This is a genomic window from Photobacterium marinum, assembly GCF_000331515.1.
GTDB classification, from domain to species: domain Bacteria; phylum Pseudomonadota; class Gammaproteobacteria; order Enterobacterales; family Vibrionaceae; genus Photobacterium; species Photobacterium marinum.
Map to the genome: position 1 here is coordinate 173,015 of NZ_AMZO01000016.1, position 57,671 is coordinate 230,685.

Below are 57,671 nucleotides of genomic sequence, written 5' to 3' on the forward strand. Positions count from 1 at the left end.
CTTAAATAGCATTAATAATGAGTACATGAATGCTGGATTCAACACGAAAGTATATTCAGACAAAGAAGTGGCTTATATTCACACATATGATACAACGTTTGTGGTTCCTTATGACTCAAATAAATTAGTACCTTATTGCTCTACACCTGATGGCTATAAATCTATTCAAGAAAATGGCAGTCTTAAGAATTAGAATATTGGTTGCTTCTCCATACTACACGATAATCCTACCATGTATAAAAACAACACAAATGATACCAGGTTTCCATTAGGTGATTTTGTAGAAGTTCACTCGACGTTGCCAGCTATTTTTCCTATCGAGAATCTAACATCAGATTCCAAGTATGATTGGGTTTACCTGCCTAGTTTCACTTTCTTTACTGGTAAGTGGATAAAAAACTTTGAGGGATTCACAGAAGAAACCTTAATCAATGAGTATAATAAAGGGCGTTTCTCACTTAATCCTAATATCAGAATGTTAAGATCTGGTGAAGTTTACTACTTTAATAAAAACGCTGAGAATTAGAACTGCGTGTAAAAATAGCTCTGTTCCATCAGAATTAGTGTCGGTCGTGCTTAAAAGTCACACTCGATAATTTCTTTTACCGGGCGATTTAGAGTGTGACCTACGTGTAACTCGGCCCTTATCTGCTGTAAGGCTTGATGATAAAGAAAAACACCAAGCTGACAACCGCGCCAAGGGTATCGGCAAGCATATCTTGTTGGGCATCCCAGATGTCACCTTGCGAACCAAGGAATTCAATCCCGGCTTCACCGCCTGCAAGAACTGCGTACCACCATTCAATGATTTCATAACCGGCAGCAATCGCCATAATGGCACATAAACCGAACAGAGCAGCAATAAATGGTTTGCAGTGCTCTCTGCGAGTCAGGAATTCTGCAATCGGGTAGGCGTAAAATCCAATAGAAAAATGAGCAAAACGGTCAAAGTGGTTTCGGTCGGAACCAATCAGATCGCTGAACCAGTCAAACGGTACATTGGCAAATGTGTAGTGTGCGCCAATAGTGTGGAGAATGAGCCAGCATGACATAAAGACGTAGGCGCTGTTTGAGAACTGAAAGCGTTTGAAAGTCACAACCAAGGGAATAAAAATTAGAAGAATCGGAATGATTTCTGCCAGCCAGACTTCAGGGAAGCTCGGATTGATGCCAGACCAGATGATGGTTGTTGAGACGAGAGCTGTCAATATGAGCGGGATTTTTATGCTTTGAGCGGGTGTTTGCATCATTTTTCTCTTAACTGCTTGAAAGGAATTGCCGGGTTCTTATACAGCTGTTGAGCTAATCACTATCTTATTCTGTAATAACGGATAATTCATATTTAAAGTAGGTGTTAGCCTTAATAATTGTGATATAATCCGCCGCTAACAATTTTCACCCTAGTGTGAGTTATATCACGTAGGGTAGGACTGTAACATTTTCTCTGCCTGTGTAGCGGGCAATTTATCGGAGCATCGTTTTGCATTTTAAAGATCTTGGATTAGACCAGCGCCTTATTAAGAAACTGAATCACCTGGCGTTCGATAAACCAACTGAAATTCAACAGACTGCTATTCCTGTTGCCATTCTTGGCAAGGATTTGTTGGCCTCGTCGAAGACTGGCTCCGGTAAGACTCTTGCCTTCCTGCTTCCGGCAATGCAGCGTATGTATCGTTGTAAGCCGTTTACTCGCCGTGATCCTCGTGTACTGATTCTGACACCGACTCGTGAGCTGGCTAAGCAGGTGTTTGCTCAGCTGCGCACACTGATTGCGGGTACGCCTTATGATGGCGCACTGGTTGTTGGTGGTGAAAACTTTAATGATCAGGTTAAAGCGTTCCGTAAAGATCCGATGTTTGTAGTAGCAACTCCTGGTCGTCTTGCTGACCACCTAGAACATCGCAGCACACACCTTGATGGTCTTGAAATGCTGATTCTGGATGAAGCTGACCGTATGCTGGATCTGGGCTTTGAAGCACAGCTTCGTCGTATTCACGAAGCAGCAAATCACCGTCGCCGTCAGACACTGATGTTCTCGGCGACACTGGATCACACAGATGTGGCAAGTATTGCTTCAGATATGCTGAATGCGCCGAAGCGTATTTCAATTGGTCATTCAGCTGAGCAGCATACAGATATCACCCAGCGTTTTATGCTGTGTGACCACCTTGATCATAAACAGGCTCTGCTGGATAAGATTCTGGAAACCGAAGACTATGATCAGCTGATCATCTTTACAGCAACGCGTGCGGATACTGAGCGTCTGACTAAAGAGCTGAATGAGCGCAAGCTGAAGGCTGTGGCACTGAGCGGTGATCTGAACCAGACTCAGCGTAACAGCATCATGAGTCAGTTTGAGCGTGACTGTCATAAGATTCTGGTAACAACTGATGTTGCTTCCCGCGGTCTTGATATCAGTAAGGTCTCTCACGTAATCAACTTCGACATGCCAAAACATGCAGAAGAATACGTGCACCGTGTTGGTCGTACTGGTCGTGCCGGTAACAAAGGTGATGCAATTTCATTGGTAGGTCCTAAGGACTGGAAGAGTTTTAAGAATGTTGAAGCTTTCCTGCAGCAGAAGATTACCTTCACAACAATCGAAGGGTTGGAAGGCAAATTCAAGGGCTTAAAACCAGCGCCTAAGAAGAAGTTCCACAAGAAGCCGACTAGCAAGAAACCGACAGCGAAGAAAGCTGTACCATCTGCGAGTAAGCCTAAGAAGAAAATGGATAAGCGCTTTTACGACAATATGGCTGTGGGTGATAACGTATTTATTCCAAAGAAAAAGAAACCGGCCAATCCGACTTCTGAAGACTAATACTGCGCTATACGCTTGGTTTTAAATAGAAATGCCAGTCTGATGACTGGCATTTTTTATGGTTGTTATTAAATGGTTTTAATCATTGCTTTGCTCAAGGTGACGAACCATTTCCTTTATGAAACGTGCCGCCTCTCCGCCGGTACAAGCTCGATGGTCAAAGGTCATAGAAAGAGGAAGCGTCTTGATTGCCACAGCTTGGTTATTACGAAGCACCACTTTTTCCATTACCCGACCGGAGCCGACAATGGCGACTTGTGGTGAGGTGACAACCGGTGTAGCGAAGATCCCAGCGATAGCCCCGAAGTTAGTCAGTGTAATGGTTGCGTGTTGAAGTTGTTCCCTGGCAATTTTTCGGTTGCGGATTTCCGTAGTGGTTTCGTCCAGCCATTTTCTTATCTGGGCACTTGTCTGGCTTTCGGCATTACGTAAAACAGGCACGTACAGGCCATGACGACTATCAACAGCAATGCCGATATTGACGTTACCATGCAGGCAGCGAGTCATAGCTTCGGCATCGAACCATGCGTTGATTGCCGGCTCCTTTTTGCAGGCAGAGACAATGGCCAGGATCAAACGGCTGGTGATATCTTCATTGTCACGCCAGTGTTCAAGTATTGCCTCTTCGGTTATGGTGACTGAAGCCACGTTATGATGGGATTCGGTCATGGAATTAACCATGGTTCGGCGTGCACCTTTGAGTACCTCTGTGCCGGGCCGCTGCTGATCACCGGCTTGGTAGATGTCAGTATCAACAATGATCCCGTCAGGGCCGCTTCCTTCGACCGTTTTAAGATCAACGCCCAGCTTTTGTGCCAGTCGGCGCGCAGAAGGTAGGGCTTTCAGCGAGTCTGATGGCTTGGGGCTTCGGGGTTGTCCAATCCAGAATTCATCAACATTCACTTCCTGAGTTTGCTGTGAAACATTACCGACGACAGTTGCAGCATCCGCTTGCACTTCTGTTGTTACTTGTTGAGCTGATGCCTCTGTTTCATCGATTTCCAGCAGTAGGCTACCAATGCCGATAACATCACCTTCGTTGCCGTAACGCCGGACAATTTTCCCGGCATACGGCGCAGGAACTTCGACGGTTGCTTTGGCGGTTTCAACAGTCAGTACCACCTGATCTACTGTTACGCTGTCACCTACATCAACATGCCATTCAATGATTTCTGACTCAGCTAGCCCTTCACCCAAATCCGGCAGAGAAAATGATTTCATTTCCACCCCTCCATCAGCTCTCTGGCTGCTGCGATGATGTCGTATTCCTGAATCATAAAATAGTCTTCATTGCGGTAATACGGCATTACAGTGTCCATTCCGGTAACTCGCTTGGGTGGTGCTTTCAGCAAGCACATGGCATGTTCTGCGGTACGTGCCAGAATCTCCGCGCCGATACCGCAAGTCTGGCTGGCTTCATGAACAACCAGCAGTCGACCGGTTTTTTCAAGGGAGTGGAAGATGGTCGCCATATCCAGCGGTTTAACTGTAGCCGCATCAATAACTTCAAGCTCAATACCTTGCCTGGAAAGATCGTTTGATGCTTTCAGGCATTCAACGACACAAGCGCCCCAGGTTACCAGTGTGATGTCACGGCCCTTTCGGAGCGTGAAGCAAGTGTCTAATGGTAATGCTTTGCCGTTGTCTTCAACTTCGGATTTAACTGTACGATAGATCCGCTTAGGTTCGAAAAACATGACGGGATCATTACTGCGAATCGCACCAAGTAATAAACCGTAAGCCCGTTGCGGCGATGATGGGATGACGACTTTTAAGCCTGGAATATGAGCGAACAGAGCCTCGACACTTTCTGAATGGTGTTCCGGCGCATGAATCCCGCCACCGAAAGGTGCTCGGAAGACCGCAGGGCAGGAGAGGCGTCCTCTGGTGCGATTACGCATTCGTGCAGCGTGGCAGGCCAAGTGTTCCATTGCGGGGAACACAAATCCCTGGAACTGGAATTCTGCAACAGGTCTCAGCCCCTGGCTTGCCATGCCGACTGTGACACCACCGATCAGCGCTTCGGCTAATGGAGTATCAATAACTCGTTTACATCCATGTTTTTCCTTCAGGCCGACAGTAGCCCTGAATACTCCGCCGTTATCACCGACATCTTCACCGAGAACGATGACACTCGGGTCGTGTGACATTTCATGATGCAATGCGAGGTTTACCGCTTCGACCAGTGTTAATTCAGCCATGATGACCTCCTTCTTTTCGCATTGCTTTATTGATAATGAAGTCACGTTGTCGGCAGAGGTCTGCATCCGGTGTTTCGTAGAGATAGTCGAATGATGATTCTGGCGGTTGTGGAACGAGGGCCTGGTAATTTTCGACGGCTTTTTCAACGCTACCCCGGCAATGGTTTTGCCATTGTTCTTCGTCGGATTCACTCCACCAGCCTTGGTTAAGCAGAAACAGTTTCAGTCGTTTGATCGGTTCAAACTGCCAGGCCTGCTGTAACTCATCTTCACTGCGATAGCGGCTGGCATCATCAGCAGTAGTATGGTCACCAAGACGGTAGCTGACGGCTTCAATTAAAGTTGCACCTTTACCTTTACGCGCCTTGTCCAGGCTTTTGATTACGATGTCGTACATGGCGACAACATCGTTACCATCTACGGTGATACCTTCGATTCCGGCACCCTTGGCTTTGTCTGATAGTCGTTCAGCACCGCACTGAATAGATCGTGGGACTGAGATAGCCCATTGATTGTTGTTAATGATAAATACCAGCGGAATGTTCCAGACTCCGGCACAGTTCACTGATTCCAGGAAATCCCCTTTAGACGTTGCACCGTCTCCGAGGGTGACCAGAGCGGCATGGTGTCCACCTTGAATCTTTAGTGCAGCCGCAACCCCGACAGCGTGGGTACATTGGGTTGAGATCGGGACGCAAAAGGGCAGGTCACGACAATGACTTTCGTTGAAGGCAAAGTCGCTGCCTCGTTCATCTCCCCCCCAGTATTGAAGGTTTTTCTCCATTGGAATTCCGCGGGCCCACATGGCTGGCATGTCCCGGTAATAGGGGATAAACACATCGTCAGGACGAAGTGCTTTACCAATTGCTATGCCAAAAGCTTCGGAACCCACATGAGAGGGATAGGTGCCCAGTTTCCCGGTGCGTTGTAGCGCAACTGCTTTATTATCGTAAATTCGGGTTAGTACCATATCGCGATAGAAATCGGTTAGGGTAGGTTGGTCGGCCCATTCAGGGAGTTGATCGACGGGATTACCGTTATGGTCAATAAATCGATGCATCGGTAAGGCCTGAACATTCATCTCAAGCTCCTTCTGTTGCTGCCTCAAAAGAGGCGGACAGCAAATAAATCGATGGCTATACCGTAAAAAATGACAAAGCACGAAGGGCTTATTAGCGGCATATACCTGTAACCCTCGGTATAACCAGATAATGTTAAGTGTAACTATTTTGTTAAAAGCTGCCTCTGGAAGTGACGGTTTGAACAGTAAAGAAATCGGTACAGACTGAGTCAACGGTTAAAAGTACGTCTTATTATTGAGACTTCGGAGTTACAACGCAGGTCACCAATCGGTTATCGCTCATAATTTGATTACTATTTGTTGCGGGAAAAACTATTGTGGTGAGCTATGAAGTTGTACAGCGGAATCTTTTTTATGTTTTTTGTTTCAGCCTGTACGTCGCAGGAAACGGTAAGCGATGTTGCAAGTCAGAAGCAGACCTTCATTCAAGGTGAGTGCTATGATCGAGCGACTTACTCCCTGAGTGAAACCTTTGATACATTTATCGGTGAAAGACAAAACGAGCTGAAAATACTGCGCCCGGAGCTGACAGCAGAAAACTATGAGCAGCTTGATTATGCGTTAAAGCATTTTTCAACTTACTGGAACCAGCTCCGTAAAGAACGAGATCTGGCGTGTGAGCAACATGCGACTTGTGAGTATATCAGAATTAAAAATCATGACAGGCATGCTTACAATACGAGCTATTGTGACAGCACAGACTTCGAGTACAACGTTAGCCGTGCCAAAATGATTAATTTCTTCAATGATATAGAGCGTCTACAGCTACAAAAAACCGCGCCTTGAGTCTTAATCTCGCCATCTTTCCTCACATCTTATCATTTCAGAATGAATGACCTGAAGTTGACGGTGTAACTCGGGACATCATTCTGATTTCCACTATGAGTAGCCTTGTTAGATTAGTCTGGTTATCTATGCTTTTTTAAAAGATTCTTTGATTAAAATTGTTAGTTTTATTCTTTCTATATCAATCAATTAGCAAAGCTAAGCTCAATGCTGACTTTGAAGCGGTAAGAAAATTGTAACTTTTCAATAGTTTATAAAAAATGCTAAGGTGGTTGTGAACCTTATGTAAATTATCATTTGAATGAAAAGGAGGATTTTATGGCTATCAGCCGTAAAAGCAGTAAGGAGCGTTTGGCGCTGAAATTGTCCCTGGCCGGTACAGTTTTATTAGCCAGCCTGGGTATTGGCTATGGATTATATGTCGGATCCAATGCCATTTTGCTAGACGGCATGTTTTCATTTCTCAGTATGGGGATGACAGGGTTAAGCCTCTATACTGCCTATCTTGTATCTAAACCGGACGATCGTCAGTTCCAGTTTGGCTATGCTCACATTGAACCTTTAATTAATGTTGTCAACGGATTGCTCATTTTGATGACTTGCCTGTTTGCCTTTATCACTGGCGTGAAAGGTATTCTTCATGGCGGACATGAGATTGTCCTTGAGCATGCGCTTATCTATGCGGTTTTATCGACTGTTTGTTGTTTTGCTATCTATTTTACTGAAACCTATATCGCGCGAAGCGAACAGTCTGAATTGGTTAGGGTAGACTCGCAAGAGTGGCTGGTGGACGGCATTTTAAGTGCTGCAATACTTGTCGGCTTTTTGCTGGTAATTTTGCTGGATAAGTTCGGATACTCCCGTTGGAATGCCTATGTTGACCCGATTCTTGTTTCAACGCTTTCAATAGCAGCATCAGTGTTGCCTTTGAAAGTCCTGAAACGAAACTTACGAGAGGTTCTGCTAGTTGCGCCGCAGGATAAAGTTCAGCACCAGGTCGATAGGGTGATAGCAAAGCTTTCCAAACAATATCATTTTGATGATTACACCCATCATTTTGCTAAAACAGGGCGTCAGTATGATCTTGAAATAAATATACTGGTAAAGAATGAAACGTACTGGACAACAGGCCGTCAGGATACGATCCGTGAGCTCATTTGGCAGGAATTGAGCGAAGAGTTGGGAGATACCTGGCTTTCAGTTAGCTTTACTTCTCAAGAACGCTGGCTCTAACAGGACAATGTGTTGTTCTGTAAGACGTTTTTCCTTTATTAGTAAAACTAATATCGAGATAAAAGAATTGTCGGGGAAAATCAAGTGGTGATTTTCCCAGGCTTCAAGCAAAATATACGTGTTACAGAGAAACATGACAGCAAAGGAATGAAGATCAGTAATGCTTAAGGTTGTAAATGAGCTGTAAAGTGTTTTCTTTTTCTTCAGGTGGCTATGGACTGATTTGCTGGTGCTGTATAGAAGCATTGACGTGTTATTAATATTTTTTCTATCACAATTTTATAACCGGTTAGTGCAAAAAAAGCGCAGATAGGCTATCGTGTCTCTTGTCTAAAAATTGCTTCTTTTTAGAGATAATTTTTAGACCATAGGTTAACCCTTATCGCTGACATCGCTCTGATGTGCGTGTCACCCATTTTAGATTTACATTTTTAAGGTTAATTATGGAAACTGTGTTAGTCATTGCCTTTATCATCGGTGCTGCTTATGTCATCTTCAGAGAGAAGAAATGCTGTAAGGGAATAGACTACTCGCGTGACTCATTGTAAAGCGAAGGCGCCGTAAGGCGCTTTTGTTTTATTCGGTGATGTGGATACTGTTTGAATTACTCATTTATCTCTTTTCACGGTCGACCTGCAGACATTCTTTCTACGAAAAGCTTCCAACTTGTTGTATCCACTCTGATTTTCTTTTATTGACGAGTTGAAACTGAAGAGCAGGGTGTTTACCTCTAACAAAGTTGCCTTTTCAGGCTGTTGATTTTTAAAGGTTTTCCTTGCTATTGTAAGTCGACGCAACCAAAGCCGAAGTTTGAACCGACAATGCAGCCAGTTTAAAAAACAGGAGGCATTAGCCTCCTGTTTTTATTTAGTAGATATGATGCCGATTTACATCAAGCATGCTTTTCACGCCATGAGTGGGCCAGTTCACTGATAGATTTATGGCTTTCCTGCCACTTTCTTGTTTTAACCAGATCCCGGTATTCGCCTGTTGGCTTTTTGCAAAGTGTTTCAAGTAACGGAACCTGAGTTTGTGGCAGACCATCCAGGGCCTGGATTGCACCTTCACGGTTGTTGCAGAGTAGTACCATGTCGCAGCCAGCTTGTTGGGCTGCAATGGCTCTTTCGCTATAGCTGCCAAGTACGTCAGCACCCTTCATGTTCAGGTCGTCAGAGAAAACCACGCCTTTGAAGTTCAGCTCATTACGCAATACATCTTTAAGCCAGTAGGATGAACCGCTCGCCGGTTGGTCATCATAGACATCAAAAACAACATGGGCTGGCATCATAGCGTCCAGCAAGTCGCTTTTGATCAGGTTTTTAAATACCGTCATATCATGCTGTTTGATGTTGTCGCGAGAGTCGACAGGTGTTTCAAAGTGTGAGTCTTGGACAACGCCACCGTGGCCCGGGAAGTGTTTACCCGTTGTTGCCATTCCGGCTTGCTTCATGCCCTTGATGAACTGGCTGGCGTATTTAATGATTTGTTGCGGATCATCAGAGAAAGCCCTGTCACCAACGGCTTTACAGTCAAAACCGAGATCAAGGACAGGAGCAAGGCTGAGATCGATATCCATCGCCAGCAGTTCTGCAGCCATCAGCCAGCCACCTTGTTCGGCGAGTTCGAGACCATTTTTATTGTCGGCAAATGCTTTTGCCGGTGGTAACAGGGTAAATTCATCGCGAAAACGTTGAACACGTCCACCTTCCTGATCAACAGAAATCAGAAATGGTCGTCGTGCTGTATCGCGAATGTCTTTGGTTAGTGCTCTTAGTTGTTTGCGGTCATGATAGTTGCGGCTGAACAGGATAATTCCACCCACGGTTGGGTGTTGAATGATTTCTTTTTCTTCAGCATCCAGCTCATAGCCGGATACATCAAGCATTAATGGTCCCATGTTAACTCCGATAAAAGGACATTCTGAAAGCGCGGAGCTGTGATGATCAGATGTAAAAGACAGGCTAACGTTATCATAGTCCAGATAGCAGAGGTAATAATCCTTTTAAAAATGACACCTTGCCTGAGTAGTTAATGTTCGTTTTGATTGTTTATTATAGTAAACACAGAGTTGATTGTTTTTGTTGTTAAATTCATAGTCAATTAGTTATATCAGGCACATATTGTTGAAAAATCCACGATATAAGTGATCATGATCTTATTAATGAAAATATGCTATCACTTATTACATTGTTGGTGTGATCTTGCTCACTATAATGTTGTGCTCACTCAATTAAACTGTTTCCTGATTCATAGTTAATTGAGATTTTCAAATGTCAGTATTGGTCGCCATTGCTATTACAACAGGTATTCTTTCAGGTGTTTGGGGGTGGGTTGCAGTTTCCCTTGGTTTACTTAGCTGGGCTGGTTTCCTTGGTTGTACTACTTATTTTGCTTCCCCTAAAGACGGCATGAAAGGTCTTGGATTGAGTATTGCGACCAATATGAGTGGCGTTTTTTGGGCGATGGTGATTATTCACCTGTCGACCATAGTTGGCATCGAGATTATCGGTTATGTAATTACTGCTATTGTTGCGTTCTTTATGTGCGTTCAGGCCAAGAAAACATGGCTTGAATTCATCCCGGGCACATTCATTGGTTCATGTGCCACTTTCGCGGCATCCGGTGACTGGCAGCTTGTTATACCGTCTCTGATCCTGGGTGCGGTGTTTGGTTACTGCATGAAGGCATCCGGTATCTGGTTGCAGAAGAAATTAGCCCAACCGAAAAACGATTTAACTGTTCCTGAGCTTGATTAATCCCTTCTTTTTTTATTTTCTCTTATCAATTTAGAGGCTGCCGCAAGGCAGCTTTTTTTTGTTCTTTAGAACTTACCAATATTCCTTGCACGGATAAATTGTGTTTGAAGTTCAGGCGGAATTTCTTACGGCCAGGCCTGCTATTAGATTTTCTTCGTGACACTCTTTAAGTAATTTCATACTTAAATTAATACATTTACATTCATTATTCAGCTTGGGTTTTGTTTGAAATATCTTGAAACAATTAACCAGTAAAAATATGCCACTAATTTTATTTGTTCAGCTTTCATTAAAGCCCCGGTGCTAATTTGGCCTCATTACTTATATAACTGAATTGCATGCGTTTATTCCTTGTAAATTGCATCTGCAATTTATTCTTATATTTTACCTATGGTCAGCATAATGAATAAAAAACTTATAATTGCCACTTTAATAAGTACTGGCTTGCTTGTTGGATGCGGCGATAAGTTATCCGGTCCTAAAGCATCGATGAGCCCTTTGGTTGCAGTACAACCTGTAACGGTCATTGACTATCAGCAGGGAAAGAAGTTTGTCGGTAGAACTGAAGCTATCGAAGATGTTGCTATTACTGCTCAGGTCTCCGGCTACCTGAAAGCGCGTTATTTTCAGGAAGGGGAAATTGTCGAAAAGGGACAGCTGTTGTTCCAGATTGAGCCAGCAGCTTATGAAGCAAAAGTTGCCAGTGCAAAGGCTGCGATAGCACAAGCTGAAGCGAGTCTGAAACGGGCAGATTTGGACTGGGAGCGAGGCAAGAATTTGTTGCCTAAGGGCAGTATTAGTCAGTCGGAGTTTGATCGGTTAACTGCAGATAAACTCAATGCCGAAGCTCAGCTTAAAGCGGCAAAAGCGCAGCTTTCAGCAGCGGAAGTTGATTTGTCATATACCCAGATTGTTGCACCGTTTACAGGACGGGTTAGTGACAGCAAAGCCAGTATCGGAGATTTGGTTTCACCGGCTTCAGGGGTACTGACTACTTTGGTTAGTCTTGACCCGATCCAGGCATCTTTCAATATCAGTGAGCGTCAGCGCCTGGATTTAGGGATTGATATGCTGGATGGCAGCGGTGACGGCAAAGGGGATGTTGAAGTCGTTCTAACATTGAATAATGGCGAAGATTATCAGCATCTGGGAAAGGTCGACTATATCGGCAACCGGATTGATTTGACAACAGGCACCATAGCGATGCGGGCGAAGTTCGATAACCCTGAGCAGCGTTTGTTGCCGGGTCAGCATGTGCAGGTATTCCTGCGGGAAAAAGCGCCTGTAAAGAAAAATGTAATACCTCGCAGAGCGGTACAAAGTGACCTTGAGGGCGATTTCGTTATGGTACTGGCAGAGGGTAATGTTGCAGAACGGCACAACGTTAAGCTCGGACCGCAAACAGAGCAGGGGGTTGTTATTAACGATGGCCTGAAGGGGGATGATGTCGTGTTGACGAAAGGTCTTCAGCGCGTTCGTAACGGGATGACCGTTCGACTTGAACAACCAAAAATAGAGGGTTAACGGATGCTGAGTCGATTTTTTATCCAGCGTCCAAAGTTTGCGCTGGTTATCTCTATTATTCTGACACTGGCAGGTGCAATTGCCCTGATGAACCTGCCTGTTGCTGAATACCCTAAAATCAGTCCGCCGTCGGTTAGTGTGACTGCTTATTATTCGGGGGCGAGTGCTGAAGTCGTTGAAGAAGCCATTGCCGACCCGATTGAAGCTTCGGTGAATGGTGTCGAAAACATGATCTACATGTCTTCGAAGAGCGCCAATGACGGTTCATATAACCTGAATGTGACTTTCGATGTCGGCACAGATCCCGATATGGCGCAGGTTAATGTTCAGAACCGGGTGTCGCAGATTGAATCTAAGTTACCTGCTGAAGTTCGGATGGTCGGGGTAACTGTTAAAAAGCGTTCTCCTGATCTGCTGATGGTGCTTAACTTCTACTCTCCTGAAGGTCGTTATGACGATAAATTTCTGATTAATTACATTAACTTAAACGTTAAAGATCAGCTTGCCCGTGTTAAAGGCATCAGTGAGGTTAATGTTATCGGTGGCGGTGAATATGCGATGCGTGTATGGCTGGACCCGGAAAAAATGGCTAACCTCGGCCTGACAACCTCAGATGTTAATGCAGCATTGGCAGAGCAGAATGTTCAGGTCGCAGCCGGCAAAGTTGGCGCGCCGCCGTTTAACAATGTTCAGGAAGTGCAGTTCAACCTTGTGACTAAAGGGCGCCTTGAGTCGGTCAGTGAGTTTGAAAATGTTGTTCTAAGAGCAAATCCTGATGGTTCGGTTGTTTATCTGAAAGATGTTGCTCGTGTAGAGCTCGGTAAGAAGTTCTACGACGGTAATGGATTATTCCGCGGTCAGCCAGCTTCTATCGTGACGCTATCACTCCAGTCAGATGCGAATGCTCTGGAAAGTGGCGAGGTGGTAATGGAGTTACTGGAAAAACTGCAGCCAAATATGCCTGAAGGTATGGCTTATGAAACCAGTTATGACACAACATTATTTGTTTCTGAATCAATTAAAGGTGTGGTCAAGACGCTGATTGAAGCTGTGATTCTGGTTATCGCAGTAACATACCTGTTCCTTGGTAGTATGCGTTCTACGCTGATCCCGGTTGTTGCTATTCCGGTGTCATTGATTGGTACTTTTGCCATTATGTTGGCAACAGGTTTTACCATAAACACAGTAACCTTGTTTGGCCTGATTCTGGCAATCGGTATTGTAGTTGATGATGCCATTCTAGTTATCGAAAACGTTGATACCAATATGAAGCGCGATCCGAGCCTTACACCGCGGAAAGCAACGCTGATTGCGATGAAGGAAGTAACCGGGCCGATCATTACTTCAACATTGGTTCTGTTAGCGGTATTCCTGCCGGTAGCGATGCTACCGGGTATCACAGGTATTATGTACCGTCAGTTTGCATTGACCATCTGTATATCAGTGGTGATATCGTCGATTAACGCGCTGACACTGTCTCCGGCTCTATGTTCGCTGGTTCTGAAGCAAGGCGGGGACAATACTTCACGCTGGTTCCGTACCTTTAATAAAGGGTTGGATAAAGTTACGCTGAAATATGGTGTGATTGCCGGATTCCTGGTTCGTAAAGTGGGTATGCTGGCCAGCTGCTTTGTTGTTGCCGTAATTGCCCTTAGCTTCTTGTCGAAGACGACGTCAACCGCTTTTGTTCCGCAGGAAGATAAAGGTATTTTGCTGGTTAATGTTCAGCTTCCGGATGCTGCTTCATTGTCCCGTACTGAAGAGACAACGGCAAAACTTGAGAAAATCGTTGAGCAGGAGCCTGGTGTTGAAGGCATTACTGTTGCCAATGGTTACGCGTTTCTGACAGGTGCTGCTGCGTCTAATGGTGCTTCAATGTTCATCAAACTGAAAGAGTGGGGTGAGCGAAACAACATGGAAGGAGACCATTCGTCATTTGCGATCACTCAGCGGATAAATGCTCGTGCGGCAGCTCAACTTCCGGAGGCTATCGTCTTTGCAATGGGGCCACCTGCGGTTCCGGGAATGGGGGCTGCATCGGGCTTTGAGTTTGTATTGGAAGATACCTTGGGGCGCAGCCGGACAGATTTGGCAAATGTGATGGGCGAGCTGATTCAGAAAGCCAATGAGCAGCCTGAGATTCAGTATACCTTTAGTACATTTCGTGCCAATGTTCCGCATTACTACGTTGATGTCGACAGGGTGAAAGCCAAACAACTAGGCGTATCTCTGACGGAAGTCTTCCAGACTTTGCAGGGCAACCTGGGTTCAATGTACATCAACGACTTCACTCTGTATGGTAAAAACTTCAGGGTAACGGTGCAGGCTGACAGCGATTATCGCAGCGACCTTGATGCGCTTGAGCGTTTCCATGTGCGCTCAGCCAGTGGTGATATGATTCCGCTGAGTACACTGGCGACGATAGAACAAGTGTTCGAACCGGATGTTGCATGGCGTTACAACATGTACCGTTCGGCAGTAATTCAGGGTAACCCGGCTGATGGTTACTCAAGTGGTGATGCTATCGCCGCGATGGAAAGAGTAGCTGCAGAAGTCTTGCCGCAGGGATATCAGTATGAATGGACAGGTATGGCTTACCAGGAGGTAAAAGCCGGTAATCAGGCAATTTATGCGTTTGCACTGGCTCTGATCTTTATTTACCTGTTCATGGTTGCCCAGTATGAAAGCTGGAGTATTCCGCTGGCGATCATTTTGGTTGTGCCAGTGGCAACATTGGGCTCTTTCCTGGCATTGGCTGCAACAGGAACACCTTTGAACCTGTATGCGCAGATAGGTTTGGTTCTGCTGATTGCACTGGCGGCGAAGAATGCGATTCTGATTGTGGAATTTGCCAAGATTGAGCGGGAAGAGAAAGATCTGGATATTGAACAAGCCTCTGTGCGCGGTGGTAAATTGCGTTTCCGTGCAGTGAATATGACGTCCTGGTCGTTTATTCTGGGTATTACACCCCTGATATTTGCTTCCGGTGCCGGCCATATTAGCCAGAATTCATTGGGGATTTCACTAACAGGGGGGCTGCTTTGTGTGTTACTGGCAGGAACCTTCCTGATTCCTGGCTTCTTTGCTCTGGTTCAGCGTAAACGAGAAAAATTCCACGGTGGCTCGACTAAGTTGGTGGCTCTAGAAGATGAGTAACTCTTGAGTCAGGTAGAAAGAAGAAAAGGGCTCCGAATGGAGCCCTTTTACATTGGTATAGTTTCTTATCTTTAATGCTTTCTGCGGAGCAGGCCGATAAGACTTAGTCCAAGAAGCGCTGAAAGTGGTACTGAGCCGCCTGATGAGCCACCAGTATTAACATGTTCATCTTCTCTGACCAGCTTGAATGGGTCATGCTCGAAATTTGCGGTCGCAATATTATCCAGGGTTAGCCCCGTTTTTCCTTCGATCCAGTTGCGGTAGGAAGCAAGTTCTGTGTAAAGTCCGTTACTTTCATAACCTTCATAGCCTGCATTTTTCTTGGCACAGTTAGGGCCGCTATTGGTTACGCCCATAAGGCGAAGGCCAAAGTCTGAATCGCCAGTTTTATCCGGGTTTTGCCAGATAAGAGGACCACCTGAATCACCGGCACAGGCATCTTTTTTAATGGCAGGGTTGTTTGAATCTGCGCATACAAGGTGAGAGTTTGATGTCACCTTATAACCGGAATTACACTGCGAGATAGGGATCCCGCCTAGTTTAACAACCTGCAGTTCATTCGCGGATTTGTAAGAAGGAGCCATCTTGCCCCAGCCAGAGGCAATAAGGTTTCCTTGCGAATAACCGTTGGCATTCCATGTATTAACAAACTGCGTATTTGCTTGATTTTGTTCTTCAGTGGTTGCAACTTTAATCGGTTTAGCAACGCTCAGTAGCGATTCTGTTATTTTTAGTACGGCAATATCGTAGTCCGCATCACCTGGTTGAAGGTTGTCAGATCCTGATGAGTAATAGTTTTCATGCTGGATTTTACGTTCAATAGTGAACTTATACTGGCTTGGTATATCATCAATTGACTGACCTTGCGGAATATATGAAAGTCCGGCGACAAGAGTGTCTCCTATTGATGCAGAGTCTGTACAGTGTGCAGCTGTTACCGCCCAATGTTCACTGATGATAACAGCGCCACAACCGGAAATGACATTTTTCCCAATTGTTGTTGGAACTGTCAAAATTGCAGCTTGCCAAGGTAGTAAGTTGGAAGCAAGTCCTGCCGCACTTTGTCCGTTCAGAATCTTTGATTGAACTGAAGGTACTTCTTCAGCAATGACATTCGTTGACAAGGTTGCAGCTAAAAAAAGAGCTGAGTAGGGAAGCTTGTTATTCATTAGTGCGGTATTTACTGTACGGTGTATTAATCGGCGAATAATTATAGCGCTTATTAATAAAATGCTCCAATAAATAGGCGAATAATTAGAGTAAAGCCACGCTTTGGATCAATGGCGTGGCTTTTTTGACTAAATATCATGGTTTTTTACTAGAGATGCCATTACTTAGTGATTGTTAAATAGAGAGGTATCGGTGCTAAGTACAATGAATTTCCAGCAGCGGACAAAACAGCTAATTCTGGAAGATGAATTTCGAATGCACTGCTTGCGTGTTGCAAGACAGGCGGGTTTACCTGATTGGTATCTTGGTGCCGGTTTTCTGAGAAATGCCATTTGGGATCATTTGCATCATAAGACAGAGATGACACCACTAAATGATATTGATCTGGTTTATTTTGATAACCGTGATGTTTCCTGTGAGTCTGAACAAAAAATAGAAACCCAATTGAAAGCTCTTTTTCCACAAGCAAACTGGGAAGTTCGCAATCAGGCCCGGATGCATCTGCGTCACGGTCATCAACCGTATCAAAATACCGTTGAAGGTATCAGACAGTGGATTGAAGTGCCGACATGTGTAGGTGTTCGCCTTGAATTTGATAACCAACTGACAATTTGTGCTCCGTTTGGTTTAGAGGAAAACTGGTCACTGAAAATCAAAATCAACCCGGAAAATCAGAGGCCAGCTGTTTATCGTGATCGCATCAAGAATAAAAGTTGGTTGCAGATCTGGCCGAAACTCACGGCGGAATGATCCTGTTACTGTTTTCTATCCGATTACCAATGTGTGCTCACTAAAGTCGCCAGAATAACTCCAGTGAACCGGTTGAATTGGTGGAGTGTTTATCTTCTTTATATTCACGGGTACTGGTAGCAAAACTCAGGCTTACACCCCATTGAGGCTGGTAATACACCCCTCCGAGAACTGCGGTTGCCTGTAGATGTTCTATATTGGTATCCGGAACCTCTTCCGGACGATCCCCCTCTATTGTGATGTCATTGAAGCGGTATCGACCTTCAACACCGGCAAAAAAGAAGTAACCTTTCGGGCTTGCGGATAAAACGCTGATATCGACAAAGCGGCCCGGTGAAAAACCAGAAGTACCAAAATTGCTTTCGAGATTATTTCCCCAGCGAGCGATTGATCCAATAGCGACTTCGCTTTGAAAATTACCTGCGTTAATGCGTCCGACAGCGCTGATATCAGTACCTTCTAAGCCTAAAGGCCCATCTACTTCATTTCTTTTCATCAGCCTGTGGGCCTGATAACCGAGGTTAAAGACGACCTGGTTTTCTATCTGGTAGTCCCATCCTTTGGGCTCATCTGAACCGATAAGGTCATGGATAAACTTCTGTCCCTGTTCAGCAAAAGAGTTTGGGCCGACAACACCAATCATGGCGGTATATTTATCAACAAGTTCCGGTGAGTACTGGTAAATCCCCGATTCAAGGAAAAGCAGGCCGGTGTAAGGCCTTTCGTCTTCAACCGGTTCTGGTTGTTCTATGTCCTCAGGTGTCCACATCTGCTGACCCAAACGTACATTCCACCCCTTAAATGTATTTGAATCTAAAGGAAGAAGTGTTGCGATATCTTTAATAGGTCGGGGAGCGATGACTTCCAGCTTTGTAGTTGAAGATGAGTTGAATTCGAGGAAGATACCATTGGTATAGTTCTGATCAGTTCCAACAATGCCGTCATTGTCGATAGAAAATGAGACACTTCCGGAGTGATATGCCTGAGTCAAAGGTGAAAAAAGAGCTGATAGGGCAGCGATGCCTGCAAAAATGTGCTTCATTTACAGTCCTTTGCAAATACGACAGTATGCCAATCGGTTAATAATACCTAATAGATATTAATCGCGGCCAGTTATAATATTCAAATCAGAGTGCCCTTATCTGCTTATTGTGAAGCAGATATAAAAAGTAAAAGGAATCGATTATGTCGTCAAAGTTACTGTCTTCCCCGTTGGTTTCTGCTCAATGGCTGGCTGATAATATCAATAACCCGGAAGTAGTAGTGTTGGATGCCAGCTGGTTTTTACCGGGGTCTGAACGAGATCCTGTGCAAGAGTGGCATGAAAAGCGTATACCGGGTGCGAGGTTCTTTGATTTTGATAAAAAAATAGCAGCGCCGGATACAGAACTTCCCCATATGCTGCCTTCTGCTGAGTTATTTTCCCGCGAAGTATCAGAGCTTGGGATTAAAGAGCAGGATACGGTTGTGGTGTATGACTCTCAGGGGATGTTTTCGGCACCACGAGTATGGTGGATGTTCAGAACCATGGGGCATCATGACGTGGCGGTACTTGATGGCGGCTTCCCGGCCTGGCAAAAAGCTGGATTAGAACTGGAAACTGGTGCCCCTGAACCCCCCGTAATGACTGAATATAAAGCCTCGTTTTGTCCGAACTGGGTTATTGATGCCGATGAACTGAACGCTCGATTGGGAGATGTTGATACCGTTGTGCTTGATGCACGCTCGGCTGAGCGCTTTTACGGTACAGCACCCGAACCAAGACCAGGAGTGAGAAGTGGTCATATGCCAAACGCAAAAAGTCTGCCGTTCTCTCAATTATTAAGTGAAGGCTATTTTTTGGACACCGAGCAGCTTTCAAAGCGTTTTGATGCCTTATCTGATCCGGAGCAAAATTTGATCTTCAGCTGTGGTTCAGGGGTTACAGCTTGCATTCTTGCACTTGCGGCGGAATTGACAGGTAGAAAAAAACTGACAGTTTATGATGGTTCATGGACTGAATGGGGACGTAAGCATAAGTACCCGGTTGTTTAGGCTAAAATAATGCCAGAAGAATAAAGAAGGCCAGCAATAGCTGGCCTTTAACTTATTGGTAAGTTTTTGCTAGCCGATTTTATTGGACTGCTGATAGGTAACCACGCTGGTGAATAAGATCCTGTCCTTTGGGTGAGATAACAAAGTCGATAAAGGCTTTAGCGTTATCTTCAATTGTCTTCTCTTTATAGAGCATGATGAATGGGCGCGAAATCTTGTACTTACCTGACTCCAGGTTGCTCATGGTTGGCTGAACACCTTCGAAAGACAGAGCCTTAACAGAATCATCAATCGAGCCTAAAGAAATATAGCCAATAGAATGGACATTTCGAGAGACCAGGCTTTTTACTGTACCGTTAGTATTAACGACCAGCACATGCGGGTTGATATCAGAAACAGTTTGCCCCGCGATTTGTTGAGTCAGCCCCATGTAGTCTTCAAAAGAGAAGCGTGAACCTGATGCATTTTCACGGCTAACAACAGCCATTTTCAAATCCGGACCACCGACCTCTTTCCAGTTCGTAATTTCACCGTGATAGATTTTAGAAACCTGTTCTTTGTTCAGGTCAGTGACCGGGTTATTCTTGTTTACCACCAGTGCGATACCATCGTGAGCGATAGTCACTGTAGTGATATCCGGATTGATTTCTGCTGGTTTTAAGTAGCGAGAACTCATGCCAATGTCAGCGGCATTTTTCTTAACGGCCGCGATACCTGCTGATGAGCCGACGCCCTGAACGGCAATAAACGTGTCTTTCTTATTACTCGAAAAGGTTTCTGCCAGTACTTCGACAACATGACTTACTGATGTTGAGCCTGAAACTGTGACTGTTTCTTTCGCTTGTACATTGAATGTAAGGGCAGCAAATAACACACATAAGGTAGTAGCCCTGGCTGACATTTTCTTTCTCCAAATTAACCAGAAGTAAACGGTCAACATCCTATTACGAGAATATGTCAATAATGTGAAAGTGGTTAATTAAACAATACTCAACCAGTTCTTCTGTCAGTATCTTTTTCTTTGTTGGAATACATCTCCTGGTCCGCTTTAGCCAGTATTGAGTCAGGATCACTCAGGTTCCCCGGGTAGTAAGGAGCAAGGCCGATACTGATACCAATGTTGTATTTACCTCTGATTTCTTTGGTTTGTTCATAAAGCATATCGATCCATTTCTGGTTGGATCTTTCCTCGCCCCAGGAGAGAAGTACTACGAATTCATCGCCGCCAATTCTATAGGTGCGGCTGCCGGCTGGTGTGGTTCGTAACAGGGTGGTTGCCATTGCAATCAGAACCTGGTCACCTGATTGATGCCCGAAGTTGTCGTTGACCTGCTTGAAGTTATCAAGATCAATATAAGCCAGCATCCCTTTTTGTTGGTCGATGGCCATATGATCGAAACAACGGAAAAGGGCTCGGCGGTTTTCCAATCCGGTGAGTTCGTCGTGCAGAGCCTGACGGCTGAGTTTTTGTTCTAAATTGCGGGCTTTATCTATTTGTTGGTTCAGGCTTTCAATTAACTGGCGATGTTGGTGAAGTATTTTGATAAAGCAGAAGCAAGTCATGAACACCCCCACATGTATGAAAATGTCTTCGGTGTTATCAAGAAACCAGTGGTTGTGCAGCTCAGGAATATCGTCAAGCAGGTCGGTGATAACGCCAACGCCGTACATCCCTAATGAAAGTAGCAACCATCCGCGCATGCCTGTCCCAAAATCCTCACGAACCAGTTGAATGCTCAGTACTAAAGTCACAATCGAAATGACCGTTTTCAGGTTGTCATTAGCAGGAATGAAACTTAAAAAAAGTACAGCAGTGCAGATAAGTGCGATTCGGCGTGGTGGAAGTTGGGAAATACGATTCATAGACCCTGAAACAGCTAAATAAAGAGGTGGGATTTGTCAGACATAATGGCAAAGATAGTGACGTCAAACAAGGAATTTACCTTGTTCTGCAGCGAAATTGTACTCTGATCTTTATTGAGTGTGGCAATGAATTTCACATGTGGTGATTTTGACTCGATAAATTAACATTTTGTTGATAAAAAACATGATGTCGATACAAAACAACGAGAAAGAAATGAGGGGATTGTAGCCGATTTTGTGATTTGGTAGATAAGCAAGCGTGATAAAGATCAATTTTCCAGAAATTGCTTGAATGACAGGGGAGTTGCGGTTTTTATTGATAATTATTTAATTATTAATAAGTTGGCGCTAAATTATCGGGATTGTACGTGTATTGATAAGCTAAGTTATAAGGCGGCATTTTTGGAATCAAAGTTTCACTTCTGGTTGTGCTATGGGCTCTCTGATATACAAGGGTTGTAACAAATTATTTCAGTTAACATAACTATAACAAGTTGTCATTTGTGTCTATCCTAGAAAAAGACTGGGATTGTTGTACTACATGCATAGGGACATGGCAACAAGAGAGGTCGAAAGTATGCTGACAATGGCAAGACGGACGCAACCGAATAAAGCCTTGGTATCCGAGAGAATACAAAAACTGATCAAGGTTTTATCGAATGGCGTTTACGAAAGAGAAGAAACAATAAAATTGTGCTTGCTTGCAGCTTTAGCCGGTGAAAGTGTTTTTTTGCTAGGCCCGCCGGGTATCGCTAAAAGTTTGATTGCAAAACGCTTGATTCAGGCTTTTGATAACAGCCGTTTTTTTGATTACTTGATGACACGTTTTTCGACACCGGAAGAGGTGTTTGGCCCTTTATCTATTCAAGAATTAAAAGACAACGGTAAATATGTTCGCTTGGTTGATGGTTATCTGCCTACTGCACAGGTCGTTTTCCTTGATGAAATCTGGAAAGCAGGCCCTGCGATTCTGAATACCCTCCTTACGGTTGTAAACGAACGTACGTTTAAAAATGGTCAGGATATTCTCCCTGTTCCGATGCGTTTGTTGATCACTGCTTCAAACGAATTACCGGATGAAGACAGCGGCCTGGAAGCACTTTATGACCGTATGCTGGTTCGGGTGTTCGTTAATCGTATTCAGGAAAAACAGAATTTCAAAGCCATGCTGATGGGTGACGGCCCTTCTGTACAGGAACTTGAGCCGGGGCTTGCGATTACTAATGAAGAATATGAAGAATGGCAAACTCATATTGACGATATTCAGCTGACGGATGATCTGTTTGAGAAAATCTATCAGCTCAAAATGATGATTGAACATCGCGCTGAGGAAGGTGATGGTTTTGCTGCCGCAGACAGTGAACTTTACATTTCGGATCGTCGTTGGAAAAAAGCAGTTCGACTGCTGAAAGCCAGTGCTTTCTATAATGGTCGTGATTCAATCAATCCGTTGGATCTCCTGTTATTGCAAGATTGCCTATGGCACAGCCCGGGATCACGGAATGTAGTTCGTTCTGTTATCCACGAATTTGCAACACAGAAAGCCTTTAATCAGGAAGCAGCGCAAGACAATGCCAATGAAGCCCAAAGGCTGATTGACGATGTTAATGAAGAAGTCGCCAATGAGCTGTGCGTTACTTTTTCTCGCGAAACCAAGATGCGCAAGGAATCTTTTAAGTACGATTTCAGCAAGGCAAGACGCTATAACATCAACCATAATCCACGCATGATCAAACTGGTGATGCTTCAGCAAAACCCTTCTGTTTCAGAGCAGGAAAAAGGTGACAGCCGCTGGGTATATGTCGACGGGGATGACTTCGAGAAGAAGGTCAAAGCCGGTCAGTGTGATATTTATGGTTTCGTGAACAAGAACACTCACTTGTGTCGACTGCATTTTGACGTTGATGCGCAACAGCGGCTTATCATCAAGGATATTGCTAACCGCTCAGTGCTGGTTGGTATCGCTGGTACTTGTGGTATTACAACGGCACAGAATGATAAGTGGCAGGCTGAAGCGAAAAAAGCGGCTGAGAAAATTGGCGATGCAGAGCATAGCCTGAAGCTGTCACGTAGCTCCTTCCATGGTGCACTGCCGCATAATTTTGTTTCTGCTGAACTGCCTGCTGCAATTGAGCAGAGTATCGCAACGGCATCTGACTCTGTTTCTGAATTGAATCTAGAGATTGAGAAAAGTGCTTTTCGTATCTCAAATCTTGCGGAATATTTTTCGTAAGCCGGGGGGAAGAGTATGCCTGCAACAGACACGCTGAACCTGGCAATGATGCTGGCGGAGTCGGGTATTATTGATAATGCGGTGAATGAGCTGATGACGCGTCCTCAGCTCTTGATGGCGGCTGAATCTAACCCAGACATTAAAACGGCGATGAAAAACCAAATCATCAAATGGCGGGGACATATACACAAACGCATGCCAAGCGTGAGTGTAGAAGAGCAGTTCAAGCGCGAAATTGGGCTTTATCAGGAAGCCTGTCAGTGGGAGCCGGAGTACTTCATTGAACAGGTTGATTCTGTTGTTAAACAGCTTGAAGGTCATTCATCGTTTTATTTCAAGGCAAGAAGTCTGCTGGAGCGGGAAAACCAGAAGCATAACCCTATGTTTCAGAGTTATTTCTGTAATCTGTGGTACGAGTATCTGTCTAAGGCCCTGATTGATGCTCAGCAGACCGAGCTGGAACAGCATAAAGAAAAGCTATTGGCTGATCTTTACCAGCGCATCGAAACCATGCAGCACATGCAGGAAGTGACAGAAGCCGGTGACGAGAAAAAAGCCGGGCGGTTATGGGATATGGCAAAAGCCAGGCTGACTAAAACTGATGTCGGTAGCTTAAAAACCATGGCTGCTTTTCTTAAGAAAAACAGTGGACTGCAAGAGATAGCGGAAAAGCTGGGCCGGATGGCAAGCGAAGTTGATGATCCGGACAAAGAACGGGTGCGCTCAGAAGACCTGAAAATGATCGAAGAGCGCAGTGACAATGTCACTGATGACATCGTCGGCGTTCATGAAAGTGATGATCTGTCGAAGTTGTTGCCTAATGAAGCTATGTTTCTTGCTTATCCTGAATTGGAAGTGGTGTTCTACAAGCACCTTGTAGACAAGCGATTGATGAATTACCGGGTTCAGGGCGCACAGCGCAAACTTCGCAGGGTGAAGGCGTATAAGCGACAAACTAAGCAGGTAGAGCAGGATAAAGGCCCGTTTATTGTTTGTATTGATGCCTCCGGTTCAATGAATGGATTCCCGGAGCAGTGTGCTAAAGCGTTGGCTTATGGGCTGATGCAAATCGCATTGGCTGAGGATCGTGACTGCTATGTCATTATGTTCTCGACGCAACAAATCACCTATGAGCTGACTAAACAGGATGGCCTGAGAGAAGTGCTGAACTTCCTTTCTTATTCTTTCCACGGTGGAACAGATTTAGGACCGGTGCTTGATCAGTCGATAGAGCTGATGAGCAACGAGAAATACAAAAACGCTGATTTGATTGTGCTGTCTGACTTTATCGCGCCGTCTCAGCCTGATGAGATGATGAAACGAATTCAAAAGCTGAAACAGCAAAGAAACCGTTTCCATGCAGTGAATTTGTCGAAGTATGGCAATCCGGAGCTGATGACGATTTTTGATCATTGCTGGTCATATCACCCGTCGAAGCTGGGGCGTTTGTTCAAGTGGAAATGAGTTTTAACACTTAACTTTGAGAGCAATACATAGTGGAAAAGCGACCTTTTGGTCGCTTTTTTTATGCCTCGGATTCGTTCATTTTAGCCAGCTCTAAGCGAACTAAGTAGCCGGTTATTTGTTGCGCTGGTCTTATTTTTGAACGTAATTACATACATCTAGCGGATTATTAATAGCTGTAGACTATGCTTATCAGTAGATAACAAATAAGAACAGAGCTTAGTCCATGTTCAGGCTGTGTTTTTCAGTCTAGGAGGAAGTTATATGAAGCTTTTCTCTTTCTGCGCACTGGTATTTTCCTTTTTAATGACAGCATTTACTGTCCGAGCTGATGATGTCTGGATAATTGAAATAAAAGGGGGAATTGGCCCGGCAACCAGTGACTATGTTTCCCGTGAAATTGAGCAGGCCAGAAAAGATCAGGCATCGTTTATCGTGCTTAAAATGGATACTCCCGGCGGCTTGGATACCTCCATGCGTGATATTATTCGCGCCATAACAACCTCTCCACTGCCTGTTGCAACCTGGGTCGGACCTGCCGGCGCTCGAGCTGCCAGTGCAGGCACTTATATTCTGCTAGCTAGCCATATCGCTTCAATGGCTCCCGGAACAAACCTGGGGGCGGCAACACCAGTTTCCCTGACCGGGCCGGGACAGGGAGAACCTGACGAGGGCAGTAACCCTTTTGCTCCGAAGAAAGAGAAAAAAGAACCTAAAGAAGAGGATGCAACCAAAGGCGATGAGTCCGGTGAATCAGCCAAAGATGATGAGCGTATCAGTGCAAAAACGGCTATGCAGAAAAAAGTCATCAATGATGCCACTGCTTATATTCAGGGGTTAGCAAAGCTGCATGGTCGTAATGAAGAATGGGCGGCCAAAGCGGTAACAGAAGCTGCCAGCTTAGATGCTGAAAGTGCACTGGAAAAGAATGTGATTGACTTTATTGCGCCGGACTTAGACAGCTTGATTAAACAATCCAATGGCAGAACAACCACTATAAATGGGTTGGAATCCAAAATTGAACTTGCCAATGTTGCTTATGTTGAACGGGAGCAGGATTGGCGCTTCCAGCTTCTTTCAGTCATAACCAATCCTAACGTTGCTTATATTTTGATGCTTATCGGCATCTATGGATTACTTCTTGAGTTTTACAATCCAGGTGTTGGTGTGCCGGGAGTGCTTGGCGGCATCTGTCTGTTGCTTGCTATGTACTCGTTGCAGATGCTGCCGGTCAGTTATGCCGGTCTGGGGCTGCTCTTACTTGGAATCGCGTTGATGATAGCGGAAGCTTTCAGCCCGAGTTTCGGGATTTTCGGCCTTGGTGGTGTAGTGTCTTTTGTGCTTGGTTCGATCATGTTGATGGATACTGAAACACCGGGATATCAGATCGCCGTTCCTTTGATTGTCGGCCTAACTGTGGTATCGGCAATGTTTACCTTTGTGATTCTTGCATTGTTGCTCAAAACTCGTCGTCGTCCGGTTACAACAGGTGTCGACGTGATGTTAGGCCAGCAGGCCAGGGTTGTGAGTGGATTCCCCGGCGAAGGAATGGTTTTAGTGGAAGGTGAGATTTGGCAGGCAAGGTGCGATAGACCGTTACAAAAAGGACAAATCGTTACGGTTAAGAGAGTGTCAGGGTTACAACTGGACGTTGAAGATAATTACTGTGATACAACAGGCATTGATAAGGAATAATTATGATGGTGACTTATTCGTTCGCTACGATAATCGTGCTGGTGGTTGTGTTAATCGTCAGCATGTTCAAGGTGTTACGTGAATATGAGCGGGCAGTGGTCTTCCTGCTTGGGCGTTTTTACGAGGTAAAGGGACCGGGCCTGATCATCATTGTTCCAATCATCCAGCAGATGGTGCGGGTTGATTTGCGTACTATCGTTCTTGATGTCCCGACTCAGGACTTGATCACCAGGGACAACGTTTCGGTTCGTGTTAACGCGGTGGTTTATTTTCGGGTCGTTGATCCGAAAATGGCGATCAATAACGTTGAAAATTATCTTGAAGCCACCAGCCAATTGTCTCAGACCACGTTGCGATCTGTGCTTGGTCAGCATGAGCTTGATGAACTGTTGTCTGCAAGGGAAGAACTGAATAAAGATTTACAGGTCATCTTGGATCAGCATACCGATAACTGGGGTATCAAAATTTCTAATGTAGAAATCAAGCATGTCGATCTTGATGACAGTATGGTTCGGGCTCTGGCGAGGCAGGCAGAAGCTGAGCGTTCCCGTCGTGCAAAAGTTATTCACGCAACCGGTGAGCTTGAAGCGTCGGCTAAATTGCAGGAAGCCGCACAAGTGTTGAATAAGGCTCCTAACGCGGTTCAGCTTCGTTATATGCAAACCCTGACTGAAATATCTAACGACCGAACAACGACCATTGTTTTCCCTATGCCGATCGACATGATGGATAAGATGTCGTCAGTTTTCCATCAGCCCAAACAGCAGAAAAATGAATCGTCCTGAGGATGATTTATTCTCCAATTATGTAGGCAGAAAATTGAATAAAACCGGCTCTGATTTGGAGCCGGTTTTATATTGGTTTAAGTCATATAGATGTACAGAATCTATTATGACTTTTGCAGCATAAAGGTTTGATATTCAAGATCTTCAAACTGACGATCCAAAATAACAAGCCCAACAATGGTGGTGAGCAACATGGTAACAGTAAAGCCATAGCCGTAATATACAGGCCCTAAATCTATGCTGTATTGCGCAAGCAGGTAGTTGCCTCCGGCCATTAATGCTGTCAGTATCAGGGCTGCATATCGTTTATCTAAATAGTACATAACATTGAGAATAGCCATTACCAGTACCTGAAGACTGACCCCGACCAGGTCGATATAAAGCAGGTGAAGGTAGGCGAGGTCAATATCCAGCGCTAGCAGAATATCTTCCGCCCACAAAAGTAACAGTGCCAGTGTTATTCCCTGAACTTTAAAGATTTCATAAATGCTTTGTCGACAGGCAAGGACCATTCTGTCTTTGAGCAGGTAGATAGAATCGAGGGTTGCCCCTTCACGTACAGCGTCGTAATACTTGAGGCAGGCGTCAGCAAAATCGGTTTCCATCCGCATCATAAAAACGGCCATGCCGGGAACAATTGCCAGATAAGCAATAAAAATCGGCAAATCATAGATATAAGAGGCTCTGAAAACTGCAATTACCTGATGCGAGGTTTCATCTCTGAACCAGAACACGAATTTGTCAGCCCAGACACCGAGGTTGTACAAAAATCCGCAGCAGATCAGGGAGAAGAATGTTTTTTTATAGTGCAGAAAATCCAGAGAGAGCAGACGGTCGGCCGGAAAATCCCGGATAACGTGATAAAGAAAGGAGAAGGTTAGCAGCGCCTGGCTACTGCAAAATATGAGCATTAAACCCAGTAAACCTGAAGGAGGAAGGATTAGGGCTAGAAGGATCATCATGCTGTAGCTGAACATCATGGTGAAAAAGATCCGGTAGTACTCTTTCATCCCACTCAGGAAAATAATGATAAGCCACTGGTTACACAATAGAATCAGTGAGGTGAAAATGACGATTCTTACCGCAGGTTCAATTTCTGGAGAGATAGCCAAAATTGCTCCGCCAATAACTCCGGCAATAAGACTGGTAACCAACATAGAGCCGAGCAGGTTAGGGACTATGCGCTGTTCATGGCCGGAGAAGATAAGATCGGAGATAAACCTGGTTAGCAGTAACTGGAACAGCCCGCTAATGATAAGTGAACCTGCCATGAGGTAAGTGACGATGACCAGGAACTGGACAATAACATAGGTAGGGAAAATCACCCCGATACTCAGTAAACCTATTACCAGTAGTGCCAGAATCGACAGAACCCATGGTCCGGAACTGATAAGTCCGGCGAGGCCATACGCTTCAACAATTGACAGTAGAGAGTTCTTTTTGAGGATCTTTCTTAACTCAAATCCTATTCCGGCCATGGATTGCCTCCTTATATAAGCGCCGGTAGGCGTCATACATCATTGTTTCATCGTAATAGCGTGTTACTCGTTGTTTCCCGTTTTCACCGGCCAGGCGCCATGCCTCGTCATCCGCCAGCACTTTAATAATTGCTTTTGCGCCGTCATCAGGGCTGGCGATAGGAATGATCTCACCGGCAGAACCCAGTGCTGCATCTTCCCCCGGAGCACCGTTTATAATTTCCCGGCAGGCGCCAACTTCCGTTGCGATACAAGGAATGCCTGCTGCCATTGCCTCCAGTAATACCAAGGGTTGTGCTTCACTGATGGAGGTCAGCATTAGTACCCCCAGCTTTGGCAAGATTTCTACAACGTTCTGGCTGCCAAGCATTTTCACTTTGCCGTTTAATCCCAGGCTTTCAATAAGCAGCTCACACTCATGAACGTAATCCTGATCTTCTTCTTTTGGGCCGATTATCCAGCCTTCGAGCTCGGGAATATGCTCCATTGCATTACGTATGGTTCGGATAAAGGTTTTGATATCTTTGATAGGAACAACCCGACCGACTAAACCCGCCACCATCGGTGGTTTATTCGGCCTTTTCAGGTAGGCTTCATGAAATCGCTGTGTATTAATGCCATTAACAATAACTCGGGTTTTGCTTTTAGGTGCACCATCGCGGTGCTGGCGTTGCCTGTTCCCTTCAAACAAAGCGATGATTTCATCTGCCTGATGGTATGCAGTTAAGCCGAGTTGTTCAAAGAACCTAATCCAGGTTTTACGTGTCAGGTCCATGTCTTTATGCATACTGATATCGATCAGGTTGTGCCTGTCCTTAATCCAGTTGGCTTGAGCTAGATCGATTTTTCGTTCTTTGGTGTAAATGCCATGCTCAGTCAAGAGGTATGGGCGACTGGTTTGCTGTTTACACAAGCATCCGAGAAAACCCGCATAACCGGTTGAGATACTGTGGTAGACCTTAGCGTTTGGTAGGTTTTTGGATATACGTGACAAAATAAAGATCGGTTTGTAAATATTGCGATAGGTCCAAAAGTAATCAACAAAAGACTGGTTTTCTGCTGTTTTGCTGTATTGCTCAGTCAACACATCCCACGATGCCCGGCTATACAGGAAGTCTGCAAGAGTAAGCTGATTATTTTGTCCCAGAAGATCTGCTGTATCAGTTAACAGCTCATCGGGGAGCGGTTTTTTCTTCTTATCAAAATAGGACAAAAAGTTTCCCCAAGTCCTGAACTTATTTTCGCTGCCTGCACGAACACTTGGCTTGATGTCATTTTGGTTGGAAAGCAGGTAGTGTTCTTCAAAGCCGACAACATTTGGGGGGAAGGTGTAGGCTGCTTTGTCATAGAAATCGGGCTGTCCGCCTAAAAAAATCAGGTGAAAGCTGAATTCAGGAAGGCCGGAAATAATCTGGTGTACCCAACTTGATACGCCGCCCCGTACGTAAGGGTAGGTACCTTCCAGCAGCAGGCAGATATCCACTTCTTTTTTCATGACCAGTACTCCCTGATTTGGCTTAGCTTATCTCCCTGTCGTTGCGGAAAATATGAAATGTAATGGCGTGTTTTGGGGTAGTCACCAATGATATAAGCGGCTTCTGCCATGTAGGGTGCGACTTGTTTAACAAGCAGGCCTCCGTCGAGGGCTCGGGTGAGATATTCAATCGCTTCATGAGCTTTGTTCTGCTCAAGCATGACTCGCCCAAGCAGCAGGTTATAAGATGCTCTGTCTGTGATTTGATTTGCGAGTTTCAGGTAGCGTTCTGCCTGTGAAAGGTAATGTTTTTTGATAATGCCATCTGCAATGCCCAGGTAACACAACTCCCAGTATTGCTGCGCAATCTCAAAAGCCGTATCAGCTTGTTTATGTTTTTTAAATTGTTCTTTCAGCTGAACGAGAGATTCATTGATGCGGGATTCTGTGTCTTCAAGCGAGGCATAAGCCAGCAGACGGACATCATCGGACAAGTCTTTAAGTGCAAGTTGTAACAATGGAACAGCCTGTTGGCGAGGTAAGTGGCGAATAGCACTGACGGCAAGTAAGCGTCGTCCCTGGTCATTGTTAAACAATAAAATATCGCGCAGTGCACCGGCTCCGAACTGGTTATCAAGCAGTTCCCCCGGGTTTTGTGGTAATGGAGCTTCTTCGCAGGGTTGCCATGTGACCAGGTTTTGCTTCCTGGGTAGGTGAAGCGCAATCAGCAGAGCACATGCCGTACCGATGATGCCGAACAGAGGCATCAAGAAATTGATAATGAACAAGAAAGAGACGGAGCTGAGCAAAGGGAACTTAAACTTAGTCGGCAATAGTAGCCAGCTAAGTGCAGCAAAGCTGGCACTGGCGATGGCATGAGTTACCAAAAAAGACAGCCACATAGAGGCGGTCATTTCACTATTAAAGACGATATAGAAGCTGATGCTCTCAAATGCTATCGTCTGAATACATAGCCATTTCTTCATCAAATGCTCCCAGCTCATCCATAATTAACCTGATCTCTTGGCGGCGCTTGTCCAGCGAAAGAGGACCAAGGATATCTATTTCATCGTGATTTTTATGTAATTGTTTTTGTAGTAATTCCTGAAGACGTTTTACATATTGTTGGGCATCGTAAACAGTGGTGAGAGGAAGTAATACAGCTAACGCAGGATGGCCATCACGGGTTTGACAGGACCAGTAAACATCAGCCCCCCGGCGATAGTCGATAATTGAATCCAGTGTCTGTTTATTTAATCCACTTCTATCAATGCATGCCACCAGAGTGGAATCTGCGCCGTAGTGATGTTTGTTGTACTCAGCTCGCTCGATATAGCGGAGGAACAAATCGCTTTGATGTTTATTAAGTACAGGTGCGATGATGGCATCGCTGAGTAGGTCAGCAGAGTGATTAGCAACCAGTGACAGCAATGCAATATTTGACGGTGTAAGCATGAAGAATTTTGTTCTTTCTGCCACAACGATGGCCTGTAGCTTTTTATGTGTATCAAGCAGGGGAATACATAGCTGATATCTTGATTTGTGCTCTTGCCCGCTTTCAAGTTGAGCAGGAGAGAGTAGCTTTTTACATTCAAGCATATCCAGCAACATCGGGTCGTCTGTAATCAATTGATGGTCGTCACCTAATACTGCATGAGCGTGGGGTACTAATTCGCCGTTCGTGATTCTGTAGATCCCGGCAACTTCAATGCCGACAATTTCAGCGAACAGGTTCAGGAATGGTTGTCCCAAATGCTCAATCCGGTGATCACTGTGCTGTGTCGCCAGTTTTTGGAGTTCGTTGATACTCGATCTGAGGCTGACTGTCTGGCCCGCGGTTCGCTGTTCCAGCTGATCGTGGGATACTTTAAGTAGGTGATAATGCTCGGTGAAGCTGTCGAGGCGCTGTGTCATATACTGGTGATCCAGAATGTGTTTCTGATTTATGTTATGCCAGTAATCGCGAAATTCACCTGCGATCATTGCTGTCAGAATAGTTCCTACGGCCAGTGGAAAAGGGTAATAATTCAGATAGCCGCTAATACTCATGATACTGGCAAGCCCTGCACACATGAGTAACGCACAGCTGATACCTTTGGCGAATCCGTACCTCAGAGCGATTAAAAGCGGTCCGAACAAAGGCCAGAAAAAGTAAGGCTCACTATTTGTTGGAGCAAGTGAGCCGGACTGCGTCCAGACATAAATTGAGATAACGGAAACAATAGTCGTTTCCGTCCAGGCAAAGCCTTCCTGCTTAAAGCCGTTTATTAACCTGCGCCATGATTTGTTCATCATTGTCCTTTTGGCTTGTTGTTATTGTTCTGTTTTCAGCCCGTCTAACAGCTCTTCTATGACGATATGTCCGGTACCGCTGACACTTTCTCTTCCCCAGCCGCCACGGGTTCCGGTCGCTCGCCAATAAGTTGTTTTTGTTTTGGCTGATTTCACTTCTAACGTGATACCTACTGCCGGCTCGCCATCAAGTCCACTTTTATAGTGCCACTCTTCAACGGAACCGGTAATGATGTAGTCAATAGGTTGTGATGCGAGCCATGACTGAGCGGCGCGCCTTTTTTCGTTAGTATCCAGAATGCTGGCCAGATCTTTGGTCTTATGTTCTGGATACATAACGGCATTAATGCCTTTGGCGTAGAGTTGGGCAATCAAGATCTGTTCAGCCTTCTCGGCTGCAAGTGGAGTATTTGAATTGTTAATCATTGGCATGACAGCCCAACTGCTGTCAGCCGGAAAAGCAGGGCTGTCCGGTACCTGGTAGCTGGAGCAGGCACTGAGGGCGAGGCTCAGGCCGGTAGCAAGTAGTAAAGTTTTCTTCATCATTATTATCCTTTAGAAGCTGTAGTAATAACCCATTGACAGTTTTAGTGACTGATCGCCGTTTCTGTCCTGACTCTGCCAGTCGACGGATAAATAGAGTTCATCGTTGCCAAACAGCCGCCAGCCCAGGCCAGAGCTGACGGCCAGATCTGCCTGACTGTTCGTGACGTTGTAACCAAGCGAGGTATCCAGCCAGTATCGTGGCGACGGAACCGTTGCTCCGGGAGTGCTAGGGTTACCATGCCACAGTCGTTGTCCGACAGAGATTCGTTGGTATTCATCTTCGATGAAATCAGCACTGGTCAAAGGTGTTGAGCCTTGATTCCAGTTGTTAACACCGTCCAATGGCTGGTTACTCAAATCGACTTTCTGCATTGTAATATCGGCGTAGACTTGCCATGCCGGATCGTTAAAGAAGAACTGCTCTGCAGCCCTCAGATTAAAATCCCAGCCTTTGCCAATGTCATCGTTAAATCGCGTAGAAAGTTCATGCCAGTTAAACCGCATTGACAGCAATTCGCGTGCGGTTGGTTGATAATTTAGCGTCAGTCCAATGTGATCGCTCTGACCGGCAAGAGTCATCAACTGGCTGGCTTCAATGTGGTCGTTTATCGCAAGGGTGAGTTCGCTGTTCCAGTAATCATCAAGGGGTGTTTCTAATGAAGCTTTTAAACCCAGCCGTTGATCGCCGACGCCGTCCGCAAAATCGAAACCCAGTTGCCAGTTGGTTTCGACTTGTTGGTACTGATATAGGCCGCGTAGTCGTTTTTCGTTATCAATGTTATTACCAACGAATAACTCAGGCGTTCCCGATTGCTGATAATCAGAGCCCAGCCGCCAGTTACCGTCTTTATGCGGAGAGTAGTAATCGAGGCTGTATCGGGTGATATCCCATTCGGTGTTTTGTTCGATATTGGTGCGAAGGCTGTGAGTTTTGTCTGGATGCTGACTGACGTGAATTTTCCGCAGCTGATTTTCCACTGCCTGATTGGTTTGTTTGCCTAAGTTTGCCTGACCGTGCTGCCATGCTTTCTGATGTTGCCCGGTAAGCTGTAGAGCAATGTTTTTGTCTGCAAGGGGCAGGTTGAGTGAGTTTGTCAGTAGAGTTTCCATTGCACCTCGATCTTTACGTTCGATTGCAATGTATAACTTTTGCCAGTCAGGTAATTGGTAGTTTTTTAGTGCCGTTCTCTGATGCCAGAATAAAACGTTATCTGATTGTCTGTTGGCCAGATAGTAAAGATATAATTCTTCTGTTCGGTTTTGGTTAGGCTGACTTAATGCTGCGTCTTCTGCCAGTTTGGATGCCAGGTGTTCACCGGCAAACAGGGCAACCAGAGAACGATAAGAAATATCGCCATCTTCGAGCTTCAGTAGTTCGTCGGTCAGTTTTTCTGCGGAATAACGCCTTAACTTATAGGCTTTATCATATTGCCCCATGCGTTCAGCCAATGAGGCATAATTCAGAATAACGGCCACATCCGCTTTACTATCCGTTGTATCAGAATAAGCCTGCTCTGAGTTAAGCAGAATTTGTTGATACCATGCCTCTGCCTCCTGAAGTTTATCAAGCTGCTGCGCAGCTGTGGCAAAGCCCAACCATAAATCATCGTTACCGCGTAACGATGATTTGTACTCTTCATAGATATCGGCTGTCTTTTCCTGGTTGTTGGTATTTATTGCCAACCAGAGAATGCCGTTGATTGCTGCGGTGTTATAGGGGGAGTAAGAAAGAGCCTGTTGATAGAAAACAAAGGCTTTTTCTGTTTCGTTATTCTGAGCTGCTTCTTGTGCCAGATAAATAAGGATCTCTGGTGTTTGATTCAGTTTGGGATCTCTGCCTGCTTCATCAAGTAACTTGATAAAGGTCGAACGGTCACCGTTTTTCTCAGTCGCCTGAATAGCAGCGAGTAGTGCGGTTTTACTTCCTTGAGAGTGATACAAGGTAAGTAGGTTTTCGATATCTTTGTCAGTTAATGGTGAGTTGATACGTAGGTATCTGAAGACATCAATTTTGTCGCTGTTGGTCTGCATCAGACGATATTGTGTTTGTTTGGCGATGGCTCTGTTATTTGTATCCCAGGCTAGGGAAAGTACAGTTTCTAGATAATCACCATCGGCGTACAGCCACTCAGGAGGCGCTGTTAACGCAGTTAAAGCTGGTCCGGGTTGATGCAACTGTATAAAGGCATTTGAGGACAACAGGGCTTCATCCGTTGTTGGTTTACGAAGTTGGGTCAGGCGTTCCCATTTTTTGATCACTTGCTGGTAATTGCCCTGATAATTATAAAGGCGTGCCTGATGACTGATTAGCTCCGCATCACGTGGTCGCGTGGTCGCAAGGCGGTTAATACTGGCTATTGCACTTTGAGTGCCCTGTGCTTTTTCAAGAGCATTTAACCAGTTGCGGTATTCGGATGGTTTGATTTGATGACTGCTGACCAACCGCTGGTAAAAGATACTTTCATAATAAATATCACCGAGGGCTCGGGATTCTTCTATACCAGAACGTATTTGCTGTTCTGATATATTGTAGGCCAACAGTTGGCGACTAAGTTTATAGGCGTTTTGAAGATCTCCCTGCCAGCGGTACAGATCATGTAGTTTGCTAAGAGATGTCTGTGACGGACTGTTTTGGACCAGATCGTTTAATAAAGAAACGGCAATGTTGATGTTGCCAGTGGAAATAGCAAGCTCAGCTGTTTTTGCTCTTAATACATCATCAGGGGCAATACTGAGTAACTTCAGAGACTGCCTTAAAGCAGTAATAGAGTTACCAATAGCTAATGAGTGGTCAATTGTCAGTTGAAGAAATTCAGGTTGGTCACATAACTTACCACTGTAGGTCAGTATGAACTGTTTACTGAGTTTTGCTTCATCAGATAATGCAAAAAGACGGAAAAGCTTTTGTGCTTCATCGACTGTTTCTATCTCGCGGAAAGCGTCTAACTGCAGCCTGAGGGAATTTTCATAATCTGAATTTTGCAATGCTAGATTAACGAGTTCCTGGTAACTGGTTTTTTCACTGTGCAGGTGGGGAAGTAAGATATCGTAACCAGTTTTGGGCATTGATAGTGAAATAGCGGCATCAGCATATTTTCTTGCCAGTTCTGCTTCGGGGATATAGCCGACAGAGTTGAGCAATAGGCGTAGCTCCTCATCCGTTTCGCTCGCTGTTTTATCACCTTGTTGGTAGGATTTTTCCAGCAATAAGCTCAGGTAGATGTCAAAGGCTTCCCAGTCCTTGCTGCCGTCTTCTTTAAACAGAATTTCAGCTGTTAGCTTCAGCGCATCATCGAGATCCCCAATCTTCTTATAGTTATCGATTATTTGCTGGATTATTTCTCTGTTTTCCGGCTCCCGGACATACATTTCCTGCAGGAATGCCAGTGATACTTCAGGCGATGATGAGCGGGAAATTAACTTCGTCAACATCTCTTTACTGGGCGCAACAAGCCACATCGCCCACACCGAAGTGAGCGTCAAAATGATCAAAGTAAGCTTATTGACCAGACGGATTCTGGGCTTCTTTGATTTACCAGTCTGTGGTTGATTACTATCCTGAACCATATTTAATACAGCTAATCCTTTATTTTTGTTTTTTATTAATCACTTAATGCAGGTTAATGTGCCGGAAATTCTCCCTGATTGTGTGGCTTTATAGCGAACCGTTGTGCTGTTTAATCTTTTCCGAGTGAAAGCTACAGCGCTTTGTAATTCGCAGCTATTGCCGTTAGCGAGTTCAAATTCAAATGGAACATAGCTGTCAAAGCCCCATTGAATCGTTGAGCCATTTGGCTGCCAGCTAACGAGCTTTCCATTGGCATTTTTCAGAATAATGTCGGTATCTGGTGAGTCCTGTAGAGCTAATCGCGTTTTAGGCTGCTTTAAGATCAGATACTTACCATCAGGGCCAGAATCCCAGCCAGCAATTGAGCTGTTATTGATTGTCGGGTATCCCAGTTCCTCGGGAACCCTGATGCTTTTTATGCCTGTACTGGTAATTTGCCATTGATCGTTAAGTGTTTTTGCAATGCCGGTTTCATATAAAGAGCTGGCTCGACGGGCATAGTCACTCAGGTAGAGAGGGATGACTTTCTGTTTGAGTGACCAGCTGTACACATCAAGCAGTCCTTTCAGTGAAGCCGGGTAAGCGCCCGAATACATGTGGTAATAAATGCTGATGTTTTTTAAACGACGAGGCGCTCCCAGGATTTCGAATGTCTCAATTGCCCGGTTATAGCCATCATGGTGCTCAGTCCACAGATTGGTATAAAGGTTTTCATTCAGTACTGGAGCATATACTTGAGCAGCAGAGGGATACCATGCGATGGTAGGAGATACCCTCGTTAAGCTGCTGTTTCCTTTTACGACATAAGTATTGCCGCCATTCACATTGAGCAAGTTAGCTTTTTCTGCAATACCCAGTACATCTTCTCCGGGATCAGCTTCACCTGACCACAGGATGAGTTTTACTTTCTTATTGGCAGGAGCCAGATTCTTGTTGATGTAATTGGTGCTGCCAATAATTTCATTGTCGTAGTCAACGACATAGCCGGGAATAGGAAGGTGGTCGCCATATTGTTTGTTTTCTCCCACACTCCAGAAAAAAGGGTGGCTGAATGTATGCGAGGCCAGTTCGACATTAGGCTGAGCAAAAATTTTTCTGGCAATGGCTTCTAACTCATTGCTTATATTCGGGTATAAACCACGTTTACCGATTTCTCCTTCAATGACTGAAACGGTATGCGGAAGGGCGTATTTAGTAAAAACATGATCAAGCAGAACTTCGGCTGTGTAGGGTTTCCCAGGGAACCATGCCTTGGATGGAAAGCCATCACCATCGACGTGGCTGGTTAGAATACGCCGGGCTGACTCGGTTGTGGCATCGGCTGCCGGAATTGCGGGAAGGTTGAGGGTAGTTTGAATGAGCCAGAAAGGGTCAAGAAGCCAGGTTTGGTTACCATTGGCAAGGTATGCAATTGGAAATGGATTTAGTACAGCGCCACCCCATGGAGCCTGGATCAATAGAGCCGATGTCTTTCCTCGTTCATCTTTTACATTAATCAATGAATCGATATTTGAGTGCTTTACAGACCACTGTCGGTATGTCTCGAATTCACTGAAAGGTGCGGGGTAGTATCCATCTACCCAACGCTGGCCTTTTGTTACTTCAACTTTCCCGGAAAGCTCGCCGGCCTCAGTAATACCAAGCTTGTTTAGCAATGAACGATTTGTCGGTAAGGCATTGATGAACAACATTGGACGGGTATTGATGACGGTTTGAAGCCAAGTTTGTAGGGAATTGTTGAACTGATATGACACATCTTCCAACCACAGGAATACAGCGGCGTATCGGCTGATATCAAGCTTGGAAAAGTTTGTTGTATTAATATCCCGGCATTCAGGTACATAGCCATAGTATTCAATCGGCATTGACATCATTGTATGGCATGGTGAATCAGTGAACTTGAACTGATGTCCGTCATAAAATCCCAATACGCGTTTGGCAACAGGAACGACAGTGCTTACGCCAAACTCATATAGCATTCCGTCACTGACATACGGGGTATAACCTTCACTGATTAATCTTTTAGCTGCTGCTTTCTGGCGTTCCCTGTACTTTGCCGGAATATAGTCAATAACAATGACTTCAATGCCCTGATCTTTGAGTTTGTCGAGCTTTCCTTTTAGCCATTGGGTGTCTTTTTGTTTTACCGTGCGATAGCTGTTATCAAGTGGGTCATAGCTATGATAAAGCGATTCTGCAACAACGGCTGTGATAGCCGGTTGAACCTGATCTGTTATTTCAAATCCACGGTTCAGGAGTAGTTGTGGATTGGCTTTTGATTTATGGAGAGAGTTAATAATTGTGACAAGGGCTTCTTGTTGCGATTTTTGCTCTGTTTCCTCATCAGCAAACAGGTAATAGCTGTCGAGAGTGTCCAGAAACAGGCCATCAAAGCCGTGGGCCAGAATTTTATCAGCCTGAGTGTACAGGTGCTTTTGCCAGGGCGTAGCGGTTAAATCCATCACAAAACTGTTCCAGTTTTGGTTTTTAACCGATGATGCTGATTTTAATTCTGGTGGCAGTTCTGTTCCGTCAAATTCACCGATACTGAGATAGGCATAAACTTTTGTCTCAGCTTTATGTAGGGTATTGATTTGTTTGTCAGTTATGAGCCCGGGGGTTACAACAACACGGTCATAGTTGATGAGTTCACGTACAGAGTCGATTTCTCCGTAATAGAAAGCAATTGATGCTGGTGTTTTTGCAAAGGCGAGTATTGGTAACAGCGAAAGTATTAACAAAATTAATCGCATAGCAATTCCCTCTTAAAAACATAAGCAACCAATCCAGTATGCTAGCTTCTACTTTAAACTTAAGTATGTGTGTTTCTAAGGATTTGGAGTGGTTATGCAATCATTTTGTGATGTCAGGACTGTTTTTGGAGTTTAGCGAAGTGAAGGGTGTTAAGAATCTGAGTCTTATGATGCTTAGCGTTATGCTGTAAAATATGCAGTAATTCAGTGTAGCCAGATGAATTTCTGGTTACCTCGTAATCATAGTGAAAGATAAATGACCAAGAAGAAGCAACCGCAGGCCCCAAAAAAAGGCCTGCACCCGCGAAATCCTCATCGTGAGCGTTATGACTTTAATGCATTGACAAAAAGCTGCCCTCAGTTGGCTCCATTTATTAGTGAGAACAACTTTGGTGACTTGTCTGTTGATTTTTCCAATCCAGATGCTGTTAAGACATTAAACAAAGCTTTGCTGAAGCACTTTTATCAGGTCGAACACTGGGACATTCCACCGGGCTATTTGTGTCCGCCGATCCCGGGAAGAGCTGATTATTTGCACTATATTGCTGATCTACTGGCAGAATCTAATGAGGGAGAAATTCCGACCGGGAGAAAGATCCATGGTCTGGATGTCGGTGTAGGGGCAAACTGTGCTTATCCGATTGTTGGTCATCGTGTTTATGGCTGGAGTTTCGTCGGTGCAGATATTGATGCGCTTTCGATCAAATCCGCCAAATTTATTGTTGAAGCGAACCAAACGCTGGCTGGTGGCATTAAGTGTCGTCTGCAGAAAAATCCTGAGCATATCTTTCAGGGGATGATAAACGATAAAGATATCTTTGATTTCACTATGTGTAATCCGCCGTTCCATGCCTCTCTTGAAGATGCGATGGCTGGTAGTGAGCGTAAAGTGAGAAATCTTAATGCGAATGCCCGAAAGAAGGGAACAAAAGGTTTCGACTTGGCAGAGAAAAGTAAGAAGCCGGTGCTGAACTTTGGTGGTCAGAAGGCTGAGCTTTGGTGCCCGGGTGGTGAAATCGCTTTTATCAAGCGCATGATTAAACAGAGTGCGGAAAAAGCCGCTCAATGTTTTTGGTTCACCACATTAGTTTCGAAAAAAGAAAACCTTTCTGCAATTTACAATGCATTGAAGAAAGTTGGTGCAGTCGATGTTCGCACTTTGAACATGAGCCAGGGTCAAAAACAAACTCGCGTTGTCGCCTGGACTTTCCTGACGGTGGAACAGCAGAAAGAATGGCGTGAAGAGCGCTGGGTTAAATAAACCCATATATTCAAATGTTTATTCTATAAAAAAGCGGCTTTTGGCCGCTTTTTTTGTACTTGCGATTTGTGCAGAAAGTACAAAGGCAAAACACAGGTGCCACTGATTTTGCAAGAGTTGGTGCATATTTTGCGTTAGTTGTTTATAGGGGATTAGTCGCTTACAGGGAGTTGGTTGTTTACACGGCGATCGTTTTTGGGAGTCGTAACTTGATGATTTGGCGTATGTCTGGGTGAGCCATGGTGGTTGTACAAAATAAATTATTGTACAACCTTGGTTCTTTATACTAGATTGAGTTGTACAAGGTTACTGTTTTGTACAAGGTGGTGGGTTATGTCTATTCCGGTTGGTATCAGCGCTTGTGTACTTGGCCATAAAGTCCGTTTTGACGGCGGTCATAAGCAAAACCGTTTTGTGGTTGATGAGTTGGCTAACTATGTTGATTTCAGACCTGTTTGCCCTGAAATTGGTATTGGAATGACTATTCCACGCCCGACAATTCGCCTGCTGCAATTGCCAGATGGTGACGAGCGATTGGTGGAAGTTAAAAATCAGGACAAAGACCATACATCAAAGATGAAAGACTTTGCCCATAAGCAAGTATCAACATTTGATGAGCTGTGCGGATATGTGGTTTGTGCCAAATCGCCAACCTGCGGAATGGAAAGGGTTAAGCTTTATATTCCAAATGGCAATACTGTTCCCGGCGGTTCTGTTGGGGTTTATACCAAAGAACTGATGGCGAAGATGCCCTGGTTACCCGTTGAAGAAGACGGTAGGTTGCAAGATCCGGTTCTGAGGGAAAACTTTGTTGCTCGTATTTTTTCCTTGAACGATTTCTATCTGTCTCTAAGAGAAAACCGCACACCAGGTGCATTCGTTGACTTTCATTCAAGATACAAGTTGGTGCTAATGGCACATAGTCCGATGGCTTATAAAAAGATGGGTCGCTTGGTTGCATCGGTTAAAGAATGGGATATGGACGAGTTTTATTACGAATATCGCCAGCAATTAATGGATGCAATAAAAGAAAGAGCAAGCAGGAAAAATAAAACCAATGTGTTGATGCATCTGCAGGGCTATTTCAAGCGTTCGCTGACCAAGCGTCAGAAGCAGGAATTGTCTGAGTTGATTGATAATTACCGTGAAGGCCATCTGCCAATTCTGGCTCCACTGGTATTAATCAAACACTACTTGAATGAATACCCTGTACCTTACTTGCAGCTACAAACATTTTTAGATCCATACCCGCAGGAGTTGAAGTTACGTTATGGATTGTGAAAGCCCAAATTATTCCATTAAAGAAGTCTCAGAAAAAACGGGGGTTAATCCGGTTACATTGCGAGCATGGCAAAGGCGTTATGGTTTACTTAACCCTCAACGCACGGAGAAAGGTCACCGCCTGTATTCTGAAAATGATATTGAGAAGATCCAACGGATACTTTCATGGCTAGAGAAAGGAGTTGCCATCGGAAAGGTGCGTCCTTTAATTGAAGGTACTGAATCGAGAGCCGGGCAAGAAAGCAAAGATACCGAGCATGATGAGATTATTACTTCGATTATGGCAGCGCTCTCAGACTGCAATCGAGCTAAATTGGATCGGTTACTGATTCAGGTAATGAAAGAGTATCCGGCTGAAGTCTTTATCAACCGGGTTGTAAATATGGTTGAAAAACAAATCAATCAGCCAACTAACCCATTGAGTAATATCCAGGCTTCATTATGGCAGTCGGTCTTGATTGAAAGGAATCTCTCGCTCATTGCTCAGTCACGAAAGCTGTCGTTGAAGCCATGCTATTTATTAAGTTTCGATAAAACAAATAGTTATAAACTTTGGCTTAAGGCATGGAAACTGACTGATGATGGTTACAGTGTCACTGTTATGCCGGAGCTTTCGGGCAAATTAACTGCTTTGAATAGCGTCTTTGAAAAAGCAAATGTCGCTAAGGTTGTTCTTTACGGTAATACCAGCCTGAATGCCAGTGATATGACGCAATTGGAATTGCTTTTAACAAACCTGAAGCAAAAAACGGAATGCGATATTAAGTTTGCCGGCGATATTTCTCGGATTCATAAAGATTTTATAACCAGCTGTAACGCATAGGAGATGGAAATGGCTAATAGTAAGACCGGATTGGTCTGGTTTCGCGCAGATCTCCGTGTTGTAGATAACACGGCATTGACTGCAGCCTGTCAGCGCAGTGATAACGTGATAGCTATTTTCACCTCAACACCAATGCAATGGCATGAGCACAATGTCGCACCGATTCAGGTTGATTTGATTCAAAGAAGGTTGGGAGTATTGCGCAGTCAACTGGCTGAGATTGGTATTCCTTTGCTGATTAATGAAGTCGCTGATTTTGAGGAGGCGGCAAAAAGTGTTTGCGAACAGGCCCAGAAGCATCAAGTCAATCATGTGTATTGCAACAAGCAATATGAATGGAACGAACAGAAGCGTGATGAGATCACCGGACATTTGCTGAGCGAGCAAGGTATCAAGTTCAGTGCATTTGATGATGCCTGCATTATTGAACCCGGAAAGGTGCAGACCAAAAATGGCGACCCTTATAAAGTTTTCACACCGTTCAGAAAAGAATGGCTCCGACTGTTTCGCCTTGCAATGCCAAAGGTTCAGTCTGTTCCCCAAGTAAAGAAAGAATCTGAGACGTCAGTTAGCTCTTTGTCTGAAGCATTATTTGTTCATGACAAAATTGAATTAACCTATCCGAAAAAAGACAGTTTGCAATGGCCGGTCGATGAAGATGCTATCCGTCAAAGGTTGCGGACATTCTGTAGCGAGAAAGCTCAGATATATCATGAACAGCGGGATATTCCGGCAATAGACGGCACCAGTTGTTTGTCTCCGTATCTTACTCATGGTGCTCTTTCTCCCCGTCAGTGTGTCAGTGCATTGCTAGAAGTCTTTCCTCATTGCTTTGATGAGCCAGAAAGTGGCGCATTCAGCTGGCTTAATGAGATTATCTGGCGTGAATTTTACCGTCATTTGATGGTGGCTTTTCCAAGACTGAGTCGGGATCAGCCATTTCAGAGCTGGACTCGAAATATCAGTTGGCGACAGTCTGAGTCGGATTTGGCGGCTTGGCAGCAGGGAAGAACCGGTTTTCCAATTGTGGATGCGGCAATGCGTCAGTTGAAGGAAACGGGCTGGATGCATAATCGGTTGAGAATGATCACCGCGAGTTTTCTAACCAAAGATTTGCTGATTAATTGGCGGGAAGGAGAGCGTTGGTTTATGTCGCAGTTGGTTGACGGTGACCTGGCAGCTAACAATGGCGGGTGGCAATGGGCGGCATCAACGGGCACAGATGCTCAGCCATATTTCAGGGTGTTTAATCCGACCACTCAAGGTGAACGCTTTGATCCTGATGGTAAGTTTATTCGTACTTGGGTACATGAATTAAAAGACGTGCCGGATAAATTTATTCATCAACCGCATTCATGGCCAGGAGCGGTTCAAATCAATTATCCCGCTCCAATTGTTGACCATAAATCAGCGCGTCTGGCAGCAATTGAAGCCTTTAAAATTGCAAAAGAACAGTTGGAAGTTTAATTGCAGATGTGACTATTAGCCCGAATGGCAGGAGGATGTATGTCAGAACAGTCAGATTCATCCATCAATAAGTTTGTCGATGTTTATAGCAAACTGTCGAAACATAATTTGGCTGATCTCCGGGCTATTTATCATCAGGATATTATTTTTGAAGATCCGGCGCATCGGGTTGTCGGTTGGCAAAACCTCGATGACTACTTCAACCGTTTGTTTAAATCGGTGAAAGAATGCCAATTCGAAATTCATGAAACCTGCTTTCAACAAGATACTGCGTATGTGCAATGGACAATGACTTTCAGTCATCCTCGGCTTTCAGGCGGTAAGGCTCGTGAAGTTAAAGGTTGTTCTTGTCTTAAGTACAGGGATGGCTTGGTTATTTATCATCGTGATTACTTTGATTTAGGAGAAATGCTCTACGAAGGTATTCCGCTTGTTGGAGGATTAATACGACGTCTAAAGGAGAACCTGTAGCTATGGAGAGTGTTTTGATAACCGGGGCAAGCTCCGGCATAGGTGAACAACTGGCAAAGGATTATGCTGCCGATGGTTATTTGGTTTACGCTTGCGGTCAGTCGGAGGAGCGACTTGAAGGGTTAAAGGAATATAACCCCAATATTCATCCTATTCGCTGTAATGTCACTGAACTTGATGAAGTACATAAGGCTTTTGCTGAGGTTTCTCTTTTTCCAAACTTAATTATTTTAAATGCTGGAACTTGTGAATATATCGAGCACGGGCAAATAGATGTTGATTTATTTAAACGTATTTACGATGTGAATGTGTTTGGTCTGCTCAACTGCATTCAGGTATTGCAGGATAATTTCAGTAATAAAACGCGCCTGGTTATTGTTGGGTCTACAGCTTCGTATATTCCATTACCAAGAGCTGAAGCTTATGGTTCTTCAAAAGCGGCGGTTGCTTATATTGCTAATTCGTTAGCCGTCGATCTTGCCCCGCAAGGTGTGAAAATAACCCTGGTTAGTCCCGGTTTTGTTAAAACACCGCTGACAGATAAAAACGATTTTGCCATGCCGATGTTGGTATCTACGGAATTTGCTTCAGAGAAAATCCGTCAGGGGATCGACATGGGGAAAACCGAAATCCATTTTCCTCTGAAATTTAGTCTACTACTGAAAGTTATATCGCTGTTACCGACAAGTTTGCAGTTAGCTGTGGTTAAACGTATGACAAGGAGACAAAGATGAAGATTGCCATTATCGGTTCCGGAATCTCTGGTTTGACATGTGCGTGGCATCTCCATCGCCAGCATGATATTACGGTATATGAAGCTAACGGTTATATCGGCGGGCATACGGCAACTGTTGATGTCGACGTCGCCTGTGGAAGCTATGCCATTGATACCGGTTTTATTGTGTTTAACGACAGAACCTACCCTAATTTCGAAATGCTACTTGCTGAAATCGGTATTGTCGGTCAGCCAACTGAAATGAGTTTTAGTGTTCATAATGACGTGAGTGGCCTTGAATATAACGGTCACAGCCTGTCATCTATGTTTGCCCAGAAGCGAAATCTGCTGAACCCTTCGTTTTATCACTTCATCTTTGAAATTCTCCGTTTTAATAAACTGGCAAGAGAAATTGAAATCGACAATAAAAGTCAGCTTATGTTAGGGGAGTTCCTTAATCACAATAACTTCAGCGACTATTTTTGCCAGAACTACATTCTGCCGATGGGAGCAGCGATATGGTCATCGACCTTATCTGATATGCGGGCCTTTCCCCTGGAGTTCTTCATTAGTTTCTTTCGCAATCATGGTTTGCTTGAAGTGATGAATCGTCCGCAGTGGTTTGTTATTCCCGGAGGTTCCCGAGAGTACGTAAAACGCCTGATTGTGCCATTTGCAGAAAAGATTCGACTTAATTCTCCCGTACATCGTGTATTGAGAGATGAAAGCGGTGTAATTGTTGAGTCTGCGCGGGGTAAAGAGAAATACGACCATGTGATTTTTGCCAGCCATAGCGACCAGTCGCTCAACATGCTGGGCGATGCAACTGCCGATGAACAACGTATTCTCGGCGCGATGACCTATCAGGACAACGAAGTGGTGCTGCATACCGATACTCGGTTGTTACCTCAGTCCCGCGCTGCCTGGGCTTCTTGGAACTATCACCTTGGTCCTGAAATGGTAAACGGTCAGCACAGGGATACGCGTCTGGCATCGCTGACCTACAACATGAACATTCTGCAGGGAATTGAGGCGCCTGAGACTTTTTGTGTCACATTAAATCAAACCAGTGCGATAGACCCGGATAAGGTCCTCAAGCGTTTTGTTTATGCGCATCCGGTCTTTACTACCGAGAGTATGGCTGCGCAGCGAGCGCGATCTGAAATCAACGGTAAGCAGAATACCTGGTTCTGTGGAGCTTATTGGTATAACGGCTTTCATGAAGATGGTGTCCGCAGTGCACTGGATGTCGTCGATGCGATTAATGCTCACCACGTTGTCGCTGGTAAAAACACGAGAAAAGCAGAATCCGATTTAGTCTCGCAGCAATCGCAACATCCTCGACAAGCTGTAACGGAACAAAAAAGTCGGGAGCAGGAATATGAATAGTGCGCTTTTCGTCGGCACAGTCAGGCATCGTCGCTTCACCCCGGTAAAACATAGTTTTACTTACCCTATGTTTATGCCTTTGATCGACCTGGATGAACTTGAACAACTTCAGACTTCAGTATTTGGATTTGGCCGCAGGTTATTCAATTTTGCAAGGTTCTCTACTGGCGATTATCTGCGCGGTCATGAAGCAGGTAGTAAAGCCGCTTTAGAGTCGCCAGAAACACTGAAGAAAGCCGTTATCGATAAAGTCGAAGAACTGACCGGTGAGCGAACAGAGGGAAGGGTAATGCTTCTTTGTCAGCTCAGGTATGCCGGTTGCTATTTCAGTCCGCTGAATCTTTATTATCTCTACGATCAGGATGATAAATGGCGCTGGATACTGGCAGAAGTCAGCAATACGCCATGGAATGAACGTCATTACTATGTGTTACCGGCAAAAGGTCATTGGGATTCAGAGCGCTGGACAGAGCAGAAATCATTTCATGTCTCGCCGTTCAATCCGATGAGTCAGCAGTATTACTGGCGCCTGACTGAGCCTGACAGCCAACTGTTGGTTCATCTTGATATCTGCTCAGCAGAGGATAACCAGAAGGTACTGGACGCCACCATGGCAATGAAGCGCCAGCCATTCACCAGCAAGGCATTATGGCAGCTCATTGCCAAAACTCCCGTTCAAACAATAAAAGTTGTTATTGGAATTTATTGGCAGGCTTTGCGCCTGTGGCTCAAGCGGGTGCCTTTTTACAGCCATCCGGCAAGTTGATGGTTATCACAGGGAAGTAATCCGTTAAACACAAAGGAAAACGAATTGAGGGTCTGGATATGTTGAAGAGTGAAGTAAATCAATCTGAGTTTTCGGTGAGCGGTACCGACTCGCTGGCAAGACGATTTGTGTTTGGCATTCTCCGTCAGCTTCAGGGATCCGGGTTGACCTTAGTGGAAAAGCAGGGTGAGACTTTTTTCTTCGGAGACAAACAGGCCATCTGTCAGGGGCATTTAATCGTCAATAATCCTGCTTTGTATAAACGTATTATCAAAGGGGGAAGTATTGCTGCTGGTGAAGCCTACATTGAAGCGTGGTGGGATTCCCCTGATGTCACTGAAGTCGTTCGTGTTCTTGCGATCAACCTCAGCTTGTTGGATCGGCTGGAGAGTAAAGTCAGCTGGCTGAGCGCATTGAAGAACAAGCTAATTCATCGTCAACGCAGAAACAGTGTCGCGACAGCCAAGCAAAATATTCTTGCTCACTATGATCTAGGCAATGATTTCTACCGTACCTTTTTAGACCCGAACATGCTTTATTCTGCCGCCGTGTATGAGTCTGAAAACCAGAGCTTGTTTCAGGCGCAGATAAATAAGATGGATAGGTTGTGTCGTCAGCTTGAGTTGAGCGACAAAGACCATTTACTGGAAATCGGTACGGGTTGGGGAGCACTGGCAATATATGCAGCCAAACACTATGGCTGCAAGGTGACAACGACCACAATCTCGGATGCACAGCATCAATGGGCGAAAGAGAAGATAGAGCAGGAAGGATTAAGTGACAGGATCACGTTGTTGAAGAATGATTACCGCGACTTGAAAGGCCAATTCGACAAAATTGTTTCGGTAGAAATGGTTGAAGCTGTCGGGAAGGAGTACCTGACAACATACATAAAGAAATGTCAGTCATTGTTAAAACCCCGTGGCAAATTGGCAATTCAGGCGATAACGATAGCCGATCAGCGTTATGACAGTTACAGCAAAGGTGTGGATTTTATTCAGAAACATATCTTTCCCGGAGGTTTTTTGCCATCAATCACTACGTTGGCAAATCACTTAACGGAGCATAGTGATTTTGTCATCAGGGATATTAAAGACATTGGACAGGATTACGCCAGAACCCTGTCTGAATGGCATAAGAAGTTTAACAGCAGTATCGAAACTTTACTTACACAGGGATTTGATGAGCGGTTTATCCGGATGTGGCGTTACTACCTATGCTACTGCGAAGGTGGGTTTTTAGAGCGTCGGATCAGTACAGTTCAGTTAGTGGCAAGTCGTGTTAGCTAGCACTGTAACGGTAAACCTGTCATTTGCTCAAAAGCAATGAGAATTGTCTCACAGAGCTGAGAGTGATAACGATGATACAGATTTCGGAGGTGTTATGCCTTTCCGCGAGTTACTGGCAGTAGGAACAACGTTTAACCTTTATTGGTTTATTGCCGTGCTCGGTCAGGGTGACTGGGTATGGCTACTGGCGATAATGTTACTCGTCTGCTGGTGTCTGTACCGTGACACATGGCGTTTCGCTGCAATGATTGCTGCTTTTGGCATGACGTTGGATTACCTGCTTATTGAAATGGGCGTATTCCGTTTTGATTATCCCTTCCTACCAGTGTGGCTCGCCATGCTCTGGCTTGGTTTCGGTTCATTTGTTTGGGTAATCAGGCATGTTATCGCATCTTATTCACCTCTGTTAATCATCTTAATTGGTGGAGTAGGTGGCGCGATGAGTTATCTGGCCGGTTATCGGTTGGGAGCTGTTGACTTGCCATTAGGTATACTGACAACAATACCTGTTGTTCTGATTATATGGACGATTTTTACTGCCTTCATTCTACTCTTTCTGCAACGTTGTGATAAAGCTCAGCGCGAGTTCAGTCAGGAGGAAGAGGTATGAAATTCCCACAATCATTTTCTGCTGCCGTGAAAGCGGTCATTGCTACTTTGTTATTACTTATTTCTTCTGTCAGTTTCGCAGCTTGGCAAAGCTGGCCAGCGGTTGGAGATGCACGGTTAAAATGGGGGCCATGGGTGATTTACGACTCTGAGCTCCGAACCCCCACTGGGTTATACAGAAATGACGTAAGCGACATTGCCTTGGTTATCAAATATCAGCGAAACATAAAAAAAGATGATTTACTGAAAGCAACGGATCAGCAATGGGAGCATTTAGGGATTGCGCTAAACAAACGTAGACAATGGCTCGCTAAGCTTGATGCCATGTGGCCAGATGTCAAAAAAGGAGATCGGTTGATATTTGTGATTCGAGGTGAAAATGGATTTTTCTATCAGGATAACCTGAGGATAGGGATCATTGAGGACAAAGAAATGTCGCTGGCGTTTATCAATATCTGGTTATCACCCGATACCGCTTATCCGACCATACGTAGTCGTCTCATTGGTAATGTATAAACTGGCAGAGGTATCATTATTCTCAAGCGATTAAAGCAATGGCTGTGGATGTTGTTTGCAGGCGTTTGGCTCTATGGGTGTTCTGCTTCTATAGAGGATTATCAGGGAACAAAGCCGGACTTTGAATTGTTTGAATACTTCGAAGGTGACATCATTGCATGGGGAATGCTCCAGGACAGAAATGGTAAGCAGACTCGTCGGTTTGAAGTTCAGATTAAAGGACGTGTTCAAGGCAATTTATTAACCCTGGAAGAAGACTTTGTTTTTGATGACGGTGAAAAGCAGCACAGAACCTGGGTGATTACACGTAACATGGACGGGCACTATATAGGTAATGCTGATGATGTAGTTGGAGAAGCTACAGGTCATGTGTCTGGTAATGCTCTGAACTGGAAGTATGTATTAAGAGTTCCTGTTGATGATACTACCTACGATATTACCTTTAATGACTGGATGTTCCGCCAGGATGAGAAAAGGGTATTCAATATCGCAGAAATGACTAAATGGGGATTCAGTGTCGGTAAAGTGATTCTATTTTTTGAAAAACAGTAATGACTAAGCAGAAATGTTTAAATAGGAAGAAAAATTGTATGGAAAGGATAGAATTTATCCTTTGATAGCCCGCCACAAATTTATGCGGGCTTTTTTAATGCGTTAGGTAGTTACTGCAAAGCTGTTTATGTTCATGCTTACATTGATACATGTGTTTATCTGCTGCGCTTATCAGGGATTGAATGTCGTAATAAAATGCTTCATTACGATCAATGGTGACAAAACCTACCGAAGCGGAAAAAGGAATGCTCTTAAGCGTTAGCTCTTTATTGAACACATTCGCCAGCTCATGATAAAGCTCGTAAAAATCTTCCTGATCATTGCAACTTGCCAACAAAACAAATTCATCACCACCTAAACGACCGACTATATCTGTGTGACGACTTATTTGCCTAAGCCTGCTGGCGGTTTCAACCAACACTTGATCACCAAAGATATGGCCATGTTGATCATTGATGGTTTTAAATTGGTCGATATCGATATAGAAAAGCGCAAGTAGTCCTTCTTTAACGACATCATCGAGTTCTTGCTGCAGTTTCTGACAGAATACCCGGCGGTTATAGACGTTGGTTAAAAAGTCGTAATTGGCTGACTGTAATAACTCTTGTTCTATCTCGTGTTTTTCTAATGCTACCGCACAGACGGAAGCGGCCATTTCCAGGACTTCAAGTTCGAAAGGAGTAGGTGAGGACGGGTAACTGCTGTAGGTGGCAAATGTTCCGAGAACCTTGTCTTTAGAGGAAATTATCGGAACAGACCAGCAGGAAGCAAGGTTGACCTTCTGAGTAATTTGTTTGAACTCGATCCAGTTTTGATGCTCGCTGATATTTTCTGTGATCACCTTACGCCGAAAATAGGCAGCAGCCCCACAGGCACCGACATCCGGCCCGATAGGGATGCCATCAATCGCCTTTTTATAGCTTTCCGGCAGGTTTGGGGCACATTCGCAATGCAGTGTATTGCTATTATCATCCAGCAATAAGATGGATGTCATTCTGTCACTGTAAATCTTTTCAGTAACACCAATGAGCTGTTCCAGCATTTCCTGCTTGCTCTGTCCCAGTGCGAGCATCCGCAGTATCTTATTAAAAGCTCTGTGCGCATGGAGAAGTTGATTAATCAAAATGCTTCCTTGTTCGGCTTTGTTATTATTAAAAATATTATTGTTGTTTGATTTAATTTTATAGAATAAAGAGTAAGCAACAAATAATAGTCATCGGTATGAATAAGGTTTATTTTGAAAATGTGAACTCGGTATTCTTGATGGGAATATCGAGTGTTGTTTGACTTAAATTGTCATGCAATTAAAAAGAGAATAATAATTAACTGACGCCTCGGGACATAACGACAATTCGTTTTAAAATCCAACGCAGCAGTACCGGAATTTCTTCAACATTTTCTTCATCAGTAAATTCAACAATTGCTAATGCGACATCCGGCTTGGCATGACGCTTAAGGGCGCGGGCAATAATTTTCTTCGGTGTTACCGGACTGTCGTGCGGGATACTCGCTAATTTGCGGAACAAAGGCTCAAAACCGTGTTTAAATAAAAAGTGTTCGATGTCTCTGCAAGGCAGTACTGTAAGGCGGTGTCGTTCTGCATCATTTCCTAACAGGTGGCGGACTGTTTCAGCGTATTTCTTTCCGGCCAGATCACCGTCAGCGACTAAATGCCATTCTATACCTAATCCTCTGGCTACTTTGATCAGAGGTCGCAGTCCACTTTGGGCAAACTCAATGATTTGCACGCCTTCTGCGGCTAGGTTATAGCCACAGATTCGGGCAAATTCATTAAACAGCCAGACTTCTGTTTCACCTTCGACCAGCAGCCATGCGCGGGCAAACAGGGCATTAGGGCGATGAAGACGGACATGGAAAGCGACGCGTCGTTCTTCATCACGTGACAGCATGCGGGGGCTGATGTTATAGACGTGCGTCCGGTCCGGTTCACGGATGAGCTTGTTGATTGATTGCAACGGCACCACAGATGTCAGATCGGAGCTGTTGGTGGTCAGAATCTTCTGCATCGGCATATTAGAGATAAATGTCCATGCCTGTTGTAGTAACGTAGGATGCAAACGACCTTCGGGGTCTTCCAGAATCATGATAGGACGCGCAAGCCGTTTCAGCTCTACCGGACCACGGGCGCGGATAAAGGCATTAAGCAACCCCATTAAGATTAACCGGGCCTGTTTGGTCATGTGTGGCTGCGTCAGTTGCTCCAGTGGATTTTTCGTATATTGCGCCCAGCTTGGAAAATGGACACGGTTAAACTGTGATGGGCGATTATGAGGAGCAAATGCGAAATAGTGGTCGACCAGGGTTCGCAGTGCGTTAATGCTGCTTTTTATTTCATCTGAGCTGACATGTCCGGGGCGGGTCATCAGCCGCTGACAGGTGTTATCAAGCCTGCGTTGAATCCGGGCATTCTCACTGTTGTCACGGTCGCTTTTACCGTTGCCGTTACCATTCTTTCCATTGCCATTACCGTTTCCGTTATAAGCTTCTCGCCTCAGGCGGCGTGCATCACGAATGCGAACAATCGGGTGCAGCGTCATTAACTGTTTAGCTATTCTGTCTGTATCGGGGCAATGAATGATTTTGCCGTTGTTATCAAGAAACGAACGGTGAGTGATGATTTTATCGTCTTTCACGATACTGTTTATCTGATAATACAGCTCCTTTGCGACGTCTTCACCATCAACCCAAAGCGGTGTGAAGGCTTTATAACGGCGGGCGTTATGTTCTCCCGGGTAATCTTCACAAAAGTGGATAACGATCTGGAGTTGAGCCATTTTTTCATGCCCGGCAGCATAGTCGACATGAAAATCAGAAAATTTGAAATTATAAAAATGGGCATCAGGGGAAAGGGCAATACTGAGCGCATCGAGTAAGGATGACTTACCCCACGCGTTTTCACCGATTAACACGGTCAGCTCATCGAATGTCAGCGACAAGCGTTTTATTCCTCTGAAGCCTGATACTTCAATTCGTTTTAGCAGCATATCTCACCTCTGATATTAAGATTACAGTACCTAAGTTCTGGATGGGTATGCCGATATCACAGAACGGTAAGAAGCTATTGATACTTAATGACAAAATGGCGATTCATGAAAAGGTTGAGGTCGTCAGATGTGATTGCTATATTCCCGTGACTAAAATTGCTGGGTTCAAATCTAAGCTTTGTAGTTAGCTGAACACCCGGACAAAAACAATGAAAAGACAGGAGACGTCAGATGGCTAAGATTATCCATTCAATGGTTCGTGTAGTGGACTTGGATAAGTCGTTGAAATTTTATAAAGAAGCATTGGCACTTGATATTGCTGAGCGCTTGGATTTTGAAGGTTTCAGCCTGGTTTACCTTCGTAATGAAGAAAACGATATGGAGCTGGAGCTGACCTGGAACGAAGGCACTGAAGAGTCTTATACTCACGGTTCTGGTTATGGTCACCTTGCAGTCGCAGTTGATGATCTTGAAGCAGAACACGAGAAATTGGTTGGTTTTGGATATGAACCAGCTGAAATCAAAGAATTCTTCCGTGATGGTCAGTTACTGGCAAAATTCTTCTTTGTTCAGGATCCTGACGGTTACAAGATTGAATTTTTGCAGCGTCACGGTCGTTACCAGTAAGCAGCTATAAGGTTATCTGCGTGACTCACAGATAATCAGTCGTCACCGCAGTACATTCTTTTCCCTGCGGTGACTGATAACTCTCCTTAAAAAGATCCCGCCAATAATTCCGATAATCATGCTGAAGATGGCAATAGCACCGGCTGGAGAAAATGAAGGCAGGGCAACAAGGAGTTGGGAGTCGTTTCCTCCTAAAGCCAAAGAAGCACCGATTCCCATTATAATTCCGGCAAAAAGATGGCTGATTAACTGTTTTGGTCTCAGTTCGTAAGATTTCAATGACAGGCGTTCTTTTGCGCTGATAGCCATTCCTGTAATTAATCCCACTATGGTGAGGTAGCGTTGAAAGGACGGCCACTTCTCACTTTCACCATGTACTCCGGCTGCTGTGATATCTTTGAGCAATTGGCTTGGAGACCATTCGGGAAGTTGATAAGTCAAAATGCTGGCGATTACGCCAAATAAAAGGATGCCAAGTAATATTGGTCTTCTTTGAGGAGGGATTCGGAAAAATATCAGAGCGATAAGTACGAAGAGAAGAATCGTAACAGTCATAGACGGGTCCATAACGGGTGAAAGGTGCTCGTATTCAATAGCAAATGACATGGATGCAAGGAAACACCAGCCACATATCCAGCCGATAACCGTAGCAAACATATAAATATGGCCTTTTGACAGTTTGGAAATGGTTGAGATAGAGCAGCCTTTATTGAGTGCTGCGCCCAGGCCAAAGAGCAAGCCTCCTATGGCGACAGGTATATTGGCAGCATATCTGCTTAAGGTCATTGAGATACTTTCATTGAATTGTGAGAATGGAATCAACCAGATCCAGAAGCCGCAACATAAGATAGTGGCAAGAAATCCTGGCCTTTTAGCCAGTAGCTCTTGAACGCCTCTGACCATACATAATCCTGTTTTTTGTGCGAGTGCGCCGACAAAAAATGCCAGAATGACGGGGTACAGATAGGAAATCATTTGTCGTTTGTAATGAATCTGTCGTGAAGTTGTATTAAATACTATATACCCAAGTGACCACTGAAGAGTCGCGTCACAGATAGATTAGCAGTACATTCTGTGTAGCCCATGTAGAGGTGTGATTGGCATTCATATTCAGGTTTTACTACTGAATTAGCAAAATAAAATCGAGCTGAAGAATGTAAACTCAATTTTAGGTGTTGTTTTAAATCACATTTTGGGTTTAACCTAGAGAAATGAACTACAAGCAATGTGACTTAAATCATATAGGAATAGATTTAGATAACACCGCGTTACTGAGGAACATCAGAGTTTTATGACATACCATCGCCCGGCGAAAATCACTTTCGCACACATTAACGACACACACTCACACTTCGAGCCGTCTTCTATCTCTTTGTCGCTGCCTGATGAGGTTCTAGATACGGATACTTCTGTTTATGCCAGCTGCGGAGGTTTTTCGCGTGTGTCGTCGGCGGTAAAGGATGTTAAACGACAGGCTCACCTGAAAGGGCGTGAGTTTATGTTTGTTCATGCCGGTGACTGTTTCCAGGGCACATTGTTCTTCTCTTTATATAAAGGTCTGGCTAATGCAAAAATGCTGAATGCGATTGGCGTAGAAGCAATGGCATTAGGAAATCATGAGCTGGATATGGGGAACGGGATTGTGGCTGATTTTATGGATCAGGCCAGTTTCCCTCTGCTTGTGGCTAACTGGAATCTCGCCGACGAAGATCAGAGCAAGCCGAATCCACTACGTGATAAACACAATGTGTATGCTTTTAATAATGAAGCTGGTCATGGTCGATTCATTGTAAAAGATGTTGCTGGAGAGCCTGTTGCTGTATTCGGACTGGCAATTGAGAACATGGCGGGTATCGCCAACCCGGATCCGGACACAAGCTTTTTGAAAGTAGTTGATGTCGCTAAAAGCACGATTGACGCGATTCAAAGGCAGGGCATTAATAAAATTGTTCTTCTTAGCCATTTAGGATATGACCGGGATCTAGAGCTTGCAGCACAGGTTGATGGCTTGAGGGCGATTATTGGTGGTCACACTCATACCATGCAGGGTGACTTTAGTAATATTGGTTACGGTGTCACTGATTCCTACGCAACTATGGTTGAAGGCACTTGTGTCGTCCAGGCCGGATGTAATGCACTGGCTCTGGGGCAGCTTGAGCTTGATTTTAATGCTGATGGTACAGTTGAACATGCCGGTGGTGTGAACCAGTTATTGCTGGGGCGTCAGTTCACAGTTGATGCCAGCCGCAGTGAACATCTGGATGATGATAGCCACGACGCGGTGAAGTCGTATCTGAAGCAGCAGGATAATATCCGTTTCTGTGCCAAAGATCCGATTATTGAAAATATGCTGAACACGGAATATCGTCCGCGTGTTCGTGAACTCCAGACACAGCATATTGCTGAAGCTGCTGAGCCTTTGCGTCATGTGCGTATTCCAGACCATCGTGGCGGTAGTCAGATTGCACCGCTGGTGGTTGACAGTTTTGTCTGGCAGGGGCGTCAGATGGGGTATGACGTCGATTTTGCCATCCATAATGCTGGTGGCGTAAGGGCATCTCTGAATCCCGGGCCGTTAACGTCTGCGGATATTGCCGGTAAGCTGCTGCCTTTTGCTATCGGACTGATGGTGTATCAGGTAAAAGGTAAACGTGTCCGAGAGGCTCTTGAAGGCGCAATTAACAATGCGATTGATAACGGGGTAGAAGGAACCGGTAGTGGTAGTTTCCCATACACCTCTAATCTGAAATATACCTATCGTTGTTGCTCCGAGCCCGGAGCCAGAATTGAAGATTTGCAGACTTTCCAAGGCGGTCATTGGGTTGATGTGGATGATGATGCGGTTTATACCTCGATTTCGTCAGGTTACACAGCGACGGGCAAAGAAGGATATGATGCATTGCTTGATTGTGTTGTAGAACCTAAAGCGTTAAATGTAACCATGGCAGAAGCTTTTGAGCGTTATGCTAAAACGGTTGAAACATTGTCAGCACCATCAAATGCTTTGGTCTCTTATATTCCGTGTGGATGTGAACAACAGGTGGTAGCCTAAATAAAGTGATAATGAGTTAAATATAGCGAGAGTATTAATATAAATATGCTTAACTCGTCATTATATTCGTCAATCAAATGACGAGGAGTGCAAAAGAGGTGTCGAATTAATCGCACCTCTTTTGTTTTTTTGAATGCTCATCTTATATCACGAGAAATCAGAAACAGTCCTTACTCTATGTGAAA

General features: G+C 44.7%; 47 protein-coding genes (1 of these 47 cut by a window edge). 28 read left to right on the forward strand and 19 right to left on the reverse strand.

Annotated elements, in window-relative coordinates:
• Positions 1-193: the end of a hypothetical protein gene (locus tag C942_RS10875; RefSeq protein ID WP_157372613.1), read on the forward strand. 224 nt of this gene lie to the left of the window's left edge; 193 of the gene's 417 nt are visible here — the last part of the coding sequence; its start codon lies beyond the left edge, outside the window; its stop codon occupies positions 191-193.
• A gap of 39 nt (positions 194-232) precedes the next feature.
• Positions 233-526 (forward strand): hypothetical protein, encoded by a 294-nt coding sequence (locus C942_RS10880; protein ID WP_036799653.1) that lies wholly within the window; start codon positions 233-235, stop codon positions 524-526.
• Positions 527-644: 118 nt separating this feature from the next.
• Here the strand turns inward: C942_RS10880 and C942_RS10885 are convergent, their stop codons facing one another.
• Positions 645-1,247: a DUF2238 domain-containing protein gene (locus C942_RS10885; RefSeq protein WP_007465624.1), complete on the reverse strand. Its 603-nt coding sequence runs from the start codon at positions 1,245-1,247 to the stop codon at positions 645-647.
• 233 nt (positions 1,248-1,480) lie between these two features.
• Between C942_RS10885 and C942_RS10890 the strand changes: the two genes are divergently transcribed.
• On the forward strand, positions 1,481-2,821 hold the full coding sequence (locus C942_RS10890; RefSeq protein ID WP_007465626.1) for a DEAD/DEAH box helicase: 1,341 nt from the start codon (positions 1,481-1,483) through the stop codon (positions 2,819-2,821).
• 78 nt (positions 2,822-2,899) lie between these two features.
• On the opposite strand, the gene C942_RS10895 is transcribed toward C942_RS10890, so the two are convergent.
• The 3 genes from C942_RS10895 to pdhA are packed head-to-tail and all read right to left on the reverse strand — an operon-like array spanning position 2,900 to position 6,103.
• On the reverse strand, positions 2,900-4,042 hold the full coding sequence (locus C942_RS10895; RefSeq protein ID WP_007465628.1) for a dihydrolipoamide acetyltransferase family protein: 1,143 nt from the start codon (positions 4,040-4,042) through the stop codon (positions 2,900-2,902).
• Positions 4,039-5,022: an alpha-ketoacid dehydrogenase subunit beta gene (locus tag C942_RS10900; protein ID WP_036799659.1), complete on the reverse strand. Its 984-nt coding sequence runs from the start codon at positions 5,020-5,022 to the stop codon at positions 4,039-4,041. Before C942_RS10900 ends, C942_RS10895 begins: the two co-directional genes overlap by 4 nt.
• Positions 5,015-6,103, reverse strand: coding sequence for a pyruvate dehydrogenase (acetyl-transferring) E1 component subunit alpha (gene pdhA, locus C942_RS10905; protein WP_036799662.1), 1,089 nt, complete (start codon positions 6,101-6,103; stop codon positions 5,015-5,017). The genes C942_RS10900 and pdhA overlap by 8 nt, the downstream gene beginning before the upstream one ends.
• 354 nt (positions 6,104-6,457) lie before the next feature.
• Here pdhA and C942_RS10910 point away from each other — a divergent pair, with 354 nt between their 5' ends.
• Both C942_RS10910 and C942_RS10915 read left to right on the forward strand, forming a co-directional pair.
• The gene (locus C942_RS10910) at positions 6,458-6,889 is read left to right on the forward strand and encodes a hypothetical protein (protein WP_007465630.1); all 432 of its coding nucleotides are present in this window, start codon (positions 6,458-6,460) and stop codon (positions 6,887-6,889) included.
• A 318-nt stretch (positions 6,890-7,207) separates the two neighbouring features.
• Positions 7,208-8,122 (forward strand): cation diffusion facilitator family transporter, encoded by a 915-nt coding sequence (locus tag C942_RS10915; RefSeq protein WP_007465633.1) that lies wholly within the window; start codon positions 7,208-7,210, stop codon positions 8,120-8,122.
• A gap of 892 nt (positions 8,123-9,014) precedes the next feature.
• On the opposite strand, the gene nagZ is transcribed toward C942_RS10915, so the two are convergent.
• Positions 9,015-10,019 carry a beta-N-acetylhexosaminidase gene (gene nagZ, locus C942_RS10920; RefSeq protein WP_007465635.1) on the reverse strand — a complete coding sequence of 335 codons (1,005 nt, stop codon included), beginning with the start codon at positions 10,017-10,019 and terminating at the stop codon, positions 9,015-9,017.
• Positions 10,020-10,392: 373 nt separating this feature from the next.
• Between nagZ and C942_RS10925 the strand changes: the two genes are divergently transcribed.
• The 3 genes from C942_RS10925 to C942_RS10935 all read left to right on the forward strand — a co-directional run bounded on the left by C942_RS10925 (position 10,393) and on the right by C942_RS10935 (position 15,558).
• Positions 10,393-10,878 carry a DUF1097 domain-containing protein gene (locus C942_RS10925; RefSeq protein WP_007465637.1) on the forward strand — a complete coding sequence of 162 codons (486 nt, stop codon included), beginning with the start codon at positions 10,393-10,395 and terminating at the stop codon, positions 10,876-10,878.
• 402 nt (positions 10,879-11,280) lie between these two features.
• Complete coding sequence (locus C942_RS10930) at positions 11,281-12,402, forward strand: efflux RND transporter periplasmic adaptor subunit (RefSeq protein ID WP_007465639.1); 1,122 nt, start codon at positions 11,281-11,283, stop codon at positions 12,400-12,402.
• Positions 12,403-12,405: 3 nt separating this feature from the next.
• Positions 12,406-15,558 (forward strand): efflux RND transporter permease subunit, encoded by a 3,153-nt coding sequence (locus C942_RS10935; RefSeq protein ID WP_007465641.1) that lies wholly within the window; start codon positions 12,406-12,408, stop codon positions 15,556-15,558.
• 71 nt (positions 15,559-15,629) lie between these two features.
• Here the strand turns inward: C942_RS10935 and C942_RS10940 are convergent, their stop codons facing one another.
• Positions 15,630-16,682, reverse strand: coding sequence for a serine protease (locus C942_RS10940; RefSeq protein WP_198287483.1), 1,053 nt, complete (start codon positions 16,680-16,682; stop codon positions 15,630-15,632).
• A 238-nt stretch (positions 16,683-16,920) separates the two neighbouring features.
• Here C942_RS10940 and C942_RS10945 point away from each other — a divergent pair, with 238 nt between their 5' ends.
• Positions 16,921-17,478 (forward strand): nucleotidyltransferase family protein, encoded by a 558-nt coding sequence (locus C942_RS10945; RefSeq protein ID WP_232428167.1) that lies wholly within the window; start codon positions 16,921-16,923, stop codon positions 17,476-17,478.
• A 40-nt stretch (positions 17,479-17,518) separates the two neighbouring features.
• On the opposite strand, the gene C942_RS10950 is transcribed toward C942_RS10945, so the two are convergent.
• Complete coding sequence (locus C942_RS10950) at positions 17,519-18,520, reverse strand: lipid A deacylase LpxR family protein (RefSeq protein ID WP_007465646.1); 1,002 nt, start codon at positions 18,518-18,520, stop codon at positions 17,519-17,521.
• Between the two features lie 143 nt (positions 18,521-18,663).
• On the opposite strand from C942_RS10950, the gene C942_RS10955 reads away from it, so the two are divergent.
• Positions 18,664-19,512: a sulfurtransferase gene (locus C942_RS10955; protein ID WP_007465648.1), complete on the forward strand. Its 849-nt coding sequence runs from the start codon at positions 18,664-18,666 to the stop codon at positions 19,510-19,512.
• A 79-nt stretch (positions 19,513-19,591) separates the two neighbouring features.
• Here C942_RS10955 and C942_RS10960 read toward each other — a convergent pair whose 3' ends face one another.
• On the reverse strand, positions 19,592-20,413 hold the full coding sequence (locus tag C942_RS10960) for a phosphate ABC transporter substrate-binding protein (protein WP_007465650.1): 822 nt from the start codon (positions 20,411-20,413) through the stop codon (positions 19,592-19,594).
• An 89-nt stretch (positions 20,414-20,502) separates the two neighbouring features.
• Positions 20,503-21,375, reverse strand: coding sequence for a GGDEF domain-containing protein (locus tag C942_RS10965; RefSeq protein ID WP_007465652.1), 873 nt, complete (start codon positions 21,373-21,375; stop codon positions 20,503-20,505).
• Between the two features lie 577 nt (positions 21,376-21,952).
• Here C942_RS10965 and C942_RS10970 point away from each other — a divergent pair.
• The 4 genes from C942_RS10970 to C942_RS10985 all read left to right on the forward strand — a co-directional run bounded on the left by C942_RS10970 (position 21,953) and on the right by C942_RS10985 (position 27,552).
• Positions 21,953-23,608 carry an ATPase RavA domain-containing protein gene (locus C942_RS10970; RefSeq protein ID WP_007465656.1) on the forward strand — a complete coding sequence of 552 codons (1,656 nt, stop codon included), beginning with the start codon at positions 21,953-21,955 and terminating at the stop codon, positions 23,606-23,608.
• Between the two features lie 15 nt (positions 23,609-23,623).
• The gene (gene viaA, locus C942_RS10975; protein WP_007465658.1) at positions 23,624-25,072 is read left to right on the forward strand and encodes an ATPase RavA stimulator ViaA; all 1,449 of its coding nucleotides are present in this window, start codon (positions 23,624-23,626) and stop codon (positions 25,070-25,072) included.
• A gap of 264 nt (positions 25,073-25,336) precedes the next feature.
• The gene (locus C942_RS10980; RefSeq protein WP_007465660.1) at positions 25,337-26,767 is read left to right on the forward strand and encodes an NfeD family protein; all 1,431 of its coding nucleotides are present in this window, start codon (positions 25,337-25,339) and stop codon (positions 26,765-26,767) included.
• A gap of 5 nt (positions 26,768-26,772) precedes the next feature.
• On the forward strand, positions 26,773-27,552 hold the full coding sequence (locus C942_RS10985; protein WP_051035805.1) for a slipin family protein: 780 nt from the start codon (positions 26,773-26,775) through the stop codon (positions 27,550-27,552).
• A gap of 104 nt (positions 27,553-27,656) precedes the next feature.
• Here C942_RS10985 and pelG read toward each other — a convergent pair whose 3' ends face one another.
• The 7 genes from pelG to C942_RS11020 all read right to left on the reverse strand — a co-directional run bounded on the left by pelG (position 27,657) and on the right by C942_RS11020 (position 39,663).
• The gene (gene pelG, locus C942_RS10990) at positions 27,657-29,030 is read right to left on the reverse strand and encodes an exopolysaccharide Pel transporter PelG (protein ID WP_007465664.1); all 1,374 of its coding nucleotides are present in this window, start codon (positions 29,028-29,030) and stop codon (positions 27,657-27,659) included.
• Positions 29,011-30,525, reverse strand: a complete 1,515-nt coding sequence (pelF, locus tag C942_RS10995) for a GT4 family glycosyltransferase PelF (RefSeq protein ID WP_007465666.1) — start codon at positions 30,523-30,525, stop codon at positions 29,011-29,013. The genes pelG and pelF overlap by 20 nt, the downstream gene beginning before the upstream one ends.
• Positions 30,522-31,490: a tetratricopeptide repeat protein gene (locus C942_RS11000; protein WP_007465668.1), complete on the reverse strand. Its 969-nt coding sequence runs from the start codon at positions 31,488-31,490 to the stop codon at positions 30,522-30,524. Before C942_RS11000 ends, pelF begins: the two co-directional genes overlap by 4 nt.
• Entirely contained in the window at positions 31,453-32,799 is a 1,347-nt protein-coding gene (locus C942_RS11005; RefSeq protein WP_083882335.1) for a PelD GGDEF domain-containing protein, read from the reverse strand. Before C942_RS11005 ends, C942_RS11000 begins: the two co-directional genes overlap by 38 nt.
• Before the next feature lie 18 nt (positions 32,800-32,817).
• Entirely contained in the window at positions 32,818-33,342 is a 525-nt protein-coding gene (locus tag C942_RS11010; RefSeq protein WP_007465672.1) for a hypothetical protein, read from the reverse strand.
• A gap of 9 nt (positions 33,343-33,351) precedes the next feature.
• Entirely contained in the window at positions 33,352-36,801 is a 3,450-nt protein-coding gene (locus C942_RS11015) for a tetratricopeptide repeat protein (protein ID WP_198287484.1), read from the reverse strand.
• Between the two features lie 147 nt (positions 36,802-36,948).
• Positions 36,949-39,663, reverse strand: a complete 2,715-nt coding sequence (locus C942_RS11020) for an endo alpha-1,4 polygalactosaminidase (protein WP_007465677.1) — start codon at positions 39,661-39,663, stop codon at positions 36,949-36,951.
• A 256-nt stretch (positions 39,664-39,919) separates the two neighbouring features.
• On the opposite strand from C942_RS11020, the gene rlmF reads away from it, so the two are divergent.
• The 12 genes from rlmF to C942_RS11080 all read left to right on the forward strand — a co-directional run bounded on the left by rlmF (position 39,920) and on the right by C942_RS11080 (position 50,802).
• On the forward strand, positions 39,920-40,924 hold the full coding sequence (gene rlmF / locus C942_RS11025; protein WP_007465678.1) for a 23S rRNA (adenine(1618)-N(6))-methyltransferase RlmF: 1,005 nt from the start codon (positions 39,920-39,922) through the stop codon (positions 40,922-40,924).
• 333 nt (positions 40,925-41,257) lie between these two features.
• A complete protein-coding gene (locus tag C942_RS11030) occupies positions 41,258-42,205 on the forward strand; it encodes a YbgA family protein (RefSeq protein ID WP_007465680.1) in 948 nt (315 codons plus the stop codon).
• Complete coding sequence (locus C942_RS11035; RefSeq protein WP_007465683.1) at positions 42,195-43,028, forward strand: MerR family transcriptional regulator; 834 nt, start codon at positions 42,195-42,197, stop codon at positions 43,026-43,028. The genes C942_RS11030 and C942_RS11035 overlap by 11 nt, the downstream gene beginning before the upstream one ends.
• A 9-nt stretch (positions 43,029-43,037) precedes the next feature.
• Positions 43,038-44,495: a deoxyribodipyrimidine photo-lyase gene (gene phrB / locus C942_RS11040; protein ID WP_007465686.1), complete on the forward strand. Its 1,458-nt coding sequence runs from the start codon at positions 43,038-43,040 to the stop codon at positions 44,493-44,495.
• A 39-nt stretch (positions 44,496-44,534) separates the two neighbouring features.
• Entirely contained in the window at positions 44,535-44,966 is a 432-nt protein-coding gene (locus C942_RS11045) for a nuclear transport factor 2 family protein (RefSeq protein ID WP_007465688.1), read from the forward strand.
• Between the two features lie 2 nt (positions 44,967-44,968).
• Positions 44,969-45,700 (forward strand): SDR family NAD(P)-dependent oxidoreductase, encoded by a 732-nt coding sequence (locus C942_RS11050; protein WP_007465690.1) that lies wholly within the window; start codon positions 44,969-44,971, stop codon positions 45,698-45,700.
• Positions 45,697-47,070, forward strand: a complete 1,374-nt coding sequence (locus C942_RS11055; protein ID WP_007465692.1) for an NAD(P)/FAD-dependent oxidoreductase — start codon at positions 45,697-45,699, stop codon at positions 47,068-47,070. The genes C942_RS11050 and C942_RS11055 overlap by 4 nt, the downstream gene beginning before the upstream one ends.
• Positions 47,063-47,836, forward strand: coding sequence for a DUF1365 domain-containing protein (locus tag C942_RS11060; protein ID WP_007465694.1), 774 nt, complete (start codon positions 47,063-47,065; stop codon positions 47,834-47,836). The genes C942_RS11055 and C942_RS11060 overlap by 8 nt, the downstream gene beginning before the upstream one ends.
• Positions 47,837-47,895: 59 nt before the next feature.
• Positions 47,896-49,125: an SAM-dependent methyltransferase gene (locus C942_RS11065; RefSeq protein WP_007465695.1), complete on the forward strand. Its 1,230-nt coding sequence runs from the start codon at positions 47,896-47,898 to the stop codon at positions 49,123-49,125.
• A 43-nt stretch (positions 49,126-49,168) separates the two neighbouring features.
• Positions 49,169-49,735, forward strand: coding sequence for a DUF2878 domain-containing protein (locus C942_RS11070; protein WP_051035790.1), 567 nt, complete (start codon positions 49,169-49,171; stop codon positions 49,733-49,735).
• Complete coding sequence (locus C942_RS11075) at positions 49,732-50,250, forward strand: chalcone isomerase family protein (protein ID WP_007465699.1); 519 nt, start codon at positions 49,732-49,734, stop codon at positions 50,248-50,250. Before C942_RS11070 ends, C942_RS11075 begins: the two co-directional genes overlap by 4 nt.
• A 48-nt stretch (positions 50,251-50,298) precedes the next feature.
• On the forward strand, positions 50,299-50,802 hold the full coding sequence (locus C942_RS11080) for a DUF3833 domain-containing protein (protein WP_007465702.1): 504 nt from the start codon (positions 50,299-50,301) through the stop codon (positions 50,800-50,802).
• A 94-nt stretch (positions 50,803-50,896) separates the two neighbouring features.
• On the opposite strand, the gene C942_RS11085 is transcribed toward C942_RS11080, so the two are convergent.
• Together C942_RS11085 and C942_RS11090 are read right to left on the reverse strand one after the other, a co-directional pair.
• Positions 50,897-51,925, reverse strand: coding sequence for a sensor domain-containing diguanylate cyclase (locus C942_RS11085; RefSeq protein ID WP_157372615.1), 1,029 nt, complete (start codon positions 51,923-51,925; stop codon positions 50,897-50,899).
• 199 nt (positions 51,926-52,124) lie between these two features.
• Positions 52,125-53,807, reverse strand: a complete 1,683-nt coding sequence (locus C942_RS11090; protein ID WP_007465706.1) for a DUF2813 domain-containing protein — start codon at positions 53,805-53,807, stop codon at positions 52,125-52,127.
• Positions 53,808-54,038: 231 nt separating this feature from the next.
• Here C942_RS11090 and C942_RS11095 point away from each other — a divergent pair, with 231 nt between their 5' ends.
• Complete coding sequence (locus tag C942_RS11095; protein WP_007465708.1) at positions 54,039-54,434, forward strand: VOC family protein; 396 nt, start codon at positions 54,039-54,041, stop codon at positions 54,432-54,434.
• A gap of 42 nt (positions 54,435-54,476) precedes the next feature.
• On the opposite strand, the gene C942_RS11100 is transcribed toward C942_RS11095, so the two are convergent.
• Positions 54,477-55,409 carry a YeeE/YedE thiosulfate transporter family protein gene (locus C942_RS11100; RefSeq protein ID WP_232428168.1) on the reverse strand — a complete coding sequence of 311 codons (933 nt, stop codon included), beginning with the start codon at positions 55,407-55,409 and terminating at the stop codon, positions 54,477-54,479.
• A 316-nt stretch (positions 55,410-55,725) separates the two neighbouring features.
• On the opposite strand from C942_RS11100, the gene C942_RS11105 reads away from it, so the two are divergent.
• Positions 55,726-57,486, forward strand: a complete 1,761-nt coding sequence (locus C942_RS11105) for a bifunctional metallophosphatase/5'-nucleotidase (RefSeq protein ID WP_007465712.1) — start codon at positions 55,726-55,728, stop codon at positions 57,484-57,486.
• The last annotated feature ends 185 nt before the right edge of the window (positions 57,487-57,671 follow it).

Bases quoted from the DNA above. Each gene is read 5' to 3' on its own strand.
- C942_RS10880 (WP_036799653.1), top strand. From the start codon at position 233: ATGTATAAAAACAACACAAATGATACCAGGTTTCCATTAGGTGATTTT.
- C942_RS10885 (WP_007465624.1), bottom strand. From the start codon at position 1,247: ATGCAAACACCCGCTCAAAGCATAAAAATCCCGCTCATATTGACAGCT.
- C942_RS10895 (WP_007465628.1), bottom strand. From the start codon at position 4,042: ATGAAATCATTTTCTCTGCCGGATTTGGGTGAAGGGCTAGCTGAGTCA.
- C942_RS10900 (WP_036799659.1), bottom strand. From the start codon at position 5,022: ATGGCTGAATTAACACTGGTCGAAGCGGTAAACCTCGCATTGCATCAT.
- pdhA (WP_036799662.1), bottom strand. From the start codon at position 6,103: ATGAATGTTCAGGCCTTACCGATGCATCGATTTATTGACCATAACGGT.
- C942_RS10910 (WP_007465630.1), top strand. From the start codon at position 6,458: ATGTTTTTTGTTTCAGCCTGTACGTCGCAGGAAACGGTAAGCGATGTT.
- C942_RS10915 (WP_007465633.1), top strand. From the start codon at position 7,208: ATGGCTATCAGCCGTAAAAGCAGTAAGGAGCGTTTGGCGCTGAAATTG.
- nagZ (WP_007465635.1), bottom strand. From the start codon at position 10,019: ATGGGACCATTAATGCTTGATGTATCCGGCTATGAGCTGGATGCTGAA.
- C942_RS10925 (WP_007465637.1), top strand. From the start codon at position 10,393: ATGTCAGTATTGGTCGCCATTGCTATTACAACAGGTATTCTTTCAGGT.
- C942_RS10930 (WP_007465639.1), top strand. From the start codon at position 11,281: ATGAATAAAAAACTTATAATTGCCACTTTAATAAGTACTGGCTTGCTT.
- C942_RS10935 (WP_007465641.1), top strand. From the start codon at position 12,406: ATGCTGAGTCGATTTTTTATCCAGCGTCCAAAGTTTGCGCTGGTTATC.
- C942_RS10950 (WP_007465646.1), bottom strand. From the start codon at position 18,520: ATGAAGCACATTTTTGCAGGCATCGCTGCCCTATCAGCTCTTTTTTCA.
- C942_RS10955 (WP_007465648.1), top strand. From the start codon at position 18,664: ATGTCGTCAAAGTTACTGTCTTCCCCGTTGGTTTCTGCTCAATGGCTG.
- C942_RS10960 (WP_007465650.1), bottom strand. From the start codon at position 20,413: ATGTCAGCCAGGGCTACTACCTTATGTGTGTTATTTGCTGCCCTTACA.
- C942_RS10965 (WP_007465652.1), bottom strand. From the start codon at position 21,375: ATGAATCGTATTTCCCAACTTCCACCACGCCGAATCGCACTTATCTGC.
- C942_RS10970 (WP_007465656.1), top strand. From the start codon at position 21,953: ATGCTGACAATGGCAAGACGGACGCAACCGAATAAAGCCTTGGTATCC.
- viaA (WP_007465658.1), top strand. From the start codon at position 23,624: ATGCCTGCAACAGACACGCTGAACCTGGCAATGATGCTGGCGGAGTCG.
- C942_RS10980 (WP_007465660.1), top strand. From the start codon at position 25,337: ATGAAGCTTTTCTCTTTCTGCGCACTGGTATTTTCCTTTTTAATGACA.
- C942_RS10985 (WP_051035805.1), top strand. From the start codon at position 26,773: ATGGTGACTTATTCGTTCGCTACGATAATCGTGCTGGTGGTTGTGTTA.
- pelG (WP_007465664.1), bottom strand. From the start codon at position 29,030: ATGGCCGGAATAGGATTTGAGTTAAGAAAGATCCTCAAAAAGAACTCT.
- pelF (WP_007465666.1), bottom strand. From the start codon at position 30,525: ATGAAAAAAGAAGTGGATATCTGCCTGCTGCTGGAAGGTACCTACCCT.
- C942_RS11000 (WP_007465668.1), bottom strand. From the start codon at position 31,490: ATGAAGAAATGGCTATGTATTCAGACGATAGCATTTGAGAGCATCAGC.
- C942_RS11005 (WP_083882335.1), bottom strand. From the start codon at position 32,799: ATGATGAACAAATCATGGCGCAGGTTAATAAACGGCTTTAAGCAGGAA.
- C942_RS11010 (WP_007465672.1), bottom strand. From the start codon at position 33,342: ATGATGAAGAAAACTTTACTACTTGCTACCGGCCTGAGCCTCGCCCTC.
- C942_RS11015 (WP_198287484.1), bottom strand. From the start codon at position 36,801: ATGTGGCTTGTTGCGCCCAGTAAAGAGATGTTGACGAAGTTAATTTCC.
- C942_RS11020 (WP_007465677.1), bottom strand. From the start codon at position 39,663: ATGCGATTAATTTTGTTAATACTTTCGCTGTTACCAATACTCGCCTTT.
- rlmF (WP_007465678.1), top strand. From the start codon at position 39,920: ATGACCAAGAAGAAGCAACCGCAGGCCCCAAAAAAAGGCCTGCACCCG.
- C942_RS11030 (WP_007465680.1), top strand. From the start codon at position 41,258: ATGTCTATTCCGGTTGGTATCAGCGCTTGTGTACTTGGCCATAAAGTC.
- C942_RS11035 (WP_007465683.1), top strand. From the start codon at position 42,195: ATGGATTGTGAAAGCCCAAATTATTCCATTAAAGAAGTCTCAGAAAAA.
- phrB (WP_007465686.1), top strand. From the start codon at position 43,038: ATGGCTAATAGTAAGACCGGATTGGTCTGGTTTCGCGCAGATCTCCGT.
- C942_RS11045 (WP_007465688.1), top strand. From the start codon at position 44,535: ATGTCAGAACAGTCAGATTCATCCATCAATAAGTTTGTCGATGTTTAT.
- C942_RS11050 (WP_007465690.1), top strand. From the start codon at position 44,969: ATGGAGAGTGTTTTGATAACCGGGGCAAGCTCCGGCATAGGTGAACAA.
- C942_RS11055 (WP_007465692.1), top strand. From the start codon at position 45,697: ATGAAGATTGCCATTATCGGTTCCGGAATCTCTGGTTTGACATGTGCG.
- C942_RS11060 (WP_007465694.1), top strand. From the start codon at position 47,063: ATGAATAGTGCGCTTTTCGTCGGCACAGTCAGGCATCGTCGCTTCACC.
- C942_RS11065 (WP_007465695.1), top strand. From the start codon at position 47,896: ATGTTGAAGAGTGAAGTAAATCAATCTGAGTTTTCGGTGAGCGGTACC.
- C942_RS11075 (WP_007465699.1), top strand. From the start codon at position 49,732: ATGAAATTCCCACAATCATTTTCTGCTGCCGTGAAAGCGGTCATTGCT.
- C942_RS11080 (WP_007465702.1), top strand. From the start codon at position 50,299: ATGTTGTTTGCAGGCGTTTGGCTCTATGGGTGTTCTGCTTCTATAGAG.
- C942_RS11090 (WP_007465706.1), bottom strand. From the start codon at position 53,807: ATGCTGCTAAAACGAATTGAAGTATCAGGCTTCAGAGGAATAAAACGC.
- C942_RS11095 (WP_007465708.1), top strand. From the start codon at position 54,039: ATGGCTAAGATTATCCATTCAATGGTTCGTGTAGTGGACTTGGATAAG.
- C942_RS11100 (WP_232428168.1), bottom strand. From the start codon at position 55,409: ATGATTTCCTATCTGTACCCCGTCATTCTGGCATTTTTTGTCGGCGCA.
- C942_RS11105 (WP_007465712.1), top strand. From the start codon at position 55,726: ATGACATACCATCGCCCGGCGAAAATCACTTTCGCACACATTAACGAC.